Annotated in this window: 45 protein-coding genes; 20 read left to right on the plus strand and 25 right to left on the minus strand. The window is 73.4% G+C overall.

The genetic code is table 11. From position 1 onward, the window contains the following. The first annotated feature begins 411 nt into the window (after nt 1-411). Together ACZ64A_RS34745 and ptsP are read left to right on the plus strand one after the other, a co-directional pair. On the plus strand, nt 412-861 hold the full coding sequence (locus ACZ64A_RS34745; RefSeq protein ID WP_469815926.1) for a PTS sugar transporter subunit IIA: 450 nt from the start codon (nt 412-414) through the stop codon (nt 859-861). A gap of 78 nt (nt 862-939) precedes the next feature. After that, nucleotides 940-2610, plus strand: a complete 1671-nt coding sequence (gene ptsP, locus ACZ64A_RS34750) for a phosphoenolpyruvate--protein phosphotransferase (RefSeq protein WP_469815927.1) — start codon at nt 940-942, stop codon at nt 2608-2610. 77 nt (nt 2611-2687) lie between these two features. Here ptsP and ACZ64A_RS34755 read toward each other — a convergent pair whose 3' ends face one another. Both ACZ64A_RS34755 and ACZ64A_RS34760 read right to left on the minus strand, forming a co-directional pair. After that, entirely contained in the window at nt 2688-3581 is an 894-nt protein-coding gene (locus ACZ64A_RS34755; protein ID WP_469815928.1) for a hypothetical protein, read from the minus strand. A 22-nt stretch (nt 3582-3603) separates the two neighbouring features. Further along, on the minus strand, nt 3604-4812 hold the full coding sequence (locus ACZ64A_RS34760) for an MFS transporter (RefSeq protein WP_469815929.1): 1209 nt from the start codon (nt 4810-4812) through the stop codon (nt 3604-3606). A gap of 111 nt (nt 4813-4923) precedes the next feature. Here ACZ64A_RS34760 and ACZ64A_RS34765 point away from each other — a divergent pair, with 111 nt between their 5' ends. Next, a complete protein-coding gene (locus ACZ64A_RS34765; RefSeq protein WP_469815930.1) occupies nt 4924-6243 on the plus strand; it encodes an aminotransferase class I/II-fold pyridoxal phosphate-dependent enzyme in 1320 nt (439 codons plus the stop codon). Between the two features lie 26 nt (nt 6244-6269). Here the strand turns inward: ACZ64A_RS34765 and ACZ64A_RS34770 are convergent, their stop codons facing one another. Next, nucleotides 6270-8237: an acetoacetate--CoA ligase gene (locus ACZ64A_RS34770; protein WP_469815931.1), complete on the minus strand. Its 1968-nt coding sequence runs from the start codon at nt 8235-8237 to the stop codon at nt 6270-6272. A gap of 214 nt (nt 8238-8451) precedes the next feature. On the opposite strand from ACZ64A_RS34770, the gene ACZ64A_RS34775 reads away from it, so the two are divergent. Then, nucleotides 8452-10818 (plus strand): glycoside hydrolase family 31 protein, encoded by a 2367-nt coding sequence (locus ACZ64A_RS34775; RefSeq protein ID WP_469815932.1) that lies wholly within the window; start codon nt 8452-8454, stop codon nt 10816-10818. Between the two features lie 26 nt (nt 10819-10844). Here the strand turns inward: ACZ64A_RS34775 and ACZ64A_RS34780 are convergent, their stop codons facing one another. After that, nucleotides 10845-11381 carry an NUDIX domain-containing protein gene (locus tag ACZ64A_RS34780; protein ID WP_469815933.1) on the minus strand — a complete coding sequence of 179 codons (537 nt, stop codon included), beginning with the start codon at nt 11379-11381 and terminating at the stop codon, nt 10845-10847. A gap of 67 nt (nt 11382-11448) precedes the next feature. Continuing rightward, complete coding sequence (locus ACZ64A_RS34785; RefSeq protein WP_469815934.1) at nt 11449-12267, minus strand: M15 family metallopeptidase; 819 nt, start codon at nt 12265-12267, stop codon at nt 11449-11451. 172 nt (nt 12268-12439) lie between these two features. On the opposite strand from ACZ64A_RS34785, the gene ACZ64A_RS34790 reads away from it, so the two are divergent. Further along, nucleotides 12440-14062, plus strand: coding sequence for an EAL domain-containing protein (locus ACZ64A_RS34790; protein WP_469815935.1), 1623 nt, complete (start codon nt 12440-12442; stop codon nt 14060-14062). Nucleotides 14063-14872: 810 nt separating this feature from the next. Beyond that, nucleotides 14873-16393 carry a glycerol kinase GlpK gene (glpK, locus tag ACZ64A_RS34795; RefSeq protein ID WP_469815936.1) on the plus strand — a complete coding sequence of 507 codons (1521 nt, stop codon included), beginning with the start codon at nt 14873-14875 and terminating at the stop codon, nt 16391-16393. A gap of 131 nt (nt 16394-16524) precedes the next feature. On the opposite strand, the gene ACZ64A_RS34800 is transcribed toward glpK, so the two are convergent. The 5 genes from ACZ64A_RS34800 to ACZ64A_RS34820 are packed head-to-tail and all read right to left on the minus strand — an operon-like array spanning nt 16525 to nt 24558. After that, a complete protein-coding gene (locus tag ACZ64A_RS34800; protein ID WP_469815937.1) occupies nt 16525-17130 on the minus strand; it encodes a GTP-binding protein in 606 nt (201 codons plus the stop codon). Next, a complete protein-coding gene (locus tag ACZ64A_RS34805; RefSeq protein WP_469815938.1) occupies nt 17111-20728 on the minus strand; it encodes a hydantoinase B/oxoprolinase family protein in 3618 nt (1205 codons plus the stop codon). The genes ACZ64A_RS34800 and ACZ64A_RS34805 overlap by 20 nt, the downstream gene beginning before the upstream one ends. Nucleotides 20729-20752: 24 nt before the next feature. After that, the gene (locus tag ACZ64A_RS34810) at nt 20753-21148 is read right to left on the minus strand and encodes a DUF742 domain-containing protein (protein ID WP_469815939.1); all 396 of its coding nucleotides are present in this window, start codon (nt 21146-21148) and stop codon (nt 20753-20755) included. A gap of 9 nt (nt 21149-21157) precedes the next feature. Continuing rightward, nucleotides 21158-21589: a roadblock/LC7 domain-containing protein gene (locus ACZ64A_RS34815; RefSeq protein WP_361637363.1), complete on the minus strand. Its 432-nt coding sequence runs from the start codon at nt 21587-21589 to the stop codon at nt 21158-21160. Next, the gene (locus tag ACZ64A_RS34820) at nt 21586-24558 is read right to left on the minus strand and encodes a nitrate- and nitrite sensing domain-containing protein (protein ID WP_469815940.1); all 2973 of its coding nucleotides are present in this window, start codon (nt 24556-24558) and stop codon (nt 21586-21588) included. Before ACZ64A_RS34820 ends, ACZ64A_RS34815 begins: the two co-directional genes overlap by 4 nt. Nucleotides 24559-24981: 423 nt before the next feature. Between ACZ64A_RS34820 and ACZ64A_RS34825 the strand changes: the two genes are divergently transcribed. Continuing rightward, nucleotides 24982-25506: a hypothetical protein gene (locus ACZ64A_RS34825; RefSeq protein ID WP_469815941.1), complete on the plus strand. Its 525-nt coding sequence runs from the start codon at nt 24982-24984 to the stop codon at nt 25504-25506. A gap of 102 nt (nt 25507-25608) precedes the next feature. On the opposite strand, the gene ACZ64A_RS34830 is transcribed toward ACZ64A_RS34825, so the two are convergent. The 5 genes from ACZ64A_RS34830 to ACZ64A_RS34850 form a co-directional block, all read right to left on the minus strand. Then, the gene (locus ACZ64A_RS34830) at nt 25609-30222 is read right to left on the minus strand and encodes a hypothetical protein (RefSeq protein WP_469815942.1); all 4614 of its coding nucleotides are present in this window, start codon (nt 30220-30222) and stop codon (nt 25609-25611) included. A gap of 51 nt (nt 30223-30273) precedes the next feature. Continuing rightward, nucleotides 30274-31152, minus strand: a complete 879-nt coding sequence (locus ACZ64A_RS34835) for a hypothetical protein (protein WP_469815943.1) — start codon at nt 31150-31152, stop codon at nt 30274-30276. Next, nucleotides 31149-31289 carry a hypothetical protein gene (locus ACZ64A_RS34840; protein ID WP_469815944.1) on the minus strand — a complete coding sequence of 47 codons (141 nt, stop codon included), beginning with the start codon at nt 31287-31289 and terminating at the stop codon, nt 31149-31151. The genes ACZ64A_RS34835 and ACZ64A_RS34840 overlap by 4 nt, the downstream gene beginning before the upstream one ends. Continuing rightward, nucleotides 31286-32812, minus strand: a complete 1527-nt coding sequence (locus ACZ64A_RS34845) for a hypothetical protein (protein ID WP_469815945.1) — start codon at nt 32810-32812, stop codon at nt 31286-31288. The genes ACZ64A_RS34840 and ACZ64A_RS34845 overlap by 4 nt, the downstream gene beginning before the upstream one ends. 180 nt (nt 32813-32992) lie before the next feature. After that, nucleotides 32993-33700, minus strand: a complete 708-nt coding sequence (locus ACZ64A_RS34850; RefSeq protein ID WP_469815946.1) for a GntR family transcriptional regulator — start codon at nt 33698-33700, stop codon at nt 32993-32995. A 126-nt stretch (nt 33701-33826) separates the two neighbouring features. On the opposite strand from ACZ64A_RS34850, the gene ACZ64A_RS34855 reads away from it, so the two are divergent. The 5 genes from ACZ64A_RS34855 to ACZ64A_RS34875 are packed head-to-tail and all read left to right on the plus strand — an operon-like array spanning nt 33827 to nt 38244. Next, the gene (locus ACZ64A_RS34855) at nt 33827-35128 is read left to right on the plus strand and encodes an MFS transporter (RefSeq protein WP_469815947.1); all 1302 of its coding nucleotides are present in this window, start codon (nt 33827-33829) and stop codon (nt 35126-35128) included. Beyond that, nucleotides 35125-35967 (plus strand): putative hydro-lyase, encoded by an 843-nt coding sequence (locus tag ACZ64A_RS34860; RefSeq protein WP_469815948.1) that lies wholly within the window; start codon nt 35125-35127, stop codon nt 35965-35967. Before ACZ64A_RS34855 ends, ACZ64A_RS34860 begins: the two co-directional genes overlap by 4 nt. Before the next feature lie 17 nt (nt 35968-35984). Next, nucleotides 35985-36743 (plus strand): LamB/YcsF family protein, encoded by a 759-nt coding sequence (locus ACZ64A_RS34865; RefSeq protein ID WP_469815949.1) that lies wholly within the window; start codon nt 35985-35987, stop codon nt 36741-36743. Then, nucleotides 36740-37366, plus strand: coding sequence for a 5-oxoprolinase subunit B family protein (locus ACZ64A_RS34870; protein ID WP_469815950.1), 627 nt, complete (start codon nt 36740-36742; stop codon nt 37364-37366). The genes ACZ64A_RS34865 and ACZ64A_RS34870 overlap by 4 nt, the downstream gene beginning before the upstream one ends. Then, nucleotides 37363-38244: a 5-oxoprolinase subunit C family protein gene (locus tag ACZ64A_RS34875; protein ID WP_469815951.1), complete on the plus strand. Its 882-nt coding sequence runs from the start codon at nt 37363-37365 to the stop codon at nt 38242-38244. The genes ACZ64A_RS34870 and ACZ64A_RS34875 overlap by 4 nt, the downstream gene beginning before the upstream one ends. A gap of 160 nt (nt 38245-38404) precedes the next feature. Here ACZ64A_RS34875 and ACZ64A_RS34880 read toward each other — a convergent pair whose 3' ends face one another. The 5 genes from ACZ64A_RS34880 to ACZ64A_RS34900 all read right to left on the minus strand — a co-directional run bounded on the left by ACZ64A_RS34880 (nt 38405) and on the right by ACZ64A_RS34900 (nt 44078). Next, the gene (locus ACZ64A_RS34880) at nt 38405-39253 is read right to left on the minus strand and encodes an SGNH/GDSL hydrolase family protein (RefSeq protein ID WP_469815952.1); all 849 of its coding nucleotides are present in this window, start codon (nt 39251-39253) and stop codon (nt 38405-38407) included. After that, a complete protein-coding gene (locus ACZ64A_RS34885; RefSeq protein ID WP_469815953.1) occupies nt 39250-40407 on the minus strand; it encodes a glycosyltransferase in 1158 nt (385 codons plus the stop codon). The genes ACZ64A_RS34880 and ACZ64A_RS34885 overlap by 4 nt, the downstream gene beginning before the upstream one ends. Continuing rightward, nucleotides 40404-41531, minus strand: a complete 1128-nt coding sequence (locus ACZ64A_RS34890; protein ID WP_469815954.1) for a glycosyltransferase family 4 protein — start codon at nt 41529-41531, stop codon at nt 40404-40406. The genes ACZ64A_RS34885 and ACZ64A_RS34890 overlap by 4 nt, the downstream gene beginning before the upstream one ends. A 411-nt stretch (nt 41532-41942) precedes the next feature. Then, nucleotides 41943-43361 carry a HEAT repeat domain-containing protein gene (locus ACZ64A_RS34895; protein ID WP_469815955.1) on the minus strand — a complete coding sequence of 473 codons (1419 nt, stop codon included), beginning with the start codon at nt 43359-43361 and terminating at the stop codon, nt 41943-41945. A 324-nt stretch (nt 43362-43685) separates the two neighbouring features. Continuing rightward, nucleotides 43686-44078, minus strand: coding sequence for an ankyrin repeat domain-containing protein (locus ACZ64A_RS34900; RefSeq protein ID WP_469815956.1), 393 nt, complete (start codon nt 44076-44078; stop codon nt 43686-43688). A 334-nt stretch (nt 44079-44412) separates the two neighbouring features. Between ACZ64A_RS34900 and ACZ64A_RS34905 the strand changes: the two genes are divergently transcribed. Further along, nucleotides 44413-44607, plus strand: coding sequence for a hypothetical protein (locus tag ACZ64A_RS34905; protein WP_469815957.1), 195 nt, complete (start codon nt 44413-44415; stop codon nt 44605-44607). A gap of 40 nt (nt 44608-44647) precedes the next feature. Beyond that, entirely contained in the window at nt 44648-46243 is a 1596-nt protein-coding gene (locus ACZ64A_RS34910) for a P-loop NTPase family protein (RefSeq protein ID WP_469815958.1), read from the plus strand. A 267-nt stretch (nt 46244-46510) separates the two neighbouring features. Here the strand turns inward: ACZ64A_RS34910 and ACZ64A_RS34915 are convergent, their stop codons facing one another. Further along, nucleotides 46511-48016, minus strand: a complete 1506-nt coding sequence (locus ACZ64A_RS34915; RefSeq protein WP_469815959.1) for an SCO1417 family PLP biosynthesis transcription factor — start codon at nt 48014-48016, stop codon at nt 46511-46513. A gap of 64 nt (nt 48017-48080) precedes the next feature. Between ACZ64A_RS34915 and yczE the strand changes: the two genes are divergently transcribed. From yczE to ACZ64A_RS34935, 4 genes are all read left to right on the plus strand, one after another. Continuing rightward, nucleotides 48081-48782, plus strand: a complete 702-nt coding sequence (gene yczE / locus ACZ64A_RS34920; RefSeq protein ID WP_469815960.1) for a membrane protein YczE — start codon at nt 48081-48083, stop codon at nt 48780-48782. Beyond that, nucleotides 48779-49546 carry a glycerophosphodiester phosphodiesterase gene (locus tag ACZ64A_RS34925; protein ID WP_469815961.1) on the plus strand — a complete coding sequence of 256 codons (768 nt, stop codon included), beginning with the start codon at nt 48779-48781 and terminating at the stop codon, nt 49544-49546. The genes yczE and ACZ64A_RS34925 overlap by 4 nt, the downstream gene beginning before the upstream one ends. Before the next feature lie 58 nt (nt 49547-49604). Next, entirely contained in the window at nt 49605-50951 is a 1347-nt protein-coding gene (locus ACZ64A_RS34930; RefSeq protein ID WP_469815962.1) for an MFS transporter, read from the plus strand. Nucleotides 50952-51229: 278 nt separating this feature from the next. After that, nucleotides 51230-51604 (plus strand): RNA polymerase-binding protein RbpA, encoded by a 375-nt coding sequence (locus ACZ64A_RS34935; protein WP_010357981.1) that lies wholly within the window; start codon nt 51230-51232, stop codon nt 51602-51604. A 132-nt stretch (nt 51605-51736) separates the two neighbouring features. Here the strand turns inward: ACZ64A_RS34935 and fxsA are convergent, their stop codons facing one another. The 4 genes from fxsA to ACZ64A_RS34955 all read right to left on the minus strand — a co-directional run bounded on the left by fxsA (nt 51737) and on the right by ACZ64A_RS34955 (nt 55892). Beyond that, on the minus strand, nt 51737-52303 hold the full coding sequence (fxsA, locus tag ACZ64A_RS34940; protein WP_469815963.1) for an FxsA family membrane protein: 567 nt from the start codon (nt 52301-52303) through the stop codon (nt 51737-51739). A gap of 47 nt (nt 52304-52350) precedes the next feature. Further along, complete coding sequence (locus ACZ64A_RS34945) at nt 52351-53277, minus strand: polyprenol monophosphomannose synthase (protein ID WP_469815964.1); 927 nt, start codon at nt 53275-53277, stop codon at nt 52351-52353. Between the two features lie 524 nt (nt 53278-53801). Further along, a complete protein-coding gene (locus ACZ64A_RS34950; protein WP_469815965.1) occupies nt 53802-55403 on the minus strand; it encodes an amidohydrolase in 1602 nt (533 codons plus the stop codon). Between the two features lie 48 nt (nt 55404-55451). Next, nucleotides 55452-55892: an Lrp/AsnC family transcriptional regulator gene (locus tag ACZ64A_RS34955; RefSeq protein ID WP_006136660.1), complete on the minus strand. Its 441-nt coding sequence runs from the start codon at nt 55890-55892 to the stop codon at nt 55452-55454. 269 nt (nt 55893-56161) lie between these two features. Here ACZ64A_RS34955 and ACZ64A_RS34960 point away from each other — a divergent pair, with 269 nt between their 5' ends. Together ACZ64A_RS34960 and ACZ64A_RS34965 are read left to right on the plus strand one after the other, a co-directional pair. Next, nucleotides 56162-56599 (plus strand): hypothetical protein, encoded by a 438-nt coding sequence (locus tag ACZ64A_RS34960; protein ID WP_469815966.1) that lies wholly within the window; start codon nt 56162-56164, stop codon nt 56597-56599. 194 nt (nt 56600-56793) lie between these two features. After that, the gene (locus tag ACZ64A_RS34965) at nt 56794-57039 is read left to right on the plus strand and encodes a hypothetical protein (RefSeq protein ID WP_469815967.1); all 246 of its coding nucleotides are present in this window, start codon (nt 56794-56796) and stop codon (nt 57037-57039) included. The last annotated feature ends 35 nt before the right edge of the window (nt 57040-57074 follow it).

The following is a 57074-nucleotide window of genomic DNA, read 5'->3' on the forward strand; positions in this document are numbered from 1 at the left end:
CTGGCGTTGACTTTTGGCACGCTGTTGAGTTCTCAAGGAACGGTCGCTTCCTTTGTACTCACCCTCTCGGGCTTTCCTCCGGGCTTCCCTTCGGTGTTTCCAACTCTACCAGGCTTTTTCCGGCCCCCCGACCACCGTCCTGCAGGCATGCAGAAGGCGATCCGAGATAGGATCTGACAAGTTGGGGTGCTGCTCGGGCGATGATGCTCGTTCGCATCGCTCAGCCCGTCGCAGGAGTACGACAGTACATGGGGCCGCGGAGCCGGTGCAAATCCGTGGGAGATGTGGTCTAGACCTCTATTAGGATCTCTCATGCGGAACCGGTACTACCTATGACATACGCTGCTGCTCAGTGCGCCGTCCGGGACAGGCGAGACGGCCCTTTTGATCTCCACCCCTGGGAGGTTTCCCATGACCACCGTGACGTCCCCTCTTGCAGGACGTGCCATCGGACTGGCGGCCGTGCCGGATCCGGTCTTCTCCGGGGCCATGGTCGGCCCGGGTACCGCGATCGACCCCGACCGTGAGGCCTCCGAGGCCGTAGCGCCGGTGGACGGAGTCATCGTTTCCCTGCACCCGCACGCCTTCGTGGTCGTCGACGAGAACGGGCACGGCGTGCTCACTCACCTCGGCATCGACACCGTGCAGCTGAACGGCGAGGGCTTCGAGCTGCTCGTCAACAAGGGGGACACCGTCACGCGCGGCCAGGCCGTAGTGCGCTGGAACCCGGCCGCCGTCGAGGCCGCGGGCAAGTCTCCGATCTGCCCGGTCGTCGCCCTGGAGGCCACGGCCGAGGCGCTCCACGAGGTTCGTGAGGACGGCGACCTGAAGACGGGCGACACCCTCTTCACCTGGCAGTGACGTCGGCGCCGTCCTGTGACGGCTGGTAGGACAACCACCGCGGCGGCGGGGCCCGCCGCACTATCGGAGACGGGTGAGATGGAGACAACGCTGCGAGGCGTCGGCGTGAGCCACGGTGTGGCGATCGGCGAGGTTCGGCACATGGGAACGGCGGTGCTCGAACCGCCGGCGAAGCAGATCCCGGCGGAGGAGGCGGAGCGCGAACAGGGGCGTGCCCGTAAGGCCGTGGAGGCTGTGGCTGCCGATCTGATGGCGCGCGGCAATCTGGCTGGGGGCGAAGCCCAGGCCGTGCTCGAGGCGCAGGCCATGATGGCCCAGGATCCCGAGCTGATGGCGGACGTGGACCGTCGTATCGCGGTCGGCAGCACGGCCGAGCGCGCGGTGTACGACGCGTTCGCCTCTTATCGGGAGCTGCTGGCCGCCGCGGGCGAGTACCTGGCCGGCCGGGTGGCCGACCTCGACGACGTGCGGAACCGTATCGTCGCCCGGCTGCTCGGGGTGCCGATGCCGGGTGTGCCGGACAGCGACGAGCCGTATGTGCTCGTGGCCCGGGATCTCGCGCCTGCCGACACGGCGCTGCTGGACCCGACGCTGGTTCTCGGCTTCGTCACCGAGGAGGGCGGTCCGACCAGCCACAGCGCCATCCTCGCGCGCGCCCTGGGGGTGCCGGCCGTCGTCGCGCTGCCCGGTGCCGGGGAGCTGTCCGAGGGGACGCTGATCGCGGTCGACGGCAGCACCGGCGAGATCTTCGTGAACCCGACCGAGGAGCGGAAGGCGCAGCTGGAGGCTGCCGCGGCCGAGCGCAAGGCCGCGCTGGCCGCCGCGACCGGTCCGGGTGCCACCGCCGACGGGCACAAGGTGCCGCTGCTCGCCAACATCGGCGGTCCGGCGGATGTGGCCGCCGCGGTGGAGGCCGGTGCCGAGGGTGTCGGTCTGTTCCGTACCGAGTTCCTGTTCCTGGACGACAGCAAGAAGGCGCCGTCCGAGGAGAAGCAGATCGAGTCCTACCGGCAGGTGCTCGAGGCGTTCCCCGAGGGCCGTGTGGTCGTGCGGGTGCTGGACGCGGGGGCGGACAAGCCGCTGGACTTCCTGACGCCGGGCGACGAGCCGAACCCGGCGCTGGGCGTGCGGGGTCTGCGGACCCTGCTCGACCACCCCGAGGTGCTGCGTACGCAGCTGACGGCGCTGGCGAAGGCGGCCGAGGGTCTGCCGGTCTACCTCGAGGTCATGGCCCCGATGGTGGCGGACCGCACCGACGCCAAGGCGTTCGCCGACGCGTGCCGGGAGGCGGGACTGCGGGCGAAGTTCGGCGCGATGGTCGAGATCCCGTCGGCCGCGCTGCGGGCGCGTTCGATCCTGCAGGAGGTCGAGTTCCTGTCGCTGGGGACGAACGACCTGGCGCAGTACACGTTCGCCGCGGACCGTCAGGTCGGTGCGGTGTCGCGTCTTCAGGACCCGTGGCAGCCGGCGCTGCTCGACCTGGTGGCGCTGTCCGCCGAGGCGGCGAAGGCCGAGGGCAAGAGCTGCGGTGTCTGCGGTGAGGCCGCCTCCGACCCGCTGCTGGCGTGTGTGCTGACCGGTCTGGGGGTCACCTCCCTGTCCATGGGTGCGGCGTCGATTCCTTATGTCCGGGCGACTCTGGCGAAGTACACGCTCGCGCAGTGCGAGCGGGCGGCCGCGGCGGCCCGGGCCACCGACAGTGCCGAGGAGGCGCGCGCCGCGGCTCAGGCGGTGTTGTCGGGCGAGTAGCCGCGTCCCGCGGTTCTGCAGGGAGGGGCGCTCCGCTTTCGGGCGGGGCGCCCCTTTGCGTTGTGCTGGGGCGGTTGTCAGGGGCGGTGGCGGTGCGGTGTCTCGTTGGCGCCGAGGTCGGGTGGCTCGCAGTAGTCGACGTCGGATTCCGGGGAGACGAGGTCGCCGGTCTCGATGTCGGTGCAGTAGGCGTCGAAGACCTCGCCGGCCGTCAGGGGGTGGAGTGCGTTGCCTCGCAGGCGCCAGCCGTAGATGCGGTCCGGGCTGCCGGGTGCGCTGGTGCGCATGACGAGGCCGCCGGGGCCGTCGGTGGCGAGTCCGAGGGCGAGGACGGTGGTGAATTCGAGGGCTTCGGCTTCGTCGAGTCGGGTGGCGTGGTCGTCGTCCTGGTCGGCGTGGAGTACCGCGACGAGGGTTTCGGGCGGGCCGGAGACGCTGCAGACGAGGTGCCGGTCGCCGGGTGGTGCGGTGTCGAGGACGCGCAGCAGGAGGGTGGAGGCGTGGGTGAAGGCGGCGCGTCCGATGTCCTCGCCGCAGGAGGCGCAGCTGCCGAGGCGGGCCAGCAGGGTGGCGGCGTATTCCCAGGTGGCCTGGCGGACCGCCTCGTCGACGAGGGCGGGGACGAGTTCGCTGAGGGGTTGTCCGTCGTAGGGGACGGTGGGGCCGGTGGTGGCGAGTTCGGCGGTGAAGCGGGTGCGGTGGGAGGGGTTGTCGGGGTCCAGGCCGCGCTCGGTGCAGTAGGCGGCGTACTCCTCGGGGTCGAAGAGGGTGACGGTGGTGTGGCCGCCCTGGGTGGCGCGGGCCCGCAGGAGGGCTTCCACCTCGCGCAGGTAGGTGGTGTGGTCGTCGAAGGTGAAGCTGCGGTAGCGCCGCATGGCGCGGAAGTCGTGTTCGTCGGTGAGCAGGCCGATGGTGCCGGCGATTTCGCGGCGAAGAACGCGTCGCATGGTCCGGCGGTCGGTGTGCGCCATGTTTCCCCCTGTGCGCAGTCGATCAGTGCTCACTCACAGTAACCGGGGGCACTGACAACGGGGTTCTGCCGAGTCGGTCGCGGACGAGTCGGTGCTGGATTGCGCAGGTCAGGGCGATGGCTGCGCCGAAGAGGGTCCAACCGAGGGGGCCGGTGGCGATGGCCGCGGTGACCGCGAGCGGGCCGACGCTGCGCTGGGCGGCCTGTGCGAGGCCGTGGACGCCGAGGTAGGTGCCGAGGGCACTGTCGGGGGCGAGGGCGACGGAGAGTTCCCAGGAGATGGTGGCGTGCAGCATCTCGGCGACGGTGAAGGCGGCGGCCGCCGCGGTGAGCAGGACGATCGCGGTCAGGGTGGCGCCGGTGGCCGAGAGCGCCATGGTGAGGCCGCCCAGTGCGAAGGCGGCGGAGAGCGGGAGCAGGAGGCGGCGGGCGGCGGCGGTCGTGGTGCCGAACCGGGCCAGCGGGACCTGGAGGGCCACGACCATGACGTTGTTGAGGACGAGGAGGAGGGGGGCCAGGCCGTGGGGGACGTTGTCGGCGTGGGCGATCCACAGGGGCAGGCCGATCTTGAAGACGGCGTCGTCGAGGGAGAGGACGGTCTCGGTGGCGACGTAGCCGAGGTAGGCGCGGTCGCGCCAGGGGCTGCGGGGCGGGGCCGGTGAGGCCGGCGTGGTCGAGGTGGTGACGGTTCGGTGAGTGGAGGGGGGTTCGGCGCAGCGGAGGGTGAGGAGCGCGCAGAGCAGGAAGGAGAGGGCGTCGCCGGTGAGCAGGCAGCGGTAGGCGGTGGTGGTGCCGAGGGCGAGGGCGGCTGCGGCGGCGAGGCCGCCGAGGGCCCAGCCGGCGTTGGCGAGGGTGCGGTGCAGCGCCTGGTAGGGGACGCGGTCGGGGCCGGCGATGCGGGTGGCGTAGAGCTTGGTCAGGACGCTGGCGGCGCGGTCGCCGAGGCTGCCGGCGGCAGAGAAGAGGAGCAGGAGGGCGAAGCGGTCGGTGGTGAGCAGGGCGAGGGAGGCGATCGCCCGCAGGATCTGGACGGTGACGAGGATCCGGGTGATCGGGAACCGGTCGGCGAGCCGTCCGCCGAGGGGTGAGCCCGCGATGCCGACGGCCCCTGCGGCTGCGGCGAGGGTGCCGATCTGGGCGAGGGACAGGTGGGCGACGTAGGCGAAGTACAGGACGGAGACGGAGGCCCACAGTCCGCTGCCGATGCGGTCGACGAGGGCGATGAGCAGCATCGTGCGCCCGTCGCGGCCTCCGGGTATGCGTGCCTTTCCTCTGGCTGTCCGGTGCGTGCGGCGCACGGGCCCCCCTTGCTTCCAGTTATGTATTGATACATAATGATCAACGTGGCAACACAATATGGGATCAGTGGCACGACGGCCAAGGCAATTGCCGCGTCCGTGGAACGCGGCGTGGCCGAGGGCACGTGGGCGCCGGGCGCCGCGCTCCCCCCGGTGCGGCGGCTGGCGGACGAACTGGGCGTGAGTCCGGGGACCGTGGCGACGGCGTACAAGGAGCTGAGACAGCGCGGCATCGTGGTCACGCGCGGCCGGGGCGGGACGGTGGTGGCGCAGGCTCCGGCGGTCGCCTCACGCCGGCCACCCAAGGTGCCCGACGGCCTGCGCGACCTGGCGGGCGGGCACCCCGACCCCCGGCTCCTGCCCGCGCTGGTACCGCCGTCCCGCCTCTCCCCCGGCGCCCGCTCGCACCGCTCGACGCCCCGCCTGGCGCACCTGGAGGAAGCCGTACGCGACTGGCTGCGGCCCGACGGAGTGCCCGTGGAGCACGTGACGTTCGCCCATGGGGCGCTGGATCTGATCGGGCGGCTGCTGTCGGTGGAGCTGCGCCCCGGGGACGCCGTGGCGATGGAGGACCCCGGCTATCACCATGTGCTGGACCTGGTGGCCGCACTCGGGCTGCGGATCGTGCCGGTGGCGGTGGACGACGAGGGGATACGGCCGGACGCCCTGCGCGATGCGCTGCGCGCGGGCGCGCGCGCCGTCGTGTACAGCCCACGGGCGCAGAATCCCTACGGTGGCTGCTTCTCGGCGGCGCGCAGGGACGCACTCGCGGAGGTGCTGCGGGCGGCCGGTGACCTGTTGGTCGTGGAGAACGACCATGCCTCCGCTGTCGCCGACGCTCCGCTGTGGACGCTCACGGCCTCGGGGATCGCACGCTGGGTGCATGTGCGGACGGTGAGCAAGTTCCTGGGGACGGACCTGCGCTGGGCTGCGGCGGCGTGTGATCCGGTGACGCTGGCCCGGCACGACGGCCGGCTGCTGCTGACGTCGGGGTGGGTGAGCCATCTGCTGCAGGAGACCGTGCACGGGCTGATGACGGACTCCGGTACGCACGCGTTGGTGGCACGCGCGCGTGGAGCGTACGGGCGGCGGCGGGAGGCCCTGAGGGGCGCGCTCGCGGAACGGGGCATCGCCGCGCACGGCGCGAGCGGGATGAACGTGTGGGTGCCCGTCGGGGACGAGTCCGCGGTGGTGAACGGACTGCGGTCGTACGGCTGGTGGGTCGCGGCAGGCGCCCGGTTCCGGATGGCGTCGCCCCCGGGGGTGCGTATCTCGGTCGCCGAGCTGGGGAGCGCCGACGCCGCGCGGCTGGCCTCGGACTTCGCCGCGGTCCTGGGCGAGTCCGAGGCCACCTACGGGGGCTGAGGCCGCGGGAGCGGACCCCGCGGGCGTCAGGCGCGCTTGCGGGCCAGGTCCTCGTAGAAGTGCAGCAGGTCGAGGTTGTCGATGGAGCCCGGGTTGACGGCCTTCTCCAGGGAGGTGCCCTGCAGGAGGCGCTTGACCGGGACCTCGATGCGCTTGCCGGTGAGGGTGTGCGGGACTCCGGGCACCTCGATGATCTCGTCGGGTACGTGGCGCGGGGACAGCTGCTCGCGGATCGTGCGCTTGATCCGGTCGGTGAGCGCCTCGTCCAGCACCGCGCCCGGAGCCAGGTGCACGAACAGCGGCATCCAGTAACCGCCGTCGGGCTGCTCGACGCCGATGACGAGGGACTCCCGGATCTCCGGCAGGCGCTCGACGGCCTCGTAGATGTCGGCCGAACCCATGCGCACGCCCTGGCGGTTCAGCGTGGAGTCGGAGCGGCCGTGGATGATCACCGAGCCGCGTGAGGTGAGAGTGATCCAGTCGCCGTGGCGCCACACACCGGGGTAGGTGTCGAAGTAGCTGTCGTGGTAGCGGCCGCCGTCCGGGTCGTTCCAGAAGTAGATGGGCATCGACGGCATCGGGTTGGTGACGACCAGCTCGCCGACCTCGTCGGTCAGGGGCTTGCCGCTGGGGTCCCAGGACTGCAGGTCGGTGCCCAGACAGGGGGCCTGGAGCTCGCCGACGTACACCGGCAGGGTGGGGACGGCGCCCGCGAAGCACGAGCACACGTCCGTGCCGCCGCTGACCGAGGCGATCCACAGGTCGTCGCGCACCTCGTCGTGCAGCCAGCGGAAGCCGTCCGGGGGCAGCGGCGAACCCGTGGTGGCGACGCACCGCACCCGGGAGAGGTCGAAGTCCCGCGCGGGGTGCACGCCGGCCTTGCGGCAGGCCATGACGTACGCGGCGGACGTGCCGTACAGGGTGGCGCCCGTGCGTTCGGCGACCCGCCACTGGGCGCCCGTGTCGGGGTAGCCGGGACTGCCGTCGTACAGCACGATCGTGGTGCCCGTCAGCAGGCCGGAGACGAGGAAGTTCCACATCATCCAGCCGGTCGAGGTGTACCAGAAGAAACGGTCCTCGGGGCCGAGGTCGCAGTGCAGGCCGAGCTGCTTGAGGTGCTCGACCAGGATGCCGCCCTGCGACTGGACGATGGCCTTGGGCAGGCCGGTGGTGCCGGAGGAGTACAGGACCCACAGCGGGTGGTCGAAGGGCACCGGCTCGAAGACGGGCTCGGTGTCCGCCGAGGTCAGCGCCGACCACTCGAGCGCGCCCTCGGGGGCGTCGGTGCCCAGCAGCGGAATGTGCACCACGGCCCGCAGCGTGGGCAGCTCGCGGCGCAGCTCCGCGACGGTCTCACGGCGGTCGTGTTCCTTGCCGCCGTAGCGGTAGCCGTCGACCGTGAACAGCACGACCGGTTCGACCTGCTGGAAGCGGTCGAGGACGCTGCGGGCGCCGAAGTCGGGGGCGCAGGAGGTCCATACGGCGCCGACGGCGGCCGTGGCGAGCAGGGCGACGACGGCCTGCGGGATGTTGGGCAGATAGCCGCTGACGCGGTCTCCGGGCCGTACGCCGAGGGCGCGCAGCTCGGCGGCGAGGGAGCCGACCTGGCGGCGCAGCTCGCCCCAGGTCACCGGGCGCACTTCGTGGGTCTCGTCGACGTGGAGCAGCGCCGGCGCGTCGGCGCGGTCGGCGGCCGCGCGCAGGGCGTGCTCGGCGTAGTTGAGCGTCGCGCCGGGGAACCACTGGGCCCCGGGCATGGCACGGTCGCCGAGCACGCGCGTGTACGGCGTGGAGAACCGTACGTCGAACCACTCGGTGACGGCCGTCCAGAAGGCCTCGAGGTCGTCGACGGACCAGCGCTGCAGCGCTGCGTAGCCGCCGTCGGCCGGCGCGCCGTGGTGCTCGGCCGCCCAGGTCTGGAACCTGGTCACCTGGGCCTGGGCGATGAGCTCCGGATCCGGCTGCCAGAGCGGTTGCGGGTTCACGGTCGTCATGGGGGCGGCTCCCGGGCTGTGCGCGTCGTGTGCGTCCTCCACGCACGGGCTGGGGTGTGCGCGTGACGCGGATGGAACGGACGATGCCATGTGATCGTCTTCCGCACCAGGGCCCACCCCACATAGTTCGTGTCGTGAAGATGTGGTCCGATCACGGGTGAACGGCAGTTGAACGACGCACGCGCGTGGCGCGGTCAATGGCAGGGTGAGCAGCATGGACGGTCGTGACCTGGTGCGTTCGGTGAAGCTGCTCGGTTCGGTCGGGACGGCCCAGGGGTTGCGTACCGTGCGGGCGGCGTGGCGCAGGAGGCGGGCCGACGCCGCCGGGCTGCCGCGGCGCGGGGCCGAGCGGGCGCGCGTGCCCGGCGCCATCCACGAGGTGGAGCCCGGCCCGGGCGGCGGCGTCATCAGGTTCGGCCGCTCCGAGCTGCGCATTCTCGTCGCCGTCAACGGGGCCGCGTTCTGGGGCTGGGACGGGGCCGGAGCGGAGCCGTCGTACGCCCTGGCGGGCCGCTGTCCGGAGCCCGACCCCAGGGCGTCGCTGGAACCGGACAAGGACGGCGGCTGGCGGGTGGTGGCCGAGCGGGTCACGGTCGCCGTGTCGCGGCACGGCGCGGTGGAGATCCGCACGCCCGGCGGGGTGACGCTGCGCAGGGAGGGTCCGCCGAGGTGGTGGGAGCCTTCCGACGGTGGCGCGGGGCGCTGGATGGTGCGCTCCGAGGTGGCCCCCGACGCCCGGTTCTTCGGCCTCGGCGGGCGGGCGAACGGCCCCCGGCTGCGCAACGGCACGTACCGCCTGTGGAACACCGACCCGGGGCACGCCTTCTCACCGGGCGACGACCCGCTGTACATCACCATGCCGGTGCAGCTGGTGGTGGCGGACTCGGGGACTCACCTGCTGTTCCACGACAACTCCTGGGACGGGACGGTGACCCTGCGGGAGGGCGAGGAGGGAGCCGGTTCGGGACACGACCGGCCCGGGATCAGCGAGCTGCGCGCCGAGGGCGGTCCGCTGCGCTGCTGGGTGATGGTGGGCACTCCCGCGCGCGTGCTGCTCGCCTGGGCCTCGCTCACCGGGGCGCCCGCGCTCCCGCCGGCGTGGGCGCTCGGGCACCAGCACGCGCGCTGGGGCTTCGGCAGCGAGCAGGAGGTACGGCGCGTCGTCGCCGGCTACCAGGAGCGCGGTCTGCCGCTCGACGCGGTCCATCTCGACATCGACCACTTCGACGGCCACCAGGTCTTCACCGTCGACCGCGAGCGCTTTCCGGCGCTGCCGCAGCTCGCCGAGGAGCTGCGCCGGGACGGGATCCGGCTGGTCTCGATCGTCGACCCGGCCGTCAAGGCCGCCCCGGGCAACGACGTGTACGACAGCGGCGTGGACCTGGACGTGTTCGTGCGGGAGGCCTCGGGGCAGCTCGTCGAGGGGGTGGTGTGGCCGGGGGGCGCGGTGTTCCCGGACTTCACGCACGCACGCGTGCGCAAGTGGTGGGGCGGCCTGTACGCGGAACGCCTCACCCAGGGCTTCGCGGGCTTCTGGCACGACATGAACGAGCCGACGTCGTTCACGGCCTTCGGCGAGTCGACGCTGCCGCGGTCCGCCCGGCACTGTCTGGAGGGGCGCGGCGGCGACCATCGTGAGGCGCACAACGTCTACGCCCTGTGCATGGCGCGTGCCGCGTACGAGGGTCTGCGCGAGCTGACCCCGGGCGGGCGCCCGTTCCTGTTCTCGCGCTCCGGCTGGGCGGGGATGCAGCGGTACGGCGGGAGCTGGTCCGGCGACGTCGCCACCGGCTGGCCCGGGCTGCGGGCGTCCCTGTCTCTCGTGCTGGGTCTCGGGCTGTGCGGGGTGCCGTACTCGGGTCCGGACGTCGGCGGGTTCGACGGAAGTCCGTCGCCGGAGCTGTTTCTGCGGTGGTTCCAGCTGGGCGCGTACCTGCCGCTGTTCCGCACGCACGCGCGCAGGGACGCGGGGCGCAGGGAGCCGTGGGAGTTCGGCGCCGACGTGCTGGAGCACGCACGCGTGGCGCTCGTGGAGCGCCGGCGTCTGCGGCCGTACTTCATGACGCTGGCGCACCTGGCGCGGCGTACCGGCGCTCCGTATGTGCGGCCCCTGTGGTGGGGTGCCCCGGAGGACCGGGCGCTGCGCGGATGCGAGGACGCCTTCTTGCTGGGTGACTGTCTGCTGGTGGCGCCGGTGCTCGAACCGGGGGTGGACCGGCGCGCGGTGCAGTTGCCTCGTGGCCGCTGGTACGACACGGCCACGGGACGGGCGTACGAGGGGCCCGGCCGGGTGACGGTGGACGCGCCGCTGTCGCGGATCCCGGTGCTGGCACGCGCGGGTGCCGTGCTGCCGGTGCGTGGCGACGACGGGCGGCCGGCACTGGAGGTGTGGGCGCCGGCGCCGGGCCGTTCGGGGGGCGGGCTGGTGGTGGCGGACGCGGGCGACGGCTGGGACGAGGCGGAGATCGAGCGGTACGTCACCCGCTGGGAGGGCACGCGCGTGGTCGTGGGGCTTCAGGGCCCGGACGGTGTGCGTGAGCCGTCCCTTCCGGTCCGGGTCCGGGGGCTCGGGCCGCGCTGACGTACAGGTACGCGCAGCGTCGCCGCTCAGATGTAGCGGCCCTCGAACCAGGCCCGAACGGCCGCCGCGTGCAGTGGGAACGCGAGCTGCTCCGGGCGGCGCAGCAGCTGCCAGCCCTGTGTCTCGTCCGTGGCCGCCGAGGGCGGCAGGCCGTCGGCGGGCCGCTCGGGCAGCAGTCCGAACAGCAGCAGGTGGCCGTCGGGGGAGCTCATGGCATCGACCAGGCGGACGTCACGGCCGGCCGCGTCGATGCCGGTCTCCTCCTTCAGCTCCCGGACGACGGCCTGCCGCCAGTCCTCCCGGTCGTCGACGTACCCGCCGGGCAGGGCGATGCCCCCGCGCGCGGGTTCGACGGTCCGGGTGATCACGACCAGGGCGGTGCCCTGTGTGTCGTACACGGGCTGGAGGGCGATCGCCACGGGCAGGGGGTTGCGATAGGCGACCGCGCCGCAGCCCGAGCAGGTGCGCGGCCAGTCGGTGACGCCCTCTCCATAGGGCGTGCCACAGCTCGAACAGTGGGAGCCGGGACCGGAGTTGGAAGCGGAGTGCTGAATTTCGGACACGCGCGGACTGTATCCGATCGGAGAGGGCGCCGACTTCAGACGGTTGAAAGGTCCTTCATGGCCGATTTCAGGCGGTTGACCGTTCCTTCGTCAGGGACTTGGCGGAGACGGGGAAGTCGAAGTAGGTGCCGGGGTAGGGCTCGGGCTTGTACGTGTAGTGCCACCACTCCTCGGCGAGGTTCACGAAGCCGAGGCTTTCGAGGGTGTTCTTCAGGAGCAGCCGGTTGGCGCGCTGCTCGCCCTGGACACGCGGATCCAGGGTGTGCGAAAGAGTGTCGAAGCAGTCGAATCCGGTCCCCATGTCGACGGAGTTGTCCGGAAACCGCTCCTTCTTGGGGGCGTAACAGGGCATGAGAGGTTGCCCCGGCACATAGGGATGGGTCGGCCGAGCGGGCAGCCGCACGATGGTGAGGTCCATGGTCGATCCCCGGCTGTGGCCGGACTTCTCCGCGATGTACCCGTCGGTGAACAGCCGGGTCTTGTCGACGTCCGGGTAGAACTCGGCTTTCATCCGCTGGTCGTCGAGGTCCTTCGCCCACCGCACGAAGTGGTCGACGGCCCGCTGCGGCCGGTAGCAGTCGTAGACCTTCAGGCTGTAGCCCTGGCGGAGCAGCTTCTGCTGCGCGAGGTGCAGCGCCTGGGCGGCGGGGCGCGTGAGGATGCACATCGGCTGCTCATAGCCGTCGATGCGTTCGCCGACGAAGTTGTGCGGCGTGAAGTAGCGCATCTCCTGCAGGATCGTCGGGTCCACGGCTCTCAGCGCGACGAAGTCGGCGGGCGCCTTGGGGTCGGTGGACGCCCGGGCGGTGGCGGAGGCGAGGGTGACGGTGAGCAGGGCGGTGAGCGCGGTGATCAGCGCATGCGCCGGACGGGGCAGTCGTGTCATGCCCCTTGCATCTACCAGGTGCGCGGGGCGGCAGGCAGCCGATTTCCCGCATCCCCGTCGGCCAGGCGACGGCTAGGGCTCCTTCTCCTACGCTGAGTGATCGCATCGGAATGCTGCGTGAACGTCTCATGAACTGCGCCTGAGCGTGCTCCCGCGGCGCCATCATGCTCCCGTGCGCTCCTGGACGGATACTCTCCGCTTCGCCTTCCAGCCGGTGGTCAACCTCACCACCGGCGCGGTCGCGGGCCTGGAGATCCTCGCCCGCCCGGAGGCCGGCGACATCCTGGCCGAGGCCCGCCGCGACCCCGGACTGGACGGTCAGCTCGCCGTGTCGGCGTTCCGCGCGGCCGTCCACAAGGAGACGCTGCTGCCGCTGCAGGTGAACGTCTTCGCGGGGACCCTGGCCGATCTGGGCGGGCTGGCCGCGTTGCACGACGCGGTGCGCGAGGCAGGCCGGCTGCCCTGGGAGGTGACCGTCGACATCGTCCCGCCGTACACGCACGTGCCGCAGCGGGCCCTGCTGGACGCCGTGAGCGCGCTGCGCCGCCAGGGCTTCCGGATCAGCGCCGACGGCGTCGGGGACGGGGACGTACCGCTGCGGCTGCTCACGGACCTCTCCCCCGAGCTGGTGAAGCTCGACGCGTCACTGCTGGCCCGGCCCGCGGCGGTACGGGCGATGCGGACGCTGTGCGACGAACTGGGCGCCCTGCTCGCCGTGGAGGGCGTGGAGACGGAGTCCCAGTGCACCGCGGCCCTGGCAGCCGGGGCGCAGCTCGCCCAGGGCGAGCTGTTCGCGCCGCCGGCCCGGCTGCCCGCCGCGGACGTCTACGTTCCGCCCCGCTCCCCCGGCCTCGTCCCACAGCCCCGCTCGGGGCCCCCGGTACGGCAGTTCGTCCGCCCGGCCGCGCTGCTGCCCGCCGACGCCTCGGCAGGCCGGGTACGGGACCTGCTGACCGGATCGCCCGACGTGTCGGGGGTGCTGCTGGTGGACCGTGCCGGTGTGCCGGTGCGGTCGGTGCACCGCTCGCGCTTCCTGCTCACGATGTCGGGGCGTTACGGACACGCCCTGTACTCCGAGCGTCCCGCGGCCAAACTCGGGGACCCCCCACGCACGGTCGGGATCGACGCCACCGCGTGGGAGGTGCTGGACGTCGTGGCGGTCGGCGGGCGCGACCGCACCTCGGACGATGTCGCGGTCGTCGACGCGGGCGGGCGCTGCGTGGGAGTCGTACGCCTCGCGGACCTGGTGCGGGCGCTCGCCGAGAGCCGGGTGGAGGAGGCCGCCGGGCTCAATCCGCTGACCCGGCTGCCCGGGTCGGACGCGATCACCGGCGAGGTGGACCGCCGGATCGCGGCGGGGCGGGCGTTCGCGCTGAGCTGGCTGGACGTCGACCACTTCAAACAGGTCAACGACGGGGCCGGGTTCGCGGCCGGCGACGAGCTGATCCGCTCGGTCGGACGGGCGCTGCAGCGGGCCGCGTCCGGGGCCACGCGCGTGGGGCACATCGGCGGGGACGACTTCCTGGTGCTCGCCGATCCGGACGGCCTCGGCGCGCTGGCGGCGGCCGTGCTGGACGCCTCGTGGGCGGCGGGTGGCCTGCCGGTGACGCTGTCCCTGGCCACGGTGGTGTGCGCGCCGGGAACCGTCGGAGACCACCGGGAGGCGGCGGCGTCCCTGGCGCCGCTGAAGAAGGCCGCCAAGGCGCTGCGCGGGGCGAGCTGGGTACTGGGCCGCGCCGGATCGGCCGGGCATGAGGTACTGCGCGGGACGGAGGGGGCTCCGGTGGCGTCCTGAGGGGCTTGGAGGCGGGCAGGCGGGCATCCCATGCCCCAGAGCGGGGTTCGGGGCCCTGGCTGCCCTTTGGGCCCCAGGAAGGGCCGCTTGGGCCACCAGGGCGCGGGGCGGGCCGAGGGTTCGCCAGGGGGCGTGACGGGCCGGGCTGAGCGGCATGGGAAGCGACGGTGCGTAGGCGGGGCGGGGAGAGCTGAACGGCGCGGGAGCCGGCGGTGCGCGGGTAGGCAGGGTGGGGCGCGCCGGGCGGCGTGGGAGCCGGCGTTGCCCCAGGTAGGCGGGGCGAGGCGCGCTGAGGGCGTGGGAGCCGACCGTGCGCAGGCAGAGGCGGGCGCCGGGCCCGGCCGGGTGTTCGTCGGCTCCGGCGGCCGTCGAACGGACGGTCGATGCCGGTGCGTAAGGGGTCCAACGCGTGCGGTCGCCGACCTTGACGCCCCCTGAGCACCGGGGAAGACTTCCCGTTGTCAGCCGACATCGCCGTACATTCTCGGCGAATCACGCACCGTGCCGTGTGGGCTCTCTGCGTACCAGGCCTGTCTCGGGGCGGGTCGGCTGCGACGGCACGCTCGTCACGGGCGGACGCCGGACGGGGCGCTCGGGCGGCCCGCCCGCCGCCGAAGCCGCACGGAAAGCGCACCCTGCACGGAGCACCGAGGTTGATCATCGGCCGGACCCGGGAGCCGCCATGCGCAGCGGAGGCACCTCTCGCCGATCGGGGCGATTCTGGAAACCGGCCGCCGGCCCGCCGACGGGAGGACCCGGGCGGGCCTCGTCCACCACCCAGCCTGCTGAGCCGAAGCACAAGGGGTAGCCATGACGGACAACGCCGAGAAGTACGTCGCCGCCATCGACCAGGGCACCACGTCGAGCCGCTGCATCATCTTCAATCACTCCGGCGAGATCGTCGCCGTCGACCAGCGCGAGCACCGCCAGATCTTCCCGAAGCCCGGTTGGGTCGAGCACGACGCCACCGAGATCTGGTCGAAGGTGCAGGCGGTGGTCGCCGGGGCGGTCGCCAAGGCCGGGCTGCGCGCCGACCAGCTGAGCGCCCTCGGCATCACCAACCAGCGCGAGACGACCGTCCTGTGGGACCGCGCCACCGGCAAGCCTGTGCACAACGCCATCGTCTGGCAGGACACCCGCACCGCCGGGCTCTGCCGCGAACTGGGCGGATCCGACGGGCAGGACCGCTTCCGCGAGCAGACCGGGCTGCCGCTGGCCAGCTACTTCTCCGGGCCCAAGGCCGCCTGGCTGCTCGACAACGTGCCGGACCTGCGGGCTCGCGCCGAGCGCGGGGAGATCGCCTTCGGCACCATCGACTCGTGGCTCATCTGGAACCTCACCGGCGGCACCGACGGCGGACGGCACGTCACCGACGTGACCAACGCCGGGCGGACCATGCTGATGAACCTCGAGACGCTCCAGTGGGACCCCTCGATCCTGTCGGCGATGAACGTGCCCGAAGCGGTGCTGCCGGAGATCCGGTCCTCCGCGGAGGTGTACGGCACCGCCGTCGGCCAGCTCGGCGGGGTGCCCGTGGCCTCCGCGCTGGGCGACCAGCAGGCGGCCGTGTTCGGGCAGTGCTGCTACGACGTGGGCACCGCGAAGAACACCTACGGCACGGGCAGCTTCCTGCTGCTCAACACGGGCAACCGGCCGGTGCCCTCCAAGAGCGGACTGCTGACGACGATGGGCTACAAGATCGGGGACGAGGCTCCGGTCTACTGCCTGGAGGGCGCCATCGCGATCACGGGTGCGCTGGTGCAGTGGTTCCGCGACCAGCTCGGCATCATCCGCACGGCCGACGACATCGAGCCGCTCGCGGCGAGCGTCGAGGACAACGGCGGCGCGTACATCGTGCCCGCGTTCTCCGGGCTGTTCGCGCCGTACTGGCGCTCGGACGCGCGCGGTGTCGTCACCGGGCTGACCCGGTACGTGACCAAGGCGCACCTCGCGCGGGCGGTGCTGGAGGCGACGAGCTGGCAGACCCGCGAGGTCGTGGACGCCATGTTCCAGGACTCGGGCGTGGAGATCACCAGCCTGAAGGTGGACGGCGGCATGACGAAGAACAACCTGCTCATGCAGCACCAGGCCGACGTGCTCGGGGTACCGGTGATCCGGCCCAAGGTGTCCGAGACCACCTGCTTGGGCGCGGCGTACGCCGCCGGGCTGGCCACCGGGGTGTGGAACGACCTGGACGAACTGAAGGCGCACTGGCAGGAGGACGCCGAGTGGACGCCGTCGATGGAGGAGTCGGTGCGCGAGCGCGAGTACCACAACTGGCGCAAGGCGGTGGAGAAGAGCTTCGGCTGGCTGGAGGACGGTGACGACTAGCCATCAGCGCACGCGTGCGTGCCCGTGCGGCACCTCGAGGGGCACGCGTGCGTGCACGCGGGACGGCGGCTCGTACCCCGGTCGGCGAGGGTGCGAGCCGCTCCCCCGGGTCAGATGGTGACGGCCTCGGGTCAGGTCGTGACGGCCCGGCGCTGTTCGGCGGTGTACTCCATGGCGTGCTGAACGACGCCGATCAGCACGTCCTTGACCGACGCGCGGTCGCGGGCGTCGGTGAGTACGACCGGGACCTCGTCGTCCAGGTCCAGTGCCGCGCGGACGTCCTCGGCCGGATACCGTGCGGCGCCCTCGAAGCAGTTGACCCCGACGACGAAAGGGATGGAACGGCGCTCGAAGTAGTCGACGGCGGCGAAGCAGTCCTCCAGGCGCCGGGTGTCGGCGAGGACGACGGCGCCGAGCGCGCCCTCCGACAACTCGTCCCACATGAACCAGAAGCGTTCCTGTCCGGGTGTGCCGAAGAGGTAGAGCACCAGGTCCTCGCGCAGGGTGATGCGCCCGAAGTCCATCGCGACGGTGGTGGTGTGCTTGCTCTCCACTCCTCGCGTGTCGTCGACGGGGCGTCCCGCCTCGGTGAGCAGTTCCTCGGTGCGCAGCGGTCTGATCTCGCTGACCGCGCCGACCAGCGTGGTCTTGCCCACGCCGAAGCCGCCGGCCACGAGGATCTTGAGCGTGAGGGGCTCGACCGGGGGCTTGCCGCGTTCAGAGCGCCCGAAGATCATCGGTTCCTTCTCCTGCTCGCTGGGGGTCGTCCGGCGGCGGGCCGTAGCCCCCTCCGCCGGGGGTCTCGATGACGAGTACGTCGCCGGGGGCGACGTCGGCCGAGTCGCTGCCGCCCAGTTCGGTCACGGTGCCGTCCGTGCGCTCGACCCGGTTGGCGCCCAGGGCTCCGGGCTCGCCTCCCGCCATCCCGTACGGCGGCACCCGGCGGTGCTGCGACAGCGTGGAGACGGTCATGGGGGCGTCGAAGCGGATGCGGCGCACCGCTCCGTCGCCGCCGCGCCACTGCCCGGCGCCGCCGCTGCCGCGCCGGATCGCGAACTCCTCGAGCCGCACGGGCAGCCGCCACTCCAGCACCTCGGGGTCGGTGAGCCGGGAGTTCGTCATATGGGTCTGCACGACGCTCGCGCCGGGGAAACCGTCCCCGGCGCCGGACCCGGAGGCGACCGTTTCGTAGTACTGGTGCCGGTCGTTGCCGAAGGTGACGTTGTTCATCGTGCCGGAGCCCTCGGCCTGCACGCCCAGCGCCCCGTACAGCGCGCCGGTGAGGGCCTGGGACGTCTCCACGTTGCCGGCGACGACGGCGGCGGGCGGCTCGGGGGCGAGCATCGAGCCGGGCGGCACGACGATCCGCAGCGGGCGCAGGCAGCCGTCGTTGAGCGGGATGTCGTCGGCGACCAGGGTGCGGAAGACGTACAGGACCGCGGCGTTGACGACCGAGAAGGGGGCGTTGAAGTTGGTGTCGAGCTGTGCCGAGGTGCCGGTGAAGTCGATGGTGGCCGTGCGCTGTGCGCGGTCCACGCGCACGCGTACCCGGATCACCGCGCCGGAGTCGGTCTCGTAGGCGTACTCCCCGTCGTCCAGCGCGTCGATCACCCGGCGGACGGCTTCCTCGGCGTTGTCCTGCACGTGCCGCATGTAGGCCTGGACGACGTCGAGCCCGAACGTGTCGATCATGCGGCCGACCTCTTCGACGCCCTTGTGGTTGGCGGCGATCTGGGCCCGCAGGTCGGCGAGGTTGGTCCTGGGGTTGCGGGACGGGTGCGGCGCCTCGGTCAGCAGGCGGTAGGTCTCCTGTTCGCGCAGGCGGCCGTCTTCGGCGAGCAGCCAGTTGTCGAACAGGACCCCTTCCTCCTCGATGGTCCGGCTGTCCGCGGGCATGGAGCCCGGCGCGATACCGCCGATCTCGGCGTGGTGGCCCCGGGAGGCGACGTGGAAGAGGATCCGTTCACCCTCCGTGTCGAAGACGGGGGTGATCACGGTGACGTCGGGCAGGTGGGTGCCGCCGTGGTACGGGTCGTTGACGGCGTAGGTGTCCCCGGGCCGCATCCGGTCACCGCGGCGCCGGACGACCTCCTTCACGCTGGTGCCCATCGAGCCCAGGTGGACGGGGATGTGCGGGGCGTTGGCCACCAGGTTTCCATCGGGGTCGAACAGGGCGCAGGAGAAGTCCAGACGCTCCTTGATGTTGACCGACTGGGCCGTGGACTCCAGGCGGGCGCCCATCTGCTCCGCGATGGACATGAAGAGATTGTTGAAGATCTCCAGCCGGACCGGGTCGGTTTCTGTGCCGACGTCGGAACTCTGCGTGACCGCCACGCGTTCCATGACCAGATGCCCGTCGTCACGGGCGGCGGCCTCCCAGCCGTCGTCGACGACGGTGGTCGCGCCGGCCTCGGTGATGATCGCGGGTCCGGTGACGGCATGGCCGGGAGCCAGGTGCTCCCGGCCATGCAGGGGTACGTCGCGCCAGGCGCCGCCGATGTGCAGGCGGACGGTCTCGGGGTCGGCGGGGGTGCCTTCGTACGGGGCGAGGGCGGACAGATCGGGGGGTGCGGTGATGCCGGTGGCTTCGACGGAGAGGGCTTCGACGACGATCGGACGGTCGAGCGTGAAGGAGTACGTGGCGCGATGACGTTCTTCGAACGCCTGCCGCATGGCGTCCGGCTCGGTCAGCTCGACGGTGAGGGTGGTGTCGGTGCCGTCGTAGCGGAGCTGGGCGCGGCGGCTGACGCGGATGCGGTCCTCGGGCACGTCCTCGGCGAGGAGTTCCGCACGGGCCGCGGCCTCCAGGTCGTCGGCGGTCCGGCGCACTCCGGGCAGTGCGGAGGGGTCCAGTGGGGCCTCGACGGACTGTTCCCGCATCGCGGTGGTGTCGGCGAGGCCGATGCCGAGGGCGGACAGCACGCCGGCCATGGGCGGGACGAGGACGGTGCGGATGCCGAGCGAGTCGGCGACCATGCACGCGTGCTGGCCGCCGGCGCCGCCGAACGTGGTGAGGGTGTAGCGGGTGACATCGTGGCCCTTCTGCACGGAGATCCGCTTCACCGCGTTGGCGATGTTGGCGACGGCGATCTCCAGGTAGCCCTCGGCGACCTGTTCGGGAGTGCGGTCGTCGCCGGTCTGCTCGCGGATCTGCCGGGAGAGCGCTTGGAAGCGGTCCCGGACGATGCCGGCGTCCAGGGGCTGATCGCCGTCCGGGCCGAAGACCTGGGGGAAGTGGGCCGGCTGGATGCGGCCGAGCATGACGTTGGCGTCCGTGACGGCGAGCGGTCCGCCGGCGCGGTAGCAGGCGGGGCCGGGGTCCGCTCCCGCCGAGTCCGGCCCTACGCGGTAGCGGGAGCCGTCGAAGTGCAGGACCGAGCCTCCGCCGGCCGCGACGGTGTGGATGTCGAGCATCGGGGCGCGCAGTCGGACCCCGGCGATCTGGGTGGTGAAGACGCGTTCGTAGGCGCCGGCGAAGTGCGAGACGTCGGTCGAGGTGCCGCCCATGTCGAACCCGATGACCCGGTCGAAGCCGGCCAGTTGCGACATCCTGGCCATGCCGACGATGCCGCCGGCCGGGCCCGACAGGATGGCGTCCTTGCCGCGGAACTGCCCGGCTTCGGCGAGGCCGCCGTTGGACTGCATGAACATCAGCCGGACGCCCTTCAGCTCGTCGGCTACATGCTGGACGTACCGGCGGAGCACGGGCGAGAGGTAGGCGTCGACGACGGCGGTGTCGCCGCGCGGGACGAGTTTCATCAGGGGGCTGACCTCGCTGGACAGCGAGATCTGCGGGAAGCCGATGCGGGCAGCCAGGTCGCCGACGGCCTGCTCGTGGGCCGGGTGGAGATGGCTGTGCATGCAGACCACGGCGACGGCGCGGATCCCGTCGTCGTACGCCTGCCGGAGGGGCCCGGTGAGGGCGTCCAGGTCGGGGGCGCGCAGGACGGTCCCGTCGGCGGCCATGCGCTCGTCCACCTCGACGACCCGCTCGTGGAGCAGTTCGGGCAGCTCGATACGGCGGGCGAAGATGTGCGGGCGGTTCTGGTAGGCGATGCGCAGGGCGTCGCGGAAGCCGCGGGTGATCACCAGCAGGGTGCGTTCGCCCTTGCGTTCGAGCAGCGCGTTGGTGGCGACCGTGGTGCCCATGCGGACGGCTTCCACCGGGTCCGAGGAACCGGCGAGCAGGGTGCGCACGCCGGCGACGGCCGCGTCGCCCTGGCGTGTGGGGGTGTCCGAGAGCAGCTTGTGCGTCAGCAGGCGGCCGTCCGGGCGGCGCGCGACGATGTCGGTGAACGTGCCGCCCCGGTCGATCCAGAACTGCCAGCCCGTCATGTCCTCACCCGGCTTCCGCGCTGTTCACAGCGCTCGCAGGCCGTTGATCACGTCGCGCAGAATACTCTCGTCGGGCAGCTCGGCAGGGGGTACGGGCCGGTTCACATGGACGAATTCGGCGTGCACGAGATCGCCGACGAGGACCCGGACCACGCCGATGGGCAGATCGAGCTCCGCTGCCAGCTCGGCGACCGACTGCGGGGTGGTGCGGCACAGCTCGACGATGTCCACGTGCTCCGGGGAGAGCGTGGGATCGGTTTCCGGGTCGCCCGCGTCGGGTTCCGTGACGACCACCGCGATCAGGTCGAGGCGGTGCTGGGCCGCACTGGTGGTGCGGCCGCGCGTCATGGCGTACGGGCGGACGACGGGTCCGGCCTCCTCGTCGAACCAGCGGCTGCTTGCCTGACCGTCTGCGCTCATGACCTCTCACTACCCGCCGGAGGGCAGATCGGTGCGCGGTGCGGTGCCCAGATGCACACCGACCCGCTTGACGAGGAGAGTCATCTCGTAGGCGACCTGGCCGACGTCGGAGTCGGCGTCGGACAGCACGGCGAGGCAGCTGCCGTCGCCCGCGGCGGTCACGAAGAGGAAGGCGTCGTCGAGCTCCACCACGGTCTGGCGGACACTGCCGGCCTCGAAATGCCGGCCCACGCCCTTGGCGAGGCTGTGGAAGCCCGAGGCGACGGCGGCAAGGTGCTCGCCGTCCTCCCGGGTGAGGTCCTTGGACACCCCGGTCGGCAGGCCGTCGCCGGAGAGCACGACGGCCTTGCGGATGCTGGCGACGCGGTCCACCAGGTCGTCGAGCAGCCAGTTGAGCTCCCCGTTGCTGGTCGTGCGGCCGGTCGGCTTCGGTGCGGTCATCGACCGTCCCCCTTAGTGGTTCCCTGTGGTGCTGAGCCGCGCGGGGCGGTCTCGCCCGCGGCGTTCTCCTCGCGGCCGCGCTGCCAGCCCCGCTGGAGCGAGGCCATACGGCTGCGTACTTCTTCCGCGTCCCGCTCCTCGGGCTCGACCGCGGCGGGGCGGGAGCCAAGGGTGGGCGTCTGCTTGAGCTGCGGAGCCAGGCTGGCCTGGCGCACCCGCCGGGGCAGCCCTCCCTGCGCGGTGGGGGCCTCGGCGGCCCTGGCCGGAGGCGGGGTGCCGGTGGAGTCCCGGTCGGCGGACGGGGAACGACCACCGGGCAGGTCTGGACCGCTCGGCCACCGCGGGTCCTGGCCCTGGGGCCGGGTGTCGGCGGAGTCCCGGTCGGCGGACGGGGCACGGCTGGGCAGCGCTCGCTCCGGGGACGGGGCACGGCCGGGCACGTCGGGGCTGCCCGACGGTGCGGGGGCGTCGGCCGGGTCGTCGGAACTGGCGGTGACCGGTTCCACCGGGCGGCGGTCGGCCGTGCCGCGGTGGTGCGGTGCGGGGCCGCCCCTGCGGCGGGTGGGCAGCGGCGCCGGGTTCTCCGCTTCGGACGCCGGGCGCGGGCCCAACCGGGGCGCGGGCTCCGCGTCCTCCTCCCGCCGTGACCGCCGCTCTCCGACCGGGCGGCCGTGCGAGCTGACGAGCTTGGGGGTCTGGCGCCGGGGCAGCGGCACCGGGCTGCCCGCGGCGGGCGTCCGGTCGGCCGGGTCCGCGGCGTCCGGCTCGCGCTGGGCGCCGAGGCCACCGCGCAGCGATCCCCGTGGTTCGCCCGCGGGAGCGTCCGGAGTCCCCGTCAGGGAGCGGCGGGGACGGAACAGGCCGCCGTCCTCGTCGAGCACGTCGGGCAGGTCGCCGAGCGCGTCCAGATCGACGGGAGCGTCCAGCTCGACCGGCCCGTCCAGCAGTGAGGCCGGCAGACCGGGCAGCTGCACGGGGCTCTTGGCGAGGGCTGGACGGCGCCGGCCGGCCGCCTTGGTGTCCTTGGCGGTGTGCGGACGGTCCAGGCGGAAGCCGATGCCGTTCGTGTCGGGAACGTCGTCGCTCAGCAGGGCGTCCGGCAGGAAGACGACGGCCGTGGTGCCGCCGTAGGGGGACGGCTGGAGGGAGACCCGGACGTTCTGGCGCTGGGCGAGCCGGCTGACCACGAACAGGCCGAGCCGGTCGGTGTCGGAGAGTTCGAACTCGGGTGTCTCGGCGAGGCGCAGGTTGGCGTCGAGCAGGGCCTCGGCGGTCATGCCCAGGCCGCGGTCGTGTATCTCGAGGGTGAAGCCGTTGGCGACCCGCTCGCCCACGACGTGGACGGCGGTGTGGGGCGGTGAGAACACGGTGGCGTTCTCGAGCAGTTCGGCGACGAGGTGGGTGAGGTCGGCGACGGCGGGGCCGGTGACGGCGACCCTAGGCAGCCGGCGGACCTCGACGCGTTCGTAGTCCTCGACTTCCGCGACGGCGGCCCGGACCACGTCCATCAGCTGGACCGGCTTGCGCCACTGCCGGGAGGGCGCGGCACCGGAGAGGATCACCAGGCCCTCGGCGTGCCGGCGCATCCGGGTCGTCAGATGGTCGAGGCGGAAGAGGTCGGCGAGTTCCTCGGTGTCCTCGGTCCTGCGCTCCATGGTGTCGAGCAGGGTGAGCTGCTTGTGCAGCAGGACCTGGCTGCGGCGGGCGAGGTTGACGAACACCTCGGAGACGCCGGCGCGCAACTCGGCCTGTTTGACGGCGGCTTCGACGGCGGCGCGCTGCAGGGTGTTCAAGGCCTGCCCGACTTCGCCGATCTCGTTCCTGTCGTACTCCAGGCGCGGGACCTCGGTCTCCACGTCTACCTTTTCGCCCGCGGAAAGGCGCCGCATCACACTGGGCAGGCGCACGCCGGACGCCTCGTGCGCATCCGTGCGCAGCTGGCGCAGATCCCGGACGAGGACGCGTCCGATACGCACGGACAGCAGCAGGGACAGCACCAGGGCGACGAGGCCGAGGGCTCCGGCGAAGACCGCCTTGAGGATGACGTTCATCGCGACGGGCTGGACCCGGTCCTGGTAGCGGGCGCCCGCATCGTCGTCGAGGGTGCCGAGTTCCCGCAGCGCGGTGCCTGCCGCGGTGTCCCAGCCCTTGGCGGTGACGTCGTCGGGCAGGCGGCCCGGGGACGCGGCGAGGACCGACTGCTCGGCGGAGCGCAGCGGCGCGGTGGTGGCGTTCTTCCAGAAGCGTTCGTAGCGTTCGCACTCCGCGCCGGGCAGTTGCGGGAGGCTGACCTCGTAGAGGACCTCGCGCTGGGCGACCAGGTCGGAGACGTGGCGCATCTCGTCCCGCCTGATCTTTCCGACCACCAGGGCGGAGCCGAGGAGGGCATCCTCCCGGGAGAGCAGTTCGCGGGCGCGGGCGGTGTTGACGAGGGCCCGGTACTCCTTGTCCATCTCGACGCTGTCGACGACGTCGAGTGTGGACAGCAGGGTGAAGCACGGGTCGACCAGGCGGTTGTAGAGGTCGAGGGCCTGGGCGCGGCTGACGGTGCCCTGTTCGACGCTGCGGCGCAGCGAGGCGATGCCGTCGAAGGCGTCCAGGACGGCGGTGACGCCCTCGCTGTCGTCCGGGTCGAGGTCCTCTCGCACATCGGACGCGGTCGCGTTGCGGCGGACCTCGGCGACGGCCTTGTCGGTGGCGGTCCGGGTGCGGCGCAGCGCGGCCAGTGCGTCGGCGGCCCTCGGGTCGGCCAGGTAGACGAGGGTCTGCCGGCGTTCCTGCTGCAGGACGCGGACGGTGTCCTCGACCGGAAAACCGACGTTCTCCATGACGGAGGAGACGCTGAACAGCCGGCCGGCCTCCCGGCCGGTGAGCACTGTGGCGAAGGCCCAGATCGCGGTCAGGGACACCAGCGGCACGAGAAGCAGCGCCACGATCTTCCGGCGGATCGACTTCCCGCGAAAGCGCATGGCCTCCCCCAGCTCGACCCCCACCAGCAGGGGGTACACATGTACGTCAACAAACGGCGCGAGCCTACTACCGACGCACAGGTAACTCGAAAGGTCGTCCGGAACCTGAACTTCCGCACCAGGGGCTCGACATGCGGAGGTGTCCGGGCATTGCGGGAGATTGTTCGGCGGGCTACGGCGGCACGGCCACCGCGAACCGGCGCACCGAACTTCGGGAAGTGGCTGGATTTTTACGCCGCGCGGGAATCTTCGCGCCGTCCTGTTCGTCCTTCTCTACAGGAAATGGGGGCGGAAGGCACCACAGGAGCCACATCCCGCCTCCCGGGGGCTTAAAGCAGCGCAAGCCGGGCAGCCAGTCAAGGAGCCGGAGATCTTCCGGCATCGAGGGGAACGGTTCGACCGGCGGTGGGGAGGGGCACGTTGATGGGCACGGCGGAGCGGCGCCAGACACCTGGGGCCGGCACGGCGGACAGCACGCCGGAGCGGCGCGGATGGCGGCACCCGGATCTCGGCGGTCCGGCCGACGAGAGTGGGGCCGAGCGGACGGACCACGAAAACCGGGCAGGATACCGGCCGTTGTGGGTCGAGGAGCCCGCGCGCCGGCGCCGGCTGCCCGATCCGGTGCGCACGGCCGCCGTACGGGCGGTGCTGATCATCTCCGTGACGTTGATACAGGCCGTGACGGCCTTCCTGTGCACGATGGCCGGGTCCTGGCTGGCCTTCCCGATGGTGCTGAGCAGCATCGCGAGCACGGTGGTGGCCACCTGGAGCGTCCTCGACGTGTGGGTGACCCGCCAGGTGTGGAACCAGCGCAACGGCGTGGTGTCGGCGCCGAGCAGCACCGCGCGGGCGCTGCGCCGCGAGCGGCGGCGCGCCCGACGGGCCGCCGAGCGGGGCCAGGGGCGAATAGGGCGGCGCGGGAGCGCCGGTCAGCTGTCGCATCCCTGACACCGCCGCACCGCCGTACGCACGGTGCGCTGCGCACCGCCGTACGCGCGGCGCACAGCGCACCCCCGTACGCACGGCACGCCGCGCACCCTGTACGCCCGGCTAAGGAGTCGTCGGTGCCGGTCGCTTGAACATCCGCGTCGCGGTGATCTCGCTGTGCGCCGCCTCCCCGGCGGGGATCTGCTGGGGCAGACCGGGCCGCAGGTGTTCCTCGACGCTGATGTACTTCAGACCCGCCCGCAGGTCGGCGTCGTTGCGCAGCCGGATCACCAGCGGGAACTCCGCCAGGGCGGTGGTGTCGAACAGACCGGTGGTGTACAGCAGCTGCACACCGAGCGCGTCGGACACGGCCCGCTGGAGTTCCAGCAGATAGGTGGCGTTGGCGCGGCCGATGGGGTTGTCGAGGAAGAGGGTGCCGGCGTGCCGGTGCTTGTCCCGGCCCCGGTCGTTGGAGCGCAGCGCGGCCATCGTGCAGTACAGCGCGATCGCGGCGGTGAGCAGCTGGCCGCCGGAGAACACGTCGCCCATCTGCCCGACCGGCACCCGCTCGGCGCGCAGCACGGCGTCCGGCTTGAGAATCTCCACGGCGACGCCCTTGGGCTGGAGGGCCGCCGCCACTCCGCGCAGCAGCAGGGACATGCCGTCGCGGCGCAGGTCGGAGTTCTTCCTCACGGCCGCGCGGGTGGCCTCGTCGACGACCTCGCCGAGGCGCTCGGTGAGGGTGGCCTGGTCGGGTTCCTCGAAGCGGATGCGCAGGAACTCCTGCCCGGACCACTCGCCGAGCCCCTCGGGCAGCCGGGACAGCCGCTGGGCCGAGCGCAGGGTGGCCAGCGCGGTCTCCACCAGGCCGCGCAGCCGGTCCACGATCGAGTCGCGGTTGCGCTCCAGCTGTGCCAGCTCGTCGGTGAGGACGCGCAGACGGGGCGCGAAGGCGTCGGCCCACTTCTGGGCGTGCTCGGGCAGCGCGGAGGCGGGCAGTTCGCGGATCTGCTGGCGGGCGGGGGTGCGGACCTGCTCGTAGCGGGTGGAGTTGGCGTGCCGGACGAGGACGTCGCTCGCCTCGCGGACGGAGGCCTCGGCGGCGGACAGGTCGGCGGCGCAGCTCCGCAGTGATCGGCGGGTCTCGGCGGCCGCGTGGCGGGCCTCCTCCAGTGTGCCGGGGTAGGGCTCGGACTCCTCCTGCTCCTCGTCACCGGCGTGCTCGCGCAGCAGGTCGCGGAGCATCGCGGCGAGCTCCTCGAAGCCGCCGACCGCGTCCTCGGCCGCACGGTGGGCCTGGAGCAGCTCGGCGTGCGCGTCGCGGGCCTGGGCCAGCGCCTCGGTGTGGGAAGCGAGTTCGGCGCTCGCCGTGCGCAGCAGGGCCTGGGCCTGGTCGGCGTCGCGAGGGACCAGTTCCTCGGGCAGTTCGGTGTGGGTCTCGCCGTCCTCGGGGGCGTGCCGTTCGGCCTCGCCGCGCAGCCGGCCGAGCTGTTCGCTGGCGTTCGACATGCGGGTCTCCAGGAGCTGCACCAGCTCCTCGGCGCGGGCGGCGGCCGCCTGCCGGGACGGTCCGTCGGAGCCGTCGGGGGATTCGAGCAGCTGCTCGGCACGGGTGCGGACCTTGTTGCTGAGCCGGTCCAGTTCGGCGCGCGCGGCGCTCTCGTCGCTCTCGGCGCGGGCCTGTTCGGCGCGCAGATCGGCGCCGACACCGACCTTCTCGTACACCTGGGAGGCAGCCCGGTAGGCCTCGCGCAGCGCGGGCAGGGACGCCTTGGTCGTGTCCCCGTCCGCCTCCGGTACGTCGTCCGGGGCGCCGGCGATCTCGGAGCGCTCGGCGCGCAGCGCGCGTGCGGTGCGGCGGGCGTCGTCGGCGGCGCGCTGGGCGGCGCGGCGGTCCTCGTCCGCGGCGCGGGCCCGCTCCAGGCAGGCCTGGGCGCGGGCCTCGGACTCGGTGGCCTCGTCGGCGAGTTCACGCAGGCGGGCCTGCCAGCCGGCGCGTTCGCGCAGCCGGAAGGCGAGTCCGGCGAGGGCGTCGGCGGCGCGGCGGGCCTTCTGTGCGGCCTCCTGGCGCTCGTCGCGGACGCGGACCGCCTCGGCGGCGCTCTCCTCGGCCTCGGCGCGGGCGGTGCGGGCCTCGGCCAGCTCGGCTTCGGTCTCCTCGGCGAACGCGCGTGCCTCACGGGCGGCCTCGGCGAGTTCGACGAGCCGGCCGGCGGGGCAGCCCGTGCGCCAGGACGCGAGCCGGGCGGACAGCTCGCGGTCCTTGCCGAGGCGGGCGGCGAGGGCGCGGATCTCCTCGTCGCGTGCGGTGGCCCGGGCGCGCAGCGCCTGCCGTTCCTCGTCGGCGGCGTGCTCGTCGTGCATGGCCGGGTTCGGCGGGACGAGGAACACCTCCCCGCTGTCCGTCTCCACGGCCGGGGCGGGGGCGAGCAGGGCGGCCGCCGTGCCGACGGCGACGGCTGAACGGGGCAGCAGGGCCGCGTCGCCGAGCGCCTGGCGTGCGCGGGCGTGCGAGTCGGGGTCGGTGATGATCACGCCGTCGACCAGCTCGGGCCGGGCGGCCAGCACGCGCGCGTGGTCGGCGGGATCGACGGCCTGGGCGAGGTAGCGCCAGCCGGGCAGGGCGGGGATGCCGTGTTCGCCGAGGAACTCGACGGTGGCGAGGACGTCCGGGCCGGGCGGCAGCAGTCCGCCGTCGCCGAGCGCGCCCAGGATGCGGGCGTCGTCGGCGGCGGCCGTACGCAGGTCGAACAGCTGGCGTTCGGCGGAGGAGACGGCGTCGTCGAGGAGTTCGCGCAGCTCGTCGGCGCAGCGGTCCAGCTCCTCCGGCGTCAGGGCACCGCGGCCGCCGTCGTCGTCGCCCTGCCGGGGCTGCGGGATCGCGGAGCGCGCGTCGGTCAGGCCGAGCAGTTCGGCGAGCCGCTCCTCGCGGGACAGGGCTTCGGCGGTGCGCCGCTCGCCGTCGTGGGAGCGCTCGGCGGCGGTGGCGGCGTCGGCGGCACGGGCGGCGGTCAGTTCGGCGCGGGTCTCGGCGGCGGCTGTCTCACGCGCGTGCTCGGTGGCCCGGCGCGCCGCCTCGCGGGCGGTGTCCCAGGCGGCCACCGCGGTCTTCTCGGCGTCGGAGGCGGCGAGGGCGGCGCGGGCCGGGTCGGCGTCGGGCGTGCTGTCGTCGAGCCAGCCGGCGCGGACGGCCTCGGCGGTCTCCTGCTCGACCTCGCCGAGGCGCTGGCGCAGGTGCCCGACCTCGCTGCGGGCGCGCTGTGCCTCGGTCGCGGCGGCAGTGGAGTCCCGGTAGGCCGCGTCGCTGACCTCCTGGAGCTGCGCGGAGCGCTCCTCCCCCTCGTTGGCGAGGTTCTCGGCGTTCTCCGCGGCGGCGTGCAGGGCCCGGACCAGGTCGACGGCGGCCTTGGTGCGCGCGGCGAGCGCGGGGGCCGCGTCCCGTTCCGCCTCCTGGATCGCGGCGGACACCCGGGCGACCCGGTCGGCGGCCGCGCGGTGGCGCAGGACGGCCTCCGCGGCCTGCCAGGCGGCGTGCAGGGTGCGGGCGTCGGCCAGCTCGCGCTTCTGCGCGGCGGCGGCCTTCTCGGCGGCGGTCAACGCCAGGGAGGCGTGCCGGTAGGCGAGTTCGGCCGCGATGAGGGCGCTGCGCTCGCGGGCGCCCTCGGCATGGGTGACGGCGTAGGCGGCGGCCGTGACCCGCTGGGCGAGGTCGGTGGCGCGGGTGCGTTCCTGCACGGCCCGTGCGGTCAGCCGGCGCGCCAGGGTGCGGGTGCGGCGCTCGGCGCCCGCGTGGACGTCACGCGCGCGTGCGCGGGCGTCGGCGGCCTCGACGATCCGGCCGAGCAGGTCGACGGAGCCGGCGGTGAAGTCGCGTTCGGCGATCAGCTCGGCGCGCCGGCCCAGCTTGTTGCCGAAGCCGCCGACCAGGTCGGCGAGTCCGTCGGTGTCGCGGGTGTCGGTGACGGCGCGCAGCAGCAGGTCGGTGAAGTCGGAGTCCTTCTTGACCGCGAACAGGCCGGCGGCCTCGCCCTCGTCGGCGTTCATCTCCCGCTGGTAGCGGAAGAGTTCGGGGTCGAGGCCGAGGTCGCCGAGGTGCTCGATCCAGCGGTCGTGGATCTCCTCCCAGTGCACCTCCAGGTGCGGGTACGCCTTGCCCGCCTCGGTGATCGCGTCGCGGAAGCCCTTCATGGTGCGGCGGCGGCCCTGCGCGCCGGACTGGCCCTCGACGGGCGGGCGTACGGCGGTGGACTCGGCGACCGGCAGGTTGTCCAGGGAGAGCCCGGGACCGGGCCGGAAGGAGTACCAGGCCTCGGCGAACTTGCGCGGGTCGTTGGAGACCTGGCGGCCGCGCCACTCGCTGACCTTGCCGACGACGACACACTCGCCGGTCTGCACATGCTGCCACTCCAGGGCGACGTGTCCGCAGTCGTCGGCCAGCAGGAACTTGCGCAGCACGCCGGAGCTGGCGCCGCCCAGGGTGTTGCGGTGGCCCGGCAGCATCACCGAGAAGATCAGCTTGAGCAGGACGGACTTGCCGCCGCCGTTCTCCAGGAAGAGCACGCCGGCCGGTGCGGGGCGGCGCGGCGGGCCGACCGGCTCCTCCTCGAAGAACTCCGCCTGGGCCGGCGCGGGGTCGGGCACCGGCTCACCCACACCTCGCAGGTCAAGCACGGTGTCGGCGTAGCGGGCACCGGCGGGACCGATGGAGTAGAGGCGGACCCGGGACAGCTCGTACATGGCGGACTCTCGTTAAGTCTTCGAACAGGTGCGGTGGTTCTGCGGTGCTGGTCAGGAATGGAACGGCAGCCCGGCGTCGGCCACCAGGTCCAGGTCCTCGGTGTCCTCGGCCGGCAGCAGCGTCGGCGTGCCGTCCGTGACGGGGACGACGCCCAGCTCCAGCAGTTCGGCCAGGGCGGCGCTGCCGGCCATGTCGCGCACCTGGAGCTGGTAGCGGGCCGTGGTGCGGTAGGTGCCGCCGTTGTCGTCGCCGGTGCGCTGCAGGAACCCGGAGTCGGTGAGGAACGCGACGGCCTTGGCGACGATGCCGGTGGTCGAACCGGCGAGCCGGCGGGCGTCCTTGGTGGCGCCGGTGGCGCTGCGTCTGGCCCAGATCCGCCAGGCCGCTTCCAGGCCGGGCGCGTCGGTGACCGGGTCGGTGTTCTCGCCCTGTTCGGCGGCCCGCTCCTCCAGGCGGCGGCAGGCCTGACGGACGAAGGCGTCCACGCCGTTGACGGTGACGCGGCCGATGTAGCCGTCGTCGGCGAGGTCCTCGGGGCGCGGGAAGGCGAGGGCGGCCACCGCGAGATGGGCGAGGCCGTGCAGGAAGCGGTCGCCTGAGTCGGCGGAGGCGCGACGCGCGTAGTCGCCCATGCGGACGGCGAAGACGGAGTCCTCTGCGGCGGTCACAGCCATACCGGCGCGCGGCGACACCTCCAGCACCACCAGGCCGAGCCCGGCGGCGACGGCGTCGGCGAGCCGGGCGAACGGCGGGTCCTCGCGGTAGCGGCGCAGCAGGTCGGCGTACTCCTGGTCGCGGGCCGGCTGGAGCTTGGGCTGCAGGCCGAAGGCGACGAGCCGGGCCGCGTCGGCGGCGTCGGCGGGGGTGACGGCGGCGGATGCCGGGGCGGGTCCGGCTTCCGGCTCACTCCACTCGACGTGCTCGGTCACGGCTGTCGCTCCTTGTCATGCGGGTGGTGCGGGTGGTGCGGGTCGTACGTGTCGCAGGTGTCGTACGTAAGTGGGTCGTACGGGTGGTGCGGGTCGTACCCGTCGTACGTCAGTGGGTCGTGCGCGCACCGGCTCATGCCGCGTCCGTCCGGTCCGCGGCCATTCCCGCCGCGTCCAGCAGGGCCGTGCCGACGATGAGGTCGGCGCCGCCGAACTCCGGGTCGTCCAGCTCGGTGCCGTCGTCGACGGCGAACAGCAGCTTCTCCTCGCCCTGCCGGTAGGCGGTACCGAAGGGCGGGCTGGCCGCGTGCACGGCCAGCAGGGCGACCAGGTACGGCAGGTCGGGGTCCTTGGTGCGGGCCTCGGCGAGCAGACCGGACAGCCGGCGGGGCGCGTCGTGCGGCAGGTCGAGCAGCTCCTGCGCGGCGGCCATCTGCTCCTCGCTGAACCGGCTGTCGTCGGGCGTGGCGACCAGGTCCGGCTCGGGCATCTCGGCGCCGAGGTGCTCGCGCTCCACGGGCGGGGTGAGCAGTATGTCGACCAGGTCGCCGACCCGCACGGCCACCGGGGTGCGCAGGCCCGTGCCGCGGTGGAAGAACGCGTCCGTCACGCGCGTGGCCCGCTCCAGCGGCAGCGGCAGGGTCGGTGCGAGGAGGTGGCCGTACAGGTCGAGTCCCGACGTCGTCAGCGGCGTGGCGAAGGCCTGCCGGTCCTGTTCGGCGCGGAAGAGGGGGCCGGCCTCCAGCAGACGGGACTGGAGCTGGGTGTGGCGGCGGATGCAGTCCTTGACGATGTCGACGAGCTCGGCGGCGCGCCGCTTGTGCTCGGGTTCCTCGGACTCGTCGCGGGCCTTGCGGATGTTGGTGAGGATCGCGTTCTCGTGGCGGTACCGCTCGGCGACATGGTCGAGGGCCTCGGCGATCATGTCGGGTACGGCGTTCAGCCAGTCCACCGCGCGGACGTTGCGCCGGGTCGCGTCCAGGGCGCGGCGCAGGGTCTCCGAGTACTGCACCGTGCGGTAGCGCGCCTGCTCGGCGGCGAGCTGGGCGTCGGCCAGGCGGCCGCGGCTGATCAGGACCTCGAGCTTGACCTCGGCGGCGATCTGGGCGGAGGTGACGTCGGTGTCGAGGGCTCCGACCAGGACGTTGACCGCTTCGTCGGTCGTGCGCAGATAGACCGTGCCGCCCGGTCCCGGGACCTCCTCGATCAGCTTGAAGTCGTAGTCCCGGCGGACGTAGGAGCCGTCGGAGGCGAAGGTGCCGTACACCGCGCGGAAGCCGCGGTCGACGCTGCCGACGTTGATCAGGTTCTCCAGGACCCAGCGGGCCACCCGCTCGTGTTCGGCGGGCGGGCGGTTGGGGGCCTGGGCGGCGATGCGCGGGATCAGCCGGGCGACGATCTGCTCGTGGTCGGCGCCCGTGTCGAAGTCCATGTTGAGTGTGACGAGGTCGATGGCGGCGAGGGCGATCTCCGCCATGCCGTACACCGAGTACTCACCGGCGAGGTTGGCCTTGCGCGCGTCGAGGTCGTGGATCGGCGCGGTGCAGGCGAGCGCGCGCAGCCGCCGCGCCAGGCCCTCGTCGGCGGCCGGGCCCGGCGCGGGGCGCGGCCCCGCGCTGAGCTGGGGCGGAGCGCTGTCCGTCGATGCAGGCGAAGTCACGGTGCACAGACTAGGTCCTTGGTCTGACAACAGCCCAAACGAGCGGCTCCGCCGGGGAGCGCCGGGTATGTGCGGTTGTCTTTCGGGTGCGGCCCGGGTGTGGCTGGTCGCGCAGTTCCCCGCGCCCCTGGCACGTAAGGCCGACCGTCAGCCTGGAAGCGCCCCGGTCTGCTTCCACCGTCAGCCGGGGAGTTGACCCTCGTCTCCGACCCGTCTGCGGTAGACCTCGACCACTCGGTCCAGGGAGTCGCGCAGGTAGACGGAGAGGAGCCGTTCCGCGCCCTCTCTGTCCCCGTTTCGGAGGGTTTGCAGGATCTGCCGGTTGCGTACCAGATACGGTTCGTGAAGCTTTCGCGGGTCGTCCACCACGTGGAACGCCAGGCGGAGTTCGGCGAAGACGCTGCGCATGAGCTCGTCGGTGCGTTCACTGCCGGCCAGGGCGACGAGTTCCTGGTGGAAGTGGATGTTCGCGGTGCCCAGCGATTTCCAGTCGTTCTCGGCGCCGGCCCGCTCGCCCTCGGCCACCGCCGCGGCGAGGCCGTCGAGTGCGTACGGCGGGTCACCGAGGCCCCGGACGACCGCGCACTCCACCAACGCGCGCGTGCGGTAGATGTCCTCCACGTCCTCGACGGTCAGGACCCGGACGAAGACGCCCCGGTTGAGTTCGTGGACGAGCAGTCGCTCGTGGGTGAGCAGCCGGAACGCCTCGCGCAGTGTGTTGCGGGACACACCGAGCGCGCCGCCGATGCTGTCCTCCGACAGCCGGGTGCCGGGTGGGAAGAAGCCGTCGGCGATCCGGCTCCGGAGGATGTCCGCGACCCGCTCGGCCGTGCTGGTGCGGCCCAGGAGGGCGCGGTCGTCGGCCAGTGACGCCAGCTGCTCTGCCATGCCCGGAATTCAATCGCACCCACGGGGACGAGACAACAGGGGTATTGAAGGATCGTTGAACGATCCTCTACGGTGCTGCGCACGGCTCTTCCCGATGCTCCTCCGTCACCCCTGAGCGAGGTGTCCATGAGCACGACCCCTCCACCCCGGGCAGCGACCGCCGGCGCGCACGCCGCCGCAACGGAACCCGGCGCTGCCGACGGCGCGTTCGGCTGGCTGCGCGCCCTCGGCCCACGCGGCCGGCGCGCCTTCGCGGGCGCGTTCGGCGGCTACGCGCTCGACTCCTACGACTACTTCACGCTCCCGCTGAGCATGGTCGCGCTGTCCGCGTACTTCGGCCTGGACAGCGGCCAGACCGGCCTGTTCACCACGGTCACCCTCGTCGTCTCCGCGGTCGGCGGCGCCCTCGCCGGGATGCTCGCGGACCGGGTGGGCCGGGTGCGGGCACTGCTGCTCACCGTGATCACCTACGCGGTGTTCACCGTCGCGTGCGGCTTCGCGCCCGACTTCGAGACGCTGCTCGTCTTCCGCGCGCTGCAGGGCCTCGGCTTCGGCGGCGAGTGGGCGGTCGGCGCGATCCTGGTCGCCGAGTACGCGAGCGCCCGGCACCGCGGCCGCACGCTCGGCGCGGTGCAGAGTGCCTGGGCGGCCGGCTGGGCGCTGGCCGTGGTCGTGTACACGCTGGTGTTCTCGTTCGTCGACGACGGCCTGGCCTGGCGTGTGATGTTCTGGACCGGTGCGCTGCCCGCGCTGCTCGTGGTCTGGGTACGGCGCCGGGTGCACGACGCTCCGCAGGCCGCGGCCGCACGCGAACGCAGCGGCGAGAAGGGGTCCTTCGCGGCCATCTTCAAGCCGGGCCTGCTGCGCACCACCGTCTTCGCCGGCCTGCTGTCGACCGGCGTCCAGGGCGGCTACTACACGCTGGCCACCTGGGTGCCGACGTATCTGAAGTCCGAGCGCGGTCTGTCCGTCGTCGGCACCGGCGGATACCTCGCCTTCCTGATCTCCGGCGCGTTCATCGGCTACCTCACCGGCGGTTATCTGACGGACCGGCTGGGCCGGCGGCGCAACATCTGGCTGTTCGCCCTGCTGTCGGCACTGTGCATCGCGGTCTACGCCAACCTCCCGAGCGGCGCCGACACCCTGCTGCTGGTGCTCGGGTTCCCCCTCGGGTTCTGCATGTCGGCCATCTTCAGCGGCTTCGGGTCGTATCTGAGCGAGCTGTACCCGACGGCCGTGCGCGGCACGGGCCAGGGCTTCACCTACAACACCGGCCGCGCGGTGGGCGCGGTCTTCCCGACCACGGTCGGCTTCCTGGCGGACAGCTGGGGCGTGGGCGGCGCGCTGGTCTTCGGCGCGATCGGCTACGGCCTGGCCGCCCTCGCCCTGCTGGGGCTTCCGGAGACTCGCGGGAAGGAGCTGGTGTGACCGACAGCACCGCCGTCGACATCGGCAGCAGTGACCGCCCCGTCACCCTCGTCGACCCGCACGCGCACGCATGGAGCCCGGCCGCCGCACGCGCCCGCTTCCGGGCGGGGCTGTCCGGTCCGACCGCCGGGGTCGCCGCCGGCCACACCCAGGTGAACCTGATCTCCGTCCCGGCCGACTGGGCGTACGAGACCTTGCTGTTCTGCACCCGCAATCCCAAGCCCTGCCCGGTCCTCGACGTCACCGACGCGGGCTCGTGGACGACCGCGCTCGCCGACGGCGCCGATCTGCGCACCGATCTGCCGCGTTACCGGGTGTGGGAGCACGGTCGGCTGGTGGACGAGCCGACCGATGTGCGGGCGTACTGGCGCGACGACCTGGTGTCGTTCCTCATCGGATGCAGCTTCACCTTCGAATGGGCGCTGACCTCGGCGGGTGTGCCGCTGCGCCACATCGAGCAGGGCCGCAACGTCCCGATGTACACCACGAGTTGGCAGTGCCGTCCGGCGGGGCGGCTGCACGGGCCGCTGGTGGTGTCGATGCGTCCGGTGCCGCCGGAGCACCTGCCGGCGGCGATCAGGGAGAGCGGACTGCTGCCGGCCGTGCACGGCAGCCCCGTACACTGCGGCGATCCCTCGGCGCTCGGCATCGAGGACCTCGGCCGTCCCGACTTCGGCGATCCGGTCCGCCTGGAACCGGACGACATCCCGGTGTTCTGGGCCTGCGGAGTGACCCCGCAGGCCGCGGTGACGGCCTCCCGGCCGCCGTTCGCCCTCACCCACGCACCGGGACAGATGTTCCTCACCGACGCCCGCGACGAGCAGTACCGCGTGGCATGAGCACCCAGGAAGAATCCATGACCTCCATCGATCTGAACGCCGACCTCGGCGAGGGCTTCGGCCGCTGGGAGCTGACCGACGACGAACGGCTGCTGTCCGTCGTCACCAGCGCCAACGTGGCCTGCGGCTTCCACGCCGGGGACGCGGTCACCATGCGCCGGGTGTGCGAGCTGGCGGCCGAGCGCGGGGTGCGGATCGGCGCACAGGTCTCCTACCGGGATCTGGCCGGGTTCGGGCGGCGCGCGATGGACGTGCCGCCCGCCGAACTGGCCGCCGAGGTGGCGTACCAGATCGGCGCCCTGGAGGTGTTCGCTCGGGCGGCCGGGGCGGGCGTGGCCTACGTCAAGCCGCACGGCGCGCTGTACAACCGGGTGGTGCGCGACGAGGAGCAGGCGCAGGCCGTCGTCGAGGGGGTGCTGCTCGCCGACGCGGCGCTGCCGGTGCTGGGACTGCCCGGCTCGCGGCTGCTGGAGAGGGCGGAGAAGGCCGGGCTGCCCGTCGTCACCGAGGCGTTCGTGGACCGCGCCTACACCGACGAGGCCACCCTGGTCCCGCGTGGCCGGGACGGTGCCGTGATCGCCGATCCCGAGGCGGTGGTGGAACGGTCGGTGAGCCTCGCCCGCTCCGGGACGGTCATCGCGCACTCCGGGGCGCGGATCGAGGTACGCGCGCGTTCCCTGTGCCTGCACGGTGACACCCCGGGCGCGGTGGAGCTGGCCCGCCGGGTGCGCCGGCGGCTGGAGGAGGCCGGGGTGCGGGTGGAGGCCTTCGCGTGAGGGCGCTGCCCGTGGGCGACGACGCCCTGCTGATCGAGGTGACCTCCGGTCAGGAGGCCGAGGCCCTGCACGCCGAGCTGGTGCGCCGGCGCGCCGAGGGGCTGCTCACCGTGCGGGAGATCGTCCCGGCGGCGCGCACGGTCCTGCTCGACGGGCTGTCGGAGCCGGACCGCGTGGCCGGTCAGCTGGCGCAGGCGGAGGTGCCGCCCGTTCCCGCACGCGCGCGTGAGGTGGTCGAGATCCCGGTCCGCTACGACGGCCCGGACCTGGAGCAGGTCGCGGCGCACTGGGGGGTCGACGCGGCGGAGGCGGCGCGCATCCACGCGGCGACCGCGTTCCGGGTGGCGTTCTGCGGCTTCGCCCCCGGCTTCGGCTATCTCACGGGACTGCCCTCCCGCTACGACATGCCGCGCCGGGGCACTCCGCGCACGGCCGTCCCGGCCGGTTCGGTGGCGCTGGCCGGGCCGTACACCGGGATCTACCCGCGCTCCTCCCCCGGCGGCTGGCAGCTGATCGGGACGACGGACGCCGTGCTGTGGGACCCCGCGCGCGTGCCGGCCGCGCTGCTCGCGCCGGGCACGCGCGTGCGGTTCGTGCCCGTGGGCGGGGTGGACGGCGTATGACGGACCGCGCGCTCGCCGTCGTACGGGCCGGGGCGCTGACGACCGTGCAGGACCGGGGGCGGCCCGGGCACGCGCATCTCGGCGTGCCGCGCTCCGGGGCGCTCGACGCGGCCGCCGCCGGGCTGGTCAACCGGCTGACCGGCAATCCGCCGGAGGCCGCCGTCCTGGAGACGACGCTGACCGGCTGCGCCCTGCGGCCGCGCTGCGCGGTCACCGTGGCCGTCGGCGGCGCGCCCTGCCGGGTCACCGTGGACGGGCGGCCGGCCGCCTGGGGAGCTCCGGTCCGGGTGCCCGCCGGGGCGCTGCTGGACGTCGGCCCGGCGGTGCGCGGCGTACGCAGTTACGTGGGCGTCTCCGGCGGTGTGGCGGTCGAGCCGGTCCTCGGCAGCCGCTCCACCGACCTGCTCTCCGGGCTCGGGCCGGCGCCGCTCGCCGACGGTGCGGTGCTCGCCCTCGGACCGGAACCGGGCCGGGCGACGGTGCCGTACACGCGCGTGGACGTGGCTCCGCAGCCTGGCCCGCCGTCCGAGCTGGTGCTGCGGGTCACGCTGGGGCCACGTGACGACTGGTTCACGCCGGAGGCGGTGCGCGTCTTCACCACGCGCGCGTACCGGGTCTCCGCCGCGAGCAACCGCATCGGCCTGCGCACCGAGGGGCCGTCCCTCGAACGCGCGCGCCCGGGCGAACTGCCCAGTGAGGGCATGGTCCTGGGCGCCGTCCAAGTGCCGCCCGACGGACGCCCGGTGGTCTTCCTCGCCGACCACCCGACCACCGGCGGCTACCCGGTGATCGGCGTCGTCCGCCCCGCCGACCTCCCGGCCGCGGCACAGGCCGCACCCGGGACGCCGGTACGGTTCGTGGCGGTACGCCGCCGGTAGAAGGCGTGGCTGCGGCGGCGACGTGTTTGCCAGGGAGGCCGAGCGGGCGGGCCACACGTACCGGCGGCTCCGCCCCGGGCCGGCGCGGCGGCGTCTCCTGGCGATGCGGCGACCGGCGAGCGCGGCGCCCTTTCCTCGCCGATGTGCGGCCGGCGAAGGTCTACGCCGCTTCCTCCACCTCCCTCACCGACACCGCCGCCAGGGCCGCCGAGACCGCGGCCGAGGTGCGCAGGTCGAGGCGGGCGGCGGTGCCCCGGGCCCGGTGGCGCAGTTCCTCGGCGGCGAGGGCGAGCAGCTGGGGCAGCAGGTCGGTGCAGCGACGAGCCACCCAGCCGGTACCGGCGGTGGCCAGCCGGCGCAGGCTCGCCGCGCGGGTGGGCGCGGGGAGCTCCGGCTCGGCCGAGGGCGCGGGACCGTTCGCCAGGCCCGCCCCGGCCAGCAGGGCGTGGCAGCGGACGGCGAGCTGCCGGTGGCCGCGTTCGCCGGGGTGCAGCCGGTCCGCGCTCCACATCGCGCGGTCCCTGGTCCACTCCCCCGTGCCGGCGTGCAGGTGCAGCGTGCCGTACCGGTCGGACAGGGCGTGCACGACGGTGTTGACGGCGTGCTGGCGCCGGGCCAGCGGCCGGGCGAGGGCGCCCGGGAGGCCCAGCATCGTGCCCGGGTCGGGCAGGCAGGCGGTGAGCACCGTCGCGCCGTGCCGGGTGAGGGCGCCGTACACGGTGTCGAGGCGGGCGGCCACCTCGTGGATGTCGAAGGTGCGGCGCAGGGTGTCGTTGACGCCGATCACGACCGATGCCAGGTCGGGGCGGAGGGCGAGCGCGGCCGGCAACTGCTTCTCCAGCACGTCCCGCGTCTGCGCCCCGCTGACCGCGAGGTTGGTGAAGTCCACGGGCGACACGGCCAGGGACGGGGCGAGCAGGGCGGCCCAGCCGCGCCGGCCGCCCACGACCGGGTCGCCCACGCCCTCGGTCAGCGAGTCGCCGAGGGCCGCGAACCGCACGGGTCTCATGCCACGCCCTCCGGCACCGTGGGCCGCGGAGCGAGGGGCACGTCGTGGGCGGCGAGGAACGCGTCCACGGCCTGCTGCCAGCCGAAGCACTCGGCACGCGCGCGTGCCGCCGCCCGGCGCTCCCGCGCGGGCCGCGCGAGCAGCAGCTCCACGGCGTCCGCGAAAGCGCCGCCGTGGTCGGCCGCGGTGGCGCCCGTCGATCCGACGACCTCGGGGAGCGCGGACGACGCACTGACGGCGACGGGCGTGCCGCAGGCCAGTGCCTCCAGGGCGGCCAGACCGAACGTCTCGGCGGGTCCGGGCGCCAGGCACACGTCGGCGGACGCCTGCAACACGCCCAGGTCCCGGCGGTCGGCGACGTGTCCGAGGAAGGTGACCGGCAACCGCCGCTCCCGCGCCCGCTGTTCGAGCCGGGCGCGCAGCGGACCGTCCCCGGCCACCACGAGCACCGCCCGGCGACCGCGCCCGAGCAGCGTCTCCAGTGCGTCCAGGGCCGTGCCGGGGCGTTTCTCCACGGACAGCCGCGAGCACATCAGCAGCAGCGTCTCGTCCCCACGCGCGTGCACCGCCCGCACGCCCGCGTCCCGCAGCGCGGGGTGCCGCTCGGCCAGATCGACGCCGAGCGGGGCGCGTACGACGTTGCGGGCGCCGATCCTGACGAACTCGCGCTCGGCGAACTCCGTCGTGCACACCACGCGCGCGTACGTGTGCGCGGTGCGGATGTTGAGCGCGTCGGCGGCACGCCGGGCGGCGCCCCCGGGCAGGCCCCAGGTGCGCAGTACCCCGTCGGCGGACTCGTGGGAGACCATCACGGCCGGCACCCGCGCGCGCCGCGCCCACCGGCCGGTCCACCTCAGCGTCGTACGGTCGGACACCTCCAGGCGGTCGGGGGCCAGCTCGTCGAGGAGCCGGGCCACGCGCCGCCTGTCGGTGAGGACCCGGTAGCCGCCGGTGCCGGGCAGCAAGGGCCCCGGCAGGGTGATGACCCGTCCCTGCTCGGTCTCCTTCTCGCTCTCGGTCTCGCCGGGAACGACCAGGACGGGCTCGTGCCCGGCGGCCCGGTAGCCCTTGCCCAGTTCACGCAGGGCGGTGCGCAGGCCGCCGGAGGCCGGGGTCACGAAGTTCGCGAGCCGGACGATCCGCAGGCCGGTCATGCCGCCACCACCGGCCTGCGCGCGGCCAGGACATCGGCGTAGTGGCCGATCAGCCGGTCTCCCACCGCCGTCCAGGTGCGGCCCTCGACCATGGCCCGCCCGGCGGCTCCGAAGGCCGTGCGCCGGGCCGGGTCGGCGGCCAGGGCCCGTACGCCCTCCCGTACGGCGGTGGCGTCACCCGCCGGAAAGAGCAGCCCGGTGTGCCCGTGGGCGACCAGGTCCAGCGGGCCGCCGGCGGCGGGCGCGAGCACCGGCACGCCGCTGGCCATGGCTTCCTGCACGGTCTGGCAGAACGTCTCGAAGGGCCCGGTGTGGGCGAAGACGTCGAGGGAAGCGAAGATCCGGGCGAGGTCGTCGCCGGTACGGCGGCCCAGGAACACGGCGCCGGGCAGCGCCTCCTCCAGACCGGAACGGCTGGGTCCGTCGCCGACGACGACCACCCGCACACCGTCCAGGCCGCACACCCCGGCGAGGAGCTCGACCTGCTTCTCGGGGGCGAGCCGGCCGACGTAGCCGACGATCACCTCGCCGCCGGGGGCCAGTTCACGGCGCAGCGCCTCGTCGCGGCGGTCGGGGCGGAAACGGACGGTGTCCACGCCGCGCGGCCACAGCCTGAGCCGGGGCACGCCGTGCTCGTCCAGGTCGCGCAGGGCGGCGGTGGACGGGGCGAGGGTGAGGTCGGCCGCGGCGTGCACGGAGCGGATGCGCCGCCAGGCGGCGGCCTCGCCGGCGCCCATGTAGGTGCGGGCGTATCCGGCCAGGTCGGTCTGGTAGACGGCGACGGCCGGGATGCCGAGCCGGGCGGCGACGGCCATGCCGCGCACCCCGAGGACGAAGGGGCCGGCCAGGTGGACCAGGTCGGCGCGGTGCTCGGCGAGCGTCGAGGCCAGGCGCCGGCTGGGGAGGGCGACGCGGACCTGGGGGTAGCCGGGGAGCGGGAGGGAGGGGACGTGGACGACGGGGCAGGGGGCGGACGCGTCGGGCCTGGTCCCCGGGGCGGGGGCCGGCGCGACGACGAGCGGGGCGTGACCGCGGGCGACGAGGTGCCGGGCGGTCTGGAGCGCGCAGTGGGCCACGCCGTTCACGTCGGGGGGAAAGGATTCGGTCACGATGACGACACGCATACGTGTGTTGTCGCCGCGCCGGACGTGGCCGCGTCAACGTGGATCTTTCCGGCCGAGGAACGTCCTGTGAGCGTTGCGCTCCGCACCCGAGCAGGCCGGGAACCGGCCACGCGCTCCTGAAGTAAGGGTCACCCGGCGTTCACACGCCGGGCCGCGGCCGCCCGGCGGATCGCACCCGGCCTGGCGCGTCACACCCGCCCGGCGGATCGCACCCGGCCTGGCGCGTCACACCCGCCCGGCGAGTCGCGCCCGTCCGGCGAGTCGCACGACGGCAACCGCGCAGCGGCCCGAGACAGGTCCCATCGCGTCCGCACAGCAGGCCCCCCTCAGGGGGCAACGGCCGGACGCCTCGCCCTGCGACCCCGCAGGGTCGACGCCCTGCCCGTCCCAGCTGTCCCCCGTCGCCCGGTGTCACACCGCCGACGCGTCCGGTCCGATGCGGCTGCGTACGGCCGTCTGGACCTCGTCCTCCTCCGCCGGGTCCGCGGCCAGCCGGCGCAGGCGCTCCACCACGCGCGCGTCGCCCGTCTCGGCGTGCCGCGCGGCGATCTCGCGGGTGGTCTCCTCGCAGTCCCACAGGCACTCGACGGCGAAGCCGGTGCCGAAGGAGGGGTCGGTGGCCGCCAGCGCGCGGGCGCAGCGGCCGCGCAGATGGGAGGAGGCGGTCTCGCGGTAGACGTGCCGCAGAACGGGTGCGGCGCAGGCGATGCCGAGGCGCCCCGCGCCGTCGACGAGGGTCCACAGGGTGGGCGCGTCGCAGCCCTCTCCCCGTACGGCCTCGCGCAGGGCGCCGAGGACGAGGTCGCTGTCCTGGGCGCCGCCCCGGCAGGCGAGGACGCGTCCGGCGGCGGCGCCGAGCGCGTCGGGCCGGCGGGCCCAGCCGCGGGCCCGGTCTACGGCGGCGACGGCGCGCATGCGTTCGAAGGCGTCGACGGCGGCCTCGACGACGGGCGCGGTGCCGCCCGCGGCAGCGGCCTCGATCAGGTCGAGGGCGTCGGGATCGTTGCTGTCGGCGAGGTAGCGCAGGGCGGCGCACCGGGCTCCCTCGGTGCCGTCCAGCGCGGCCCGCACGATCTCCGGCCGGTCCTCCGGGCCCGCCACGGCGGCGAGGCAGCGCGCGGCGGGGACATGGAGGGCGGCGCCGCGTTCGACGCCCTGCTGGGCCCATTCGAGGACCGCGGCGACGCTCCATCCGGGCCGGGGCCCGGTCGGCCGCATCTGCCGCTGCCAGCGGTCGAACGAGCCGGCCTCGTGCGCGGCACGCACGCGTGCGGCGATGTCGGCCCGCTGGTCCTCGGCCCACAGCCGCCACGGCCGGGGTTCGAAGGCGTCGCGTACGACGGTGGCCAGCGCCGCCTCGCCCTCGGCGTCGGTGGTGAAACGGGCGAGGACGGGTGCGGCGAGGGCGCGCAGCCCGGCGTCGTCGTCGCGCAGGGCGAGTTCGTCGAGCGCCCAGGCCCAGTTGGAGCCGGTGGCGGCGTAGCGGCGCAGCAGATCGAGGGCGTCGCGGCGGCCGTAGGAGGCGAGGTGGCCGAGCACGGCCAGGGCGAGTCCGGTGCGGGACTCGTCGGTGTCGAAGACGTCCTCGACGTCGAAGAGGTGGGCCTCGATCTCGTCCAGCTGGCCACCGAGATCGAGGAAGAGACGGGCGTAGTACAGGGAGCGGTTCTCCACCTGCCAGTCGTGGCGGGGGTCGCGCAGCACGCAGTGGTTCAGTGCCGCGAGCGCCTCGGCCCGGGGGGCGGTGAGCGCGTGGAGTGTGCCGTCGCCGCGGCCCCGCTGGAGCAGGCCGAGCAGCGTACCACTGGGCGCTATGACCGGATCGAACATGGGAAACAGCCTCACATCAAGCGTCGACGCAACCGGGGACGTGCATTACCTGGCCGCGTGACAACACGTCGGGGCGCCCGCCGTTTCCTGCTTGCTGTAGACCATCTCTCTCTGCCTCTCGTCGGTGGCCCATGCGGGCCGCATCACGGCCCGCGCGGTGCGGCATCACCTGCCCGGCCATCGCGTCCGTGAATCACGACGTCATGATGACCCGGCGGTTCCGCCCACCGCGACCGAAATTTCCGGCGGCCTGTTACCGCCTCCCCCGTGGTCGGTGTCCTATCTGGTCAAAATCCTTGTTCCCGCTGGTCGCAGCGGGTGTGTTCAGGCCGCGCCGAACAGTTCGAGCAGCTCGGTCTTGCCGAACATGCGCGCCGTGTCGACGGCCGAGGGGGTGCCCGCGGCCGGGTCGGCGCCGCCCTCCAGGAGGGCCCTGATGACGGCTTCCTCACCCTTGAAGACGGCGCCGGCGAGCGGGGTCTGACCGCGGTCGTTGGCGCGGTCGGCCTCGGCGCCGCGGGTGAGCAGCGCACGGACGGTGTCGGCGTGGCCGTGGTAGGCGGCGAGCATCACGAGGGTGTCGCCGCGGTCGTTGGTGAGGTTGGCCGGTACGCCCGCGTCGACATAGGCCACGAGCGGCTCCGTCTGCCCCTGCCGGGCCAGATCGAAGATCTTGGTCGCCAGCTCCACGACCTCGGGGTCGGGGGCTTCAGTCATCGGCCGGACCGCCTCTCACTGCGTTCTTGGGGACTGCTGCGGGGTGCCGCCTCCGCGGCCGCGGAGGCGGCGTACGACCGCGAGCGGTGCGGCCGTACGAGTGAATCGCCAGGGTACTGGCTCGTCGCTCCCCTGTCGGGCGCCACAGGCGGCAAAGATCACCGACAGGCCCGTTCGACGCCAATTGTCCTGCTCGGACAGCCCAGCCGACGCTCCGCCGAGCGAGGGAAATCGTGGGAATTTCCCCCGTTTGCACCTTTAATCGTATAGATACATGCTGTGAGCCTGGAAGTACTCATGGTGACTGTCCCCACCGAACACCAGGAGAGCTCAAATGATCCTGTCCATCTCAGGCGTCGTCCTGCTCGGCATCGTCGTCTTCATCTTCTTCCGCAAGGACGGCCTCAAGGCGTCGCACGCGCTGATCTCGGCGCTGTTCGGCTTCTACCTGGCCAGCACGGCGATCGCGCCCAGCATCAAGGCCGGCGGCGAGAGCCTGGCCGGTCTCCTCGGCGGCATCAGGTTCTGACGCCGTCCTCCCCGCCCGTACGCACCACAAGGAGGCAGCAGTGGCCCGGCGCCCCCTCCCCCGCATCCTGAGCACAGGCAGCGCGCAGATCGCCCGGAGCCGGGAGCTGGCCCGGACGGCGGCGGACAGCGCCACCGACGTCCTCCATCCGCTGATCACGATCACCCGCGGTCTGCGCCGGCTGGCCTCGGCCGGACGGCGCAGATGGGCCGAGACCCCGAAGGACAAGCGCGGCCAGCTGCTGTTCATGGTGGCCGCGGTGATCCTGGCCGTGGCCCTGGTGCCGTACGGCCTGCTGCTCGCCGTCATCACGCTGATGGCGGCGGCAGCCTGGCAGGGCCGTGACCGCACACCCCCGGCACCCGAGGGCCCGGACGAGTCGCAGACGCAACGGCTGAAGGCGCTGTACGAGGCCCTGGTGCCGTACTTCTCCACCGCCGAGGACCCGGCGCCGCTGTACGCGCACGGCGGCGAGTGGGAGAAGGCCTTCCCGGCGCACGAGTTCGACGGCTCGGGCCGGATCACCCACCTCCAGATCCGCTACCCGGCGTACTTCCCGGACGGCAGGGCCGAGGCACGCGCGCGTGTCGAGCAGCTCCTCACCGCGAAGTCCGGCCGCGGCCGCGAGTACCACTTCGCGTGGGACGAGGAGGGCAACGAGCTGACGGTGAGCGTGCTGGCGCCGCTGCCCGCGGGCATCGCCGCCCAGCGGTTCGTCACCACACCGGGCGAGACGGTCCTCGGGTTCACGGACTCCCTCCAGGTCCAGCGGACCCTCCCGCTCTCCTTCGGCGACGAGCAGCGCGACATGCCGCCCGTCATCTGGCGCACCGGCATCCGCTCCACCGAGCCGCACCTGCTGGTCATGGGCCAGCCCGGCAGCGGCGCCTCCACCCTCCTGCGCTCCATCGCGCTCCAGGCCCTTCCCTACGGCGACGTCCTGATCGTCGACGGCGGCGGCACCGGCGAGTACGCCTGCCTGACCGGCCGGGACGGCGTGCTGGCCGTCGAGTGCGGGCTGAGCGGGGCGCTGGCCAGCCTGGAGTGGGCGGCCACCGAGACCGAGCGCCGGCTGATCGCCGCCAACCGGGCCCGCCAGGAGGGGCACCCGCCGCCGGACGACACCCGGCGCCCCCTGTGGGTCCTGCTCGACCGGCCGACCACGTTCGCGCCGCTGGCCGCCGCCGACGGCCGCAAGGACCCGGAGGCCCTGCTCCAGGTACCGCTGCGACACGGCCGCGCGGCGAACGTCACCGTGGTGATCGCCGAGCAGTTCGACAGCCTGGAAGCGCTGAGCGACCCGGTACGGCAGCACACACGCGCGCGTGTCGCCCTGGGCCCGGCGACGCCGGCCCAGCTGGAGGCCGTCCTGGGCGCGCCCCCGTGCACCACGCCCCTCGCCCATGTCCCGCCCGGCCGCGGCTACGCCCGCCTGGGCAGCGGCCCGGTGCACCGGCTGCAGGTGCCGGCGACCCCCGACCCGTACGACGACGCGACCAGTGACGCGCACCGGCAGGCCGTACTGGACCTGCTGCCGCCGCGTACGACCCCCGCGGACGGTGAGAAGGTCCCCATGGACAAGGACGTTCCGGAGGAGCCGCTCACCACGGAGCCCGCGGTGGTGGAACAGGCGTAGCCCCAGGGCCCTACGCCTGCCGGAGGCGCCGCACGCCACGCACGCGTGCGGCGCCTGCGCCGTACCCGCACCGGCGCCTCCGCTCCTGAGCGATGTCCGGCTCCACGAGTGCGACGTGGACACGAGTCGACCGCGGCCGGCCGACCGACACCGACTGGCCCGTGCCCACCGCCGGGACAGGCCGTACGCCCGCCGACCGCGGCCTGCCGAACGGCATCGACCGGCCTTGCCGCCCACAGCCGGCTCGGGCCGTACTCCCGCGCCCGCTCAGGCCACGAACGTGCGCGGTGCCTCCGCGCCCCCGGCCCCGCCGCTGGCCACCAGGCGCGCCGCCGCCGCGAGCCGGGCCGCCGCCTCATCGGCGACCGCGCCGCCGACCGTGAACGGCAGCCGGACGAACCCCTCGAAGGCCCCGTCGACGCCGAAGCGCGGCCCCGACGGGACCCGTACGCCGACCCGCTCGCCCGCCTCGGCGAGCCGCGACCCGGACAGTCCCCCGGCGCGCACCCACAGCGTCAGCCCGCCGCGGGGCACCTCGAACTCCCAGTCCGGCAGCTCCCGGCGCACCGCGGCGACCAGGGCGTCCCGGTTCTCCCGGGCCTGGGCTCGCCGCAGCCGCACGGCCTCCTCCCAGCCGCCGGTGCTGAACAGCCAGTTCACCGCGAGCTGCTCCAGCACGGGCGTGCCGAGGTCGGCGTAGGCGCGGGCGGCGACCAGGGAGCGGATCACGTCCGGTGCGGCCCGCACCCAGCCGATGCGCATTCCCGCCCAGAAGGCCTTGCTGGCCGAGCCGACGGTGATGACGGTCGAACCGGCGGGGTCGAAGCCGCACACGGGCCGCGGCATGGCCCCCTCGAGACCGTCGTCGAGCCACAGCTCGGTCATCGTCTCGTCGGCCACCAGCACGGTCCCCGCGGAACGGGCCGCCTCCACCAGTCGCCGCCGCTGCTCCTCGTCGGCGAGCGCGCCGGTGGGGTTGTGGAAGTCGGCGACGACGTAGGCGATGCGGGGCGCGGCATCGCGCAGCACCTGCCGCCAGCGGTCCAGGTCCCAGCCGGACAGCCCCTCGGCCATCGCGACCGGCACCAGCCGCGCGCCCGCCTCCCGCATCAGCTGCAGGATGTTGGCGTAGGACGGTGACTCCACGGCGATGCGCTCGCCGCGGCCGCCGAAGAGGTGGCAGATGGCGTCGATGGCGCCCATCGCGCCGGTGGTCACCATGATCTGCTCGGGCATCGTCGGGATGCCGCGCGCGGTGTACCGCTCCGCGATCATCGCCCGCAGCGCGGGCAGCCCGGCCGGGTAGTCGCCGTGCGTGTGGGCGTAGGGCGCGAGTTCCTCCAGGGCGCCCTGGACGGCACGCGTCAGCCACGGTTCGGGCGCGGGCAGCGCGGCGCAGCCGAGGTCGATCATCGAGCCGAGCGCCTCGGGCGGCAGCGGCTCCAGACCCCGGGCGGGCAGCGGGTTTCCGGCCGGGACGGCGGTCCAGCTGCCGGCCCCGCGCCGGGACTCCAGGAAGCCCTCGGTGCGCAGCGCCTCGTAGGCCGCCGCCACCGTCGTACGGCTGACGGACAGGGCGAGGGCCAGTTCGCGTTCCGCGGGCAGGCGGGCGGCCACCGGGACGCGGCCCTCCAGGACCAGCAGGCGGATGCCGTCGGCCAGCGCCCGGTAGGCGGGGGGCCGGCGGGTGCCGGGGCCCGCCGGGCGGTCCTGCTGCGACTTGAGCAGCCGGGCGAGCTGCGCCGCGCCCACCGCAGAGGTCCACTGGGCCATGCCGATCAGTCCACCTTCCCCGAATTGGCCATGGAGAGCGTGTGCTTCCACGCCACAGGGTGTCATGTGTCAGGCCACTACCACCACCCAGGGGGCCCTCGTGTCCACACCACCACGCCACCTGCCCCGGCGGCTGATCCAGCTCTACGCCGGGCTGGTCCTCTACGGCGCCAGCTCCGCGCTCCTCGTGCGCGCGGGCCTCGGCCTGGAGCCGTGGGGCGTGCTCCACCAGGGCCTCGCCGAGCTGACCGGGCTGAGCATGGGTGTGGTGTCGATCGTCGTGGGCGCGGCGGTGCTGCTGCTGTGGATCCCGCTGCGTCAGCGCCCCGGCCTGGGCACGGTGTCCAACGTCTTCGTCATCGGCCTGGCCATGGACGGCACCCTCGCGGCCGTCCCCACGGCGCACGCCCTGGCCGTCCGCGTCCCGCTGCTGGCCGCCGCGATCGCGCTGAACGGCGTCGCGACCGGCCTGTACATCGCCGCCCGCTTCGGTCCGGGCCCGCGCGACGGGCTGATGACCGGGCTGCACCGGCGCACGGGCCGCTCGATCCGGCTGATGCGCACGGTGGTGGAGGTGGTGGTCGTGGTCACCGGGTTCGCCCTGGGCGGCACCCTCGGCGCCGGGACGCTGCTGTACGCGGTGTCCATCGGCCCGCTCGCGCAGTTCTTCCTCCGGGTGTTCGCCGTTCCGCAGACACCGCGGACACCGCAGGGCAGCACGGTCGTTGCCACGGGGTCACCCACTCGGGCGATACTGCGTCCGTGACGACGTCCATACGCCACCCGTACCTCGACCATCCGGGCCCGCTGGCCTTCGCGCACCGCGGGGGCGCGGCCGACGGCCTGGAGAACACCCTGGCGCAGTTCCGGCGGGCGGTGGAGGCCGGCTACCGGTACATCGAGACCGACGTGCACGCCACCAAGGACGGCCGGCTCGTCGCCTTCCACGACGCCACGCTGGACCGGGTCACGGACGGCGCCGGCCGGATCGCCGACCTGCCGTGGACGCAGGTGCGCCGCGCGCGCGTGCAGGGCACGGAGCCGGTACCCCTCTTCGAGGAGCTGCTCGAGGCCTTCCCCCGGGTGCGCTGGAACGTGGACGTCAAGGCCGAGGCGGCGCTGCACCCCTTCCTGGACCTGATCGCCCGGACGAACGCCTGGGACCGGATCTGTCTCGGATCGTTCTCCGAGGCGCGCGTGGTGCGCGCCCAGCACCTCGCGGGCCCGAAGCTCGCCACCTCCTACGGCACCCGGGGCGTGCTCAATCTGCGGCTGCGCTCCTGGGGCGTGCCGGCCGCGCTGCGCCGCTCGGCGGTGGCCGCGCAGGTGCCGGAGGTGCAGTCGGGGATCCAGGTGGTGGACCGGCGCTTCGTCCGCTTCGCCCACGCGCACGGGCTGCAGGTGCACGTGTGGACGGTCAACGAACCCGAGCGCATGCACCGGCTCCTGGACCTGGGTGTCGATGGCATCATGACCGATCACATCGACACACTGCGCAAGGTCATGGAGGAACGCGGCGTCTGGGTCTGACCGACCGGCGCCCGCCCGGGCGGCGCGCTCTACCTTCGGCGGGGAAGCGAGGGCACGGGTGGACATCGACACCGTGCGCGGGGCGGGGGCGGACGACGCCACGGACCGCAGGCGCGAACAGCGCGGCTGGTATTTCTACGACTGGGCGTGCTCGGTCTACTCGACGAGCGTGCTCACCGTGTTCCTGGGGCCGTATCTGACGTCGGTCGCGAAGGCGGCCGCCGACGCGGACGGGTACGTGCATCCGCTGGGCGTCCCGGTCCGGGCCGGCTCCTTCTTCGCCTACGCCGTGTCCCTGTCGGTGATCGTGGCGGTGCTGGTGATGCCGCTGGTGGGGGCCGCCGCCGACCGCACCGGCCGGAAGAAGCCGCTGCTGGCGGCGGCCGCGTACACGGGCGCGGCGGCGACGACGGGGATGTTCTTCCTGTCCGGCGACCGCTATCTGCTCGGCGGTGTGCTGCTGGTGGTGGCGAACGCGGCCCAGTCCGTCGGAACGATGCTGTACAACTCCTATCTGCCGCAGATCGCCGGACCCGAGGAACGCGACGCGGTCTCCTCCCGGGGCTGGGCCTTCGGGTACGCGGCCGGCTCCCTGGTGCTGATCGCCAACCTCGTCCTCTACTCCGCCCACGACAGCTTCGGCGTCTCGCAGACCATGGCCGTGCGGATCTGTCTGGCCTCGGCCGGGCTGTGGTGGGGCGCGTTCACGCTCGTCCCGCTCGCGCGGCTGCGCGACCGCCGCACGGCGCGGCGCGAGGCCGCCCTGCCGGGGATGCGGCAGCTCGCGGCGACGGTCCGCGACATGCGCCGCCACCCGCTGACCGTCGCCTTCCTGCTCGCCTACCTGGTCTACAACGACGGCATCCAGACGGTGATCTCCCAGGCGTCGGTGTACGGCTCGGAGGAACTGGGCCTCGGCCAGTCCACGCTGATCACGGCCGTGCTGCTGGTCCAGGTGCTCGCGGTCGCGGGGGCGCTGGGCATGGGCCGGCTGGCCCGGACGTACGGGGCGAAGCGCACGATCCTCGGCTCGCTGATCGCCTGGACGGTCACGCTCGGCGCGGGGTACTTCCTGCCGGCGAAGGCGCCGGTGTTCTTCTTCGTGCTGGCGGCCGGGATCGGTCTGGTCCTCGGCGGCAGCCAGGCGCTGTCCCGCTCCCTTTTCTCCCACCTGGTGCCGCCGGGCAAGGAGGCCGAGTACTTCTCGGCGTACGAGCTGAGCGACCGCGGGATGAGCTGGCTTGGCCCGCTGCTCTTCGGCGTCACCTACCAGCTGACCGGCAGCTACCGGTCCGCGATCATCTCGCTGGTGGCGTTCTTCGTCATCGGTTTCGTGCTCCTCGCGCGCGTGCCGGTGCGGCGGGCGATCGGCGACGCGGGCAACCCGGTTCCCGAGAGGATTTAGCACTCGGGGTGAAAGGGCGGTAGTGTACGCGTTTGGCCTGCCAGGCGTACCGTTACTGCGCGTCAAAGGCGACGAGGCGCTAGGTGACATCTCCGATCAGACGTGACAAACCGGGCGTCGGTGGGTACTGCACTGGTTGACAAGGCTGCGGCACGACGGCGACGCATGACCCGGATCGGGACATCGGGACGGGAATCTTTACCGCCGACCGGACGTTGACCGGATGACGACGACAGCGACACCTGTCCTGTGGGCGACAAGCCCGGGAGGCACGATTCATGAGTGAGCGAGCTCTTCGCGGCACGCGCCTCGTGGTGACCAGCTACGAGACGGACCGCGGCATCGACCTGGCCCCGCGCCAGGCCGTGGAGTACGCATGCGAGAAGGGGCATCGATTCGAGATGCCCTTCTCGGTCGAGGCGGAGATCCCGCCGGAGTGGGAGTGCAAGGTCTGTGGAGCCCAGGCACTCCTCGTGGATGGCGACGGCCCTGAGGAGAAGAAGGCCAAGCCCGCGCGTACGCATTGGGACATGCTGATGGAGCGGCGGACCCGAGAGGAACTCGAAGAGGTCCTCGAGGAGCGGCTCGCCGTTCTGCGCTCCGGTGCGATGAACCTCGCGGTTCATCCCCGGGACAGCCGCAAGTCCGCGTAGTCCCTGCGGGGCTCGGACCGGTACACAGCGCGCGTTACTGACCGCGGGCGCCGTACGTCTTGACGTACGGCGCCCGCGGTCTGTTGTGCGTGGGGCCCCTCGGGGCTCGTGCTCAGCGGGTCGGCCTCGTGCTCAGCGGGTCAGCGGGGGGCGGCGGTCCTGCGGGGTGTCGCCCGGCTCGTCGTGCTGGATGACCTCGCCCTGGACGACCTTGCCGTCGGGGCGGTGGATGCGGGCCTGCTGGAAGACGTCACCGAAACCGCCCGTGCCCGCCGCGCGCAAGGTGCGGTCCACGGTGCGCTCGGCGTAGCGGCCGACGGCCTTCTGGACCGGCGGGACCAGCAGGAGCAGGCCCACCGCGTCCGAGATCAGTCCCGGGATCATCAGCAGCAGGCCGGCCAGCATGAGGAAGCCGTTGCCGCCTCGCTGTGCCGGGGAGCCGCCCCGCTGCAGCGCCTCGTTGAGGTTCTGGAAGGCGCGCCGCCCCGCCCGCTTGACCACCGCGGCGCCGGCCACGACGCCGGCGAGCAGCAGCAGGAAGACCACGAACCCGTTCGACGCGCCGGCGACGACGGTCAGCAGCCAGATCTCCAGCACCAGCCATGCGGCGACGCCCAGCGGCAGGGCGGTGCGCAGCCGCGAGCGGCGGGTCCGGCCAGAGTTGCGGGAGGAGGAAGAGGTCGGAGCGCCAGTCGTCATGTCTCCAGTGTGCCTGGCCCCGGCTCAGCTCCGGATAAGAGCCCTGATCAGGCGTTCCCGCCCACAGGCGGCTCACCCGTGGTCGGCTCGCCCTTGGCCGGTTCACCCTTCACCGGTCCGCCCGTCGCCGGCTCCTCCGGCGCGGCCGCCGGCGGCTTGGCCGGCTCGTCCGCCGACGGGCCGGCCGGCTTCGCCTTCCCCGTGAGCTTCCCGACGCGCTCCCCCACGCCCCACGCCGTGACCCGCCACAGCGCCTCGACCAGGATGTCGCGGCTCATCTTGGAGTCGCCCAGCTCCCGCTCGACGAAGGTGATGGGCACCTCGACGACGTGGTAGCCGGCCTTGATCGCGCGGCGCGCCAGGTCGACCTGGAAGCAGTAGCCCTGCGAGGCGACCTCGTCCAGGCCCAGGCCCTCCAGGGTCTCGCGGCGGAAGGCCCGGTAGCCACCCGTGATGTCCCGCAGCGGAAGGTCGAGCGCCAGCCGCGAGTACAGGCTGCCGCCGCGGGAGATGAACTCGCGGGACTTCGGCCAGTTGACCACGCGGCCGCCGGGCACCCAGCGCGAGCCGAGGACCAGGTCGGCGCTCTTGAGCGCGGTGAGCAGGCGAGGCAGTTCCTCGGGCTGGTGGGAGCCGTCGGCGTCCATCTCGACCAGTACGCCGTAGCCGTGCTCCAGCCCCCAGCGGAAGCCCGCCAGATAGGCGGCGCCGAGGCCTTCCTTGCCCTTGCGGTGCAGCACGTGCACGTGGTCGTCCTCGGCGGCCAGCTCGTCCGCCAGCTTGCCGGTGCCGTCCGGGCTGTTGTCGTCGGCCACGAGAACGTGCGCCTCGGGAACCGCCTGCCGCACCCGGCCGACGATGCTCTTGATGTTCTCCGCCTCGTTGTAGGTCGGAATGATCACCAAGGCCGTGCCGAGCGGACCGAACTTCCTCCCCTGGGCCTTCGCCTCGAAAGTCCCGTCGCCGTCGTTCACTGCTGCCCCTTCATGTCCGTACGCAGAGCACCACCATAGTGGCCGCGGCCTGCTATGACGTGACAGGACGTTCGTATGCCGGTGTCCAAAGAGGAAACTCGGGGTAGGAGAGCCTGTTTTGGGTCCGTTCGCACGCGTGCGTGCGGCGGATGGGGGCCCGGCGCCCTTCGGGCCGACCTGGGATCCGCCGGCTGCGGATCGACCGAAAGCCGTTGTCTACTGAGCGCCCGGGCCCCACCCGGGTCACACCTCCCCGGCGCGGCCAAAACGTTCCCTCGCCGGCGCTGCGCTGAGCCTGGCTCCCAGTGGCGGTGCTCCCGATCCGGTTGCACCGTCCCTGACCCAGCTGCGCTGCGGCGCCTGAACGTTTCCCGCACCGGGCGTCCGGTGGTGGACTCCGCCGAACCTATCGGCCCCGGGGCGCCGCCTGTCAACAGCCCTGCGACCTGCGGGAACGGCGTCAATACGCAGGTCAGCCGGGCGGCGGGGCGTACGGCACCGGTCCGCCGCCCGGCCGCCGTAGATCACTCGCCCGGCCCTACGTACACCGTGCGGCCGCCGACCACCGTCCGCAGGCAGACGGGCAGGTCACGGCCGGGGGTGAGGTCGGGCAGGCCCGGGGTGCCCGAGCGCGGGTCGGTGGACCACCGGGCGACGCGGTCGTCGGGGGCCTGGACGACGAGCGCGTCGGTGCGCCACACGGCGTAGTCGGCGGGGGCTCCGGGCACCAGGACGCCCGCGTCGTCGCGTCCGATCGCCCGCCAGCCGCCGCGCGTGTGGGCGGTGAAGGCGGCGCGGACGGAGACCCGGTGCTCGGCGGTGCGGTGGAAGGCGGCGGCGCGGACCGTGCCCCACGGGTCGAGCGGCGTGACCGGGCTGTCTGAACCGAAGGCCAGCGGGACACCGGCGCGCAGCAGCGCGGCGAACGGGTTCAGCGTGCGGGCCCGCTCGGCCCCCAGGCGCTGGGCGTACATACCGTCCTCGCCGCCCCACAGCGCGTCGAAGGCCGGCTGCACGGAGGCGGTCAGGCCCAGCTCGGCGAAGGCGGCGATGTTCTCCGGGGTGAGCATCTCGGCGTGCTCGACGCGGTGGCGCGCGCCCCGTACGCGGGCCAGGCCCACCTTCTCCGCGGCCGCGCGGACGCCTTCGACCACGGCGCTCACCGCGGCATCGCCGATGGCGTGGAAGCCCGCCTGGAGGCCCGCCTCGGTGCAGGCGACGACATGGGCGGCGACCGCGTCGGCGTCGAGGTAGGCGGTGCCGGTGTGGGCTGCGTCGGCGTACGCCTCGTGCAGGCAGGCGGTGTGCGAGCCGAGGGCGCCGTCGACGAAGAGATCGCCGGCGGCGCCGACGGCGCCCAGCTCCCGCGCCTTGGCGACGTCCGCCTGCGCCCAGTAGCCGACGACCCGCGGGCCCGGCTCCTCGGCGGCCAGCCGGAGCAGGCCGGTGAAGTCGTCCTCGGAGGAGATGTCGGGCCCGCCGCACTCGTGGACGGAACCGATGCCGAGGGACGCGGCGCGCGCGAGGGCCGCGCGCTGGGCCTCGGTGCGCTGCTCGGGCGTGATCGCGCCGAAGGCGGTGGCGCGCACGGCGTGGTGGGCGTCGGCGGTCAGCGGCCCGTCCGGGGCGCCGAGGCCGGGGGTCAGCTCCAGCAGGGCGGTGGTGACGACCGCCGAGTGGACGTCGATGCGCGACAGGTACAGCGGGCGCCCACCGGTCGCCTCGTCCAGCTCCGCGCGCGTGGGCGGGCGGCCGTCGGCCCAGCGGGCCGCGTCCCAGCCGTGCCCGAGCAGCACCCGGTCGTGCGGCCGGGCGGCGGCGAACTCCCGTACGGCGGTCAGGGCGGCCCCCAGCGAGGGCGCGTCGGACAGATCGAGGCCGGTGAGCGCCAGGCCGGTGGCGGTGGTGTGCACGTGCGCGTCGGTGAACGCGGGGGTGACCAGAGCGCCGTCGAGGTCGATCACCTCGTCGACACCGTCCGCGAAGGCGTCGGCCGCGCCCTCGGAGCCCACCCAGGCGACCTGGCCGCGTTCGACGACCATGGCGGTGGCGAAGGGATCGGCGGGGCTGTGGACCTCGCCACGGCGGAGCAGGACGGTCTGCGGCTCGGGGGTGCGCTCACTCATGGGGAACAGTCTCGCGCCTGGCCCGGACCGCTTCGCACCCAGGTGGGCTCAGATGCGCGGCGGCCGTGCCTCGTACGGCGTGGACAGCACCACCGTGGTGCGGGTGGACACGCCGGCCAGCGAGCGGACCCGGGCGAGCAGCTCCTCCAGTTCGTGCGGGGTGGCCACACGCACCTTGAGGATGTAGTTCTCGTCGCCGGCGACGCTGTGGCAGGCCTCGATCTCGGGCACGCCGGCGAGCCGGTCGGCGATGTCGTCGGGCGCGCTGGGGTCGAACGGTTTGACCGAGATGAACGCGGTCATCGGCAGCCCGACGGCCTCCGGGTCGACGACGGCCGCGTAACCGCGGATGACGCCACGCTGCTCGAGCCGGCGCACCCGCTGGTGCACGGCTGACGTGGACAGGCCCGTGGCCTTGCCCAGGTCCGTGTAGCTCATCCGCCCGTCCTTGACGAGCAGCTGCACGATCTGACGGTCCAGCTCCTCCATGACGCAGAAACCTACAGGGCGGGTGATCTCCTCGGATACCTCCCAAGCCCAGGTCATACCCGGTTCGTGACCTGGCGGCCGGCCCTTGGTGCGCCATCCGGGCGGCGCGCGGCCCGCTCCCGGTCACCTGCACACGGCATGTGACGAACGCCACACGGCTGGAACCGTCTCCGTGATGGTCTCGTGATTACCCCCGAGAGCGGGCGGGAAGTGCTTGCTGTGGTCGAGGCCGCAGTGCCTTCACGGCCCAGCCCGAGGGGGAGAATCCCATGCAGAGTCTTAAGCGCCCTGGTCGCTCCGTGCCCAAGCGGCAGCAGCTCGTCGTCGAGCCCGAGCCGGAGGGCGTCGAACCCGACGCCCTCGACGACGGCGAGGAGTTCGACGCCTACGACACCTTCGAGATGTACCGGGTGATCTGCCCGGACTGCGCGCAGCCGATCGCGTTGCTGGCGGACGAGGAGGTCCTGCCGGAGCACGCGCTGTGCGCCTCGCCGTGGAACCCGTTCGGGCTCACGGTGTGTGCCGGTACGGGCCGCCGGGCCTCCGACGCCCGGCCCGCGGACGAGTCGTTCGCGCCCCAGGAGCAGGACACGGCCCTGCTGTTGACGCTCCCTCAGGGGCTCGACTGGCGGACGCAGCCCTTCTCGCACGTCGGCGGCCCGGGCTCGCGCCCGATGCGGGTGCCGACGATGCGGCGCGCCGCCTGACGTCACGCGTGACCGATCTGCGCCACGGCGGCGAGGCCGCCGTGGCGCAGGCGTCACCAAATGGCTTACGGCGCGTACGGATTGACGGTGCCCCAGGTGGCCCTGGAGGGCCGCACGAGGACGGAGTCCGGCGCGAACGCACGCCCGATTCCGCGGGCCGGTGACCTCGCGGACCGCTGTCGCGTTGCCCGGGTATGACCCGCACGTATGCGACGACCGGACATGAGCGGCGCCTCTTCGTGCCGCCGCCCGCAGAATCGGTTCCGCTGGCCCCGCCGCAGCATCCGGACCCGCCCATCTACCGTGCGGTGCTGCGAGTGTGGGCGGAGGGCGGCCGTACCCTGCCGGGCCGCCACGACCCGGAGTGGGCCCGGCTGGCGGCCCCGCTGGTCCGCCCGGGCCAGTTCGGCGGCTACCGCGGCCTGGGCGACCCGGGCTGATCGGGCAACGGGGCGCGAGGGGCTCGCGTTCGGTG

Source organism: Streptomyces sp. NPDC104814 (genome assembly GCF_055583185.1).

Coding starts and splice junctions, on each gene's coding strand:
- ACZ64A_RS34745 (WP_469815926.1), top strand. CDS start 412: ATGACCACCGTGACGTCCCCTCTTGCAGGACGTGCCATCGGACTGGCG.
- ptsP (WP_469815927.1), top strand. CDS start 940: ATGGAGACAACGCTGCGAGGCGTCGGCGTGAGCCACGGTGTGGCGATC.
- ACZ64A_RS34755 (WP_469815928.1), bottom strand. CDS start 3,581: ATGGCGCACACCGACCGCCGGACCATGCGACGCGTTCTTCGCCGCGAA.
- ACZ64A_RS34760 (WP_469815929.1), bottom strand. CDS start 4,812: ATGCTGCTCATCGCCCTCGTCGACCGCATCGGCAGCGGACTGTGGGCC.
- ACZ64A_RS34770 (WP_469815931.1), bottom strand. CDS start 8,237: ATGACGACCGTGAACCCGCAACCGCTCTGGCAGCCGGATCCGGAGCTC.
- ACZ64A_RS34775 (WP_469815932.1), top strand. CDS start 8,452: ATGGACGGTCGTGACCTGGTGCGTTCGGTGAAGCTGCTCGGTTCGGTC.
- ACZ64A_RS34785 (WP_469815934.1), bottom strand. CDS start 12,267: ATGACACGACTGCCCCGTCCGGCGCATGCGCTGATCACCGCGCTCACC.
- glpK (WP_469815936.1), top strand. CDS start 14,873: ATGACGGACAACGCCGAGAAGTACGTCGCCGCCATCGACCAGGGCACC.
- ACZ64A_RS34800 (WP_469815937.1), bottom strand. CDS start 17,130: ATGATCTTCGGGCGCTCTGAACGCGGCAAGCCCCCGGTCGAGCCCCTC.
- ACZ64A_RS34805 (WP_469815938.1), bottom strand. CDS start 20,728: ATGACGGGCTGGCAGTTCTGGATCGACCGGGGCGGCACGTTCACCGAC.
- ACZ64A_RS34810 (WP_469815939.1), bottom strand. CDS start 21,148: ATGAGCGCAGACGGTCAGGCAAGCAGCCGCTGGTTCGACGAGGAGGCC.
- ACZ64A_RS34815 (WP_361637363.1), bottom strand. CDS start 21,589: ATGACCGCACCGAAGCCGACCGGCCGCACGACCAGCAACGGGGAGCTC.
- ACZ64A_RS34820 (WP_469815940.1), bottom strand. CDS start 24,558: ATGCGCTTTCGCGGGAAGTCGATCCGCCGGAAGATCGTGGCGCTGCTT.
- ACZ64A_RS34825 (WP_469815941.1), top strand. CDS start 24,982: ATGGGCACGGCGGAGCGGCGCCAGACACCTGGGGCCGGCACGGCGGAC.
- ACZ64A_RS34830 (WP_469815942.1), bottom strand. CDS start 30,222: ATGTACGAGCTGTCCCGGGTCCGCCTCTACTCCATCGGTCCCGCCGGT.
- ACZ64A_RS34840 (WP_469815944.1), bottom strand. CDS start 31,289: ATGAGCCGGTGCGCGCACGACCCACTGACGTACGACGGGTACGACCCG.
- ACZ64A_RS34850 (WP_469815946.1), bottom strand. CDS start 33,700: ATGGCAGAGCAGCTGGCGTCACTGGCCGACGACCGCGCCCTCCTGGGC.
- ACZ64A_RS34855 (WP_469815947.1), top strand. CDS start 33,827: ATGAGCACGACCCCTCCACCCCGGGCAGCGACCGCCGGCGCGCACGCC.
- ACZ64A_RS34865 (WP_469815949.1), top strand. CDS start 35,985: ATGACCTCCATCGATCTGAACGCCGACCTCGGCGAGGGCTTCGGCCGC.
- ACZ64A_RS34875 (WP_469815951.1), top strand. CDS start 37,363: ATGACGGACCGCGCGCTCGCCGTCGTACGGGCCGGGGCGCTGACGACC.
- ACZ64A_RS34880 (WP_469815952.1), bottom strand. CDS start 39,253: ATGAGACCCGTGCGGTTCGCGGCCCTCGGCGACTCGCTGACCGAGGGC.
- ACZ64A_RS34885 (WP_469815953.1), bottom strand. CDS start 40,407: ATGACCGGCCTGCGGATCGTCCGGCTCGCGAACTTCGTGACCCCGGCC.
- ACZ64A_RS34890 (WP_469815954.1), bottom strand. CDS start 41,531: ATGCGTGTCGTCATCGTGACCGAATCCTTTCCCCCCGACGTGAACGGC.
- ACZ64A_RS34895 (WP_469815955.1), bottom strand. CDS start 43,361: ATGTTCGATCCGGTCATAGCGCCCAGTGGTACGCTGCTCGGCCTGCTC.
- ACZ64A_RS34900 (WP_469815956.1), bottom strand. CDS start 44,078: ATGACTGAAGCCCCCGACCCCGAGGTCGTGGAGCTGGCGACCAAGATC.
- ACZ64A_RS34905 (WP_469815957.1), top strand. CDS start 44,413: ATGATCCTGTCCATCTCAGGCGTCGTCCTGCTCGGCATCGTCGTCTTC.
- ACZ64A_RS34915 (WP_469815959.1), bottom strand. CDS start 48,016: ATGGCCCAGTGGACCTCTGCGGTGGGCGCGGCGCAGCTCGCCCGGCTG.
- yczE (WP_469815960.1), top strand. CDS start 48,081: ATGTGTCAGGCCACTACCACCACCCAGGGGGCCCTCGTGTCCACACCA.
- ACZ64A_RS34935 (WP_010357981.1), top strand. CDS start 51,230: ATGAGTGAGCGAGCTCTTCGCGGCACGCGCCTCGTGGTGACCAGCTAC.
- fxsA (WP_469815963.1), bottom strand. CDS start 52,303: ATGACGACTGGCGCTCCGACCTCTTCCTCCTCCCGCAACTCTGGCCGG.
- ACZ64A_RS34950 (WP_469815965.1), bottom strand. CDS start 55,403: ATGAGTGAGCGCACCCCCGAGCCGCAGACCGTCCTGCTCCGCCGTGGC.
- ACZ64A_RS34955 (WP_006136660.1), bottom strand. CDS start 55,892: ATGGAGGAGCTGGACCGTCAGATCGTGCAGCTGCTCGTCAAGGACGGG.
- ACZ64A_RS34960 (WP_469815966.1), top strand. CDS start 56,162: ATGCAGAGTCTTAAGCGCCCTGGTCGCTCCGTGCCCAAGCGGCAGCAG.
- ACZ64A_RS34965 (WP_469815967.1), top strand. CDS start 56,794: ATGACCCGCACGTATGCGACGACCGGACATGAGCGGCGCCTCTTCGTG.